At 63.4% G+C, this 55,568-nt stretch carries 52 protein-coding genes, 2 tRNA genes and 1 pseudogene (2 of these 55 cut by a window edge); 17 read left to right on the top strand and 38 right to left on the bottom strand.

Annotated elements, in window-relative coordinates; translation table 11 throughout:
- Together urtE and CAG22_RS02860 are read left to right on the top strand one after the other, a co-directional pair.
- On the top strand, positions 1-36 hold the final stretch of the coding sequence (urtE, locus tag CAG22_RS02865; protein WP_085704309.1) for an urea ABC transporter ATP-binding subunit UrtE. The gene continues 663 nt to the left of window position 1, outside the view; only the last 36 of its 699 coding nucleotides appear in the window; its start codon lies off the left edge, out of view; it ends in the stop codon at positions 34-36.
- 31 nt (positions 37-67) lie between these two features.
- The gene (locus tag CAG22_RS02860; protein ID WP_085704307.1) at positions 68-583 is read left to right on the top strand and encodes a GNAT family N-acetyltransferase; all 516 of its coding nucleotides are present in this window, start codon (positions 68-70) and stop codon (positions 581-583) included.
- A gap of 126 nt (positions 584-709) precedes the next feature.
- Here CAG22_RS02860 and CAG22_RS02855 read toward each other — a convergent pair whose 3' ends face one another.
- Together CAG22_RS02855 and cbpA are read right to left on the bottom strand one after the other, a co-directional pair.
- Positions 710-1,015: a chaperone modulator CbpM gene (locus tag CAG22_RS02855; protein ID WP_025340803.1), complete on the bottom strand. Its 306-nt coding sequence runs from the start codon at positions 1,013-1,015 to the stop codon at positions 710-712.
- Between the two features lie 2 nt (positions 1,016-1,017).
- The gene (gene cbpA, locus CAG22_RS02850; RefSeq protein WP_025340804.1) at positions 1,018-1,971 is read right to left on the bottom strand and encodes a curved DNA-binding protein; all 954 of its coding nucleotides are present in this window, start codon (positions 1,969-1,971) and stop codon (positions 1,018-1,020) included.
- 163 nt (positions 1,972-2,134) lie between these two features.
- On the opposite strand from cbpA, the gene CAG22_RS02845 reads away from it, so the two are divergent.
- Positions 2,135-3,406 carry an Hsp70 family protein gene (locus CAG22_RS02845; protein ID WP_085704305.1) on the top strand — a complete coding sequence of 424 codons (1,272 nt, stop codon included), beginning with the start codon at positions 2,135-2,137 and terminating at the stop codon, positions 3,404-3,406.
- A 134-nt stretch (positions 3,407-3,540) separates the two neighbouring features.
- Here CAG22_RS02845 and CAG22_RS02840 read toward each other — a convergent pair whose 3' ends face one another.
- The 3 genes from CAG22_RS02840 to CAG22_RS02830 form a co-directional block, all read right to left on the bottom strand.
- Positions 3,541-4,548, bottom strand: coding sequence for an AI-2E family transporter (locus CAG22_RS02840; RefSeq protein WP_025340806.1), 1,008 nt, complete (start codon positions 4,546-4,548; stop codon positions 3,541-3,543).
- A 71-nt stretch (positions 4,549-4,619) separates the two neighbouring features.
- Positions 4,620-4,907, bottom strand: a complete 288-nt coding sequence (locus tag CAG22_RS02835) for a PsiF family protein (RefSeq protein ID WP_003258250.1) — start codon at positions 4,905-4,907, stop codon at positions 4,620-4,622.
- A 62-nt stretch (positions 4,908-4,969) separates the two neighbouring features.
- Positions 4,970-5,758, bottom strand: a complete 789-nt coding sequence (locus CAG22_RS02830) for a helix-turn-helix domain-containing protein (protein ID WP_025340807.1) — start codon at positions 5,756-5,758, stop codon at positions 4,970-4,972.
- A 224-nt stretch (positions 5,759-5,982) separates the two neighbouring features.
- On the opposite strand from CAG22_RS02830, the gene CAG22_RS02825 reads away from it, so the two are divergent.
- Positions 5,983-6,855, top strand: coding sequence for a DMT family transporter (locus tag CAG22_RS02825; RefSeq protein WP_085704303.1), 873 nt, complete (start codon positions 5,983-5,985; stop codon positions 6,853-6,855).
- Here the strand turns inward: CAG22_RS02825 and CAG22_RS02820 are convergent.
- Positions 6,852-7,745, bottom strand: coding sequence for a triacylglycerol lipase (locus CAG22_RS02820; RefSeq protein ID WP_085704301.1), 894 nt, complete (start codon positions 7,743-7,745; stop codon positions 6,852-6,854). The two genes, CAG22_RS02825 and CAG22_RS02820, sit on opposite strands and share 4 nt — an antisense overlap.
- A gap of 123 nt (positions 7,746-7,868) precedes the next feature.
- On the opposite strand from CAG22_RS02820, the gene osmE reads away from it, so the two are divergent.
- Together osmE and CAG22_RS02810 are read left to right on the top strand one after the other, a co-directional pair.
- Positions 7,869-8,210: an osmotically-inducible lipoprotein OsmE gene (osmE, locus tag CAG22_RS02815; protein WP_015271980.1), complete on the top strand. Its 342-nt coding sequence runs from the start codon at positions 7,869-7,871 to the stop codon at positions 8,208-8,210.
- Positions 8,211-8,258: 48 nt separating this feature from the next.
- Positions 8,259-8,789, top strand: coding sequence for a bacterioferritin (locus CAG22_RS02810; RefSeq protein WP_025340810.1), 531 nt, complete (start codon positions 8,259-8,261; stop codon positions 8,787-8,789).
- A gap of 129 nt (positions 8,790-8,918) precedes the next feature.
- Here CAG22_RS02810 and CAG22_RS02805 read toward each other — a convergent pair whose 3' ends face one another.
- Complete coding sequence (locus CAG22_RS02805; RefSeq protein ID WP_085704298.1) at positions 8,919-10,985, bottom strand: AsmA family protein; 2,067 nt, start codon at positions 10,983-10,985, stop codon at positions 8,919-8,921.
- A 341-nt stretch (positions 10,986-11,326) separates the two neighbouring features.
- Between CAG22_RS02805 and CAG22_RS02800 the strand changes: the two genes are divergently transcribed.
- The 3 genes from CAG22_RS02800 (at position 11,327) to CAG22_RS02790 (ending at position 14,031) form a co-directional block, all read left to right on the top strand.
- Complete coding sequence (locus tag CAG22_RS02800) at positions 11,327-12,004, top strand: phage infection protein (protein ID WP_085704295.1); 678 nt, start codon at positions 11,327-11,329, stop codon at positions 12,002-12,004.
- A 122-nt stretch (positions 12,005-12,126) separates the two neighbouring features.
- Positions 12,127-12,759, top strand: coding sequence for a TetR family transcriptional regulator (locus CAG22_RS02795; protein WP_085587934.1), 633 nt, complete (start codon positions 12,127-12,129; stop codon positions 12,757-12,759).
- A gap of 174 nt (positions 12,760-12,933) precedes the next feature.
- Positions 12,934-14,031 carry an AGE family epimerase/isomerase gene (locus CAG22_RS02790; RefSeq protein ID WP_085704292.1) on the top strand — a complete coding sequence of 366 codons (1,098 nt, stop codon included), beginning with the start codon at positions 12,934-12,936 and terminating at the stop codon, positions 14,029-14,031.
- A gap of 112 nt (positions 14,032-14,143) precedes the next feature.
- On the opposite strand, the gene CAG22_RS02785 is transcribed toward CAG22_RS02790, so the two are convergent.
- The 6 genes from CAG22_RS02785 to CAG22_RS02760 all read right to left on the bottom strand — a co-directional run bounded on the left by CAG22_RS02785 (position 14,144) and on the right by CAG22_RS02760 (position 20,704).
- On the bottom strand, positions 14,144-14,911 hold the full coding sequence (locus tag CAG22_RS02785) for an SDR family oxidoreductase (RefSeq protein WP_075046516.1): 768 nt from the start codon (positions 14,909-14,911) through the stop codon (positions 14,144-14,146).
- A 695-nt stretch (positions 14,912-15,606) separates the two neighbouring features.
- Positions 15,607-16,323 (bottom strand): ABC transporter ATP-binding protein, encoded by a 717-nt coding sequence (locus tag CAG22_RS02780; protein ID WP_015271986.1) that lies wholly within the window; start codon positions 16,321-16,323, stop codon positions 15,607-15,609.
- Positions 16,320-17,195 (bottom strand): ATP-binding cassette domain-containing protein, encoded by an 876-nt coding sequence (locus tag CAG22_RS02775; RefSeq protein ID WP_025340815.1) that lies wholly within the window; start codon positions 17,193-17,195, stop codon positions 16,320-16,322. The genes CAG22_RS02780 and CAG22_RS02775 overlap by 4 nt, the downstream gene beginning before the upstream one ends.
- Complete coding sequence (livM, locus tag CAG22_RS02770; RefSeq protein ID WP_025340816.1) at positions 17,192-18,493, bottom strand: high-affinity branched-chain amino acid ABC transporter permease LivM; 1,302 nt, start codon at positions 18,491-18,493, stop codon at positions 17,192-17,194. Before livM ends, CAG22_RS02775 begins: the two co-directional genes overlap by 4 nt.
- A 2-nt stretch (positions 18,494-18,495) precedes the next feature.
- Entirely contained in the window at positions 18,496-19,410 is a 915-nt protein-coding gene (locus CAG22_RS02765; protein ID WP_013974411.1) for a branched-chain amino acid ABC transporter permease, read from the bottom strand.
- Positions 19,411-19,567: 157 nt separating this feature from the next.
- Positions 19,568-20,704: a branched-chain amino acid ABC transporter substrate-binding protein gene (locus CAG22_RS02760; protein ID WP_075046518.1), complete on the bottom strand. Its 1,137-nt coding sequence runs from the start codon at positions 20,702-20,704 to the stop codon at positions 19,568-19,570.
- A 525-nt stretch (positions 20,705-21,229) separates the two neighbouring features.
- On the opposite strand from CAG22_RS02760, the gene pncB reads away from it, so the two are divergent.
- Both pncB and nadE read left to right on the top strand, forming a co-directional pair.
- Positions 21,230-22,435: a nicotinate phosphoribosyltransferase gene (pncB, locus tag CAG22_RS02755; RefSeq protein WP_025340817.1), complete on the top strand. Its 1,206-nt coding sequence runs from the start codon at positions 21,230-21,232 to the stop codon at positions 22,433-22,435.
- Positions 22,436-22,438: 3 nt separating this feature from the next.
- Positions 22,439-23,266: an ammonia-dependent NAD(+) synthetase gene (gene nadE / locus CAG22_RS02750; RefSeq protein WP_013974414.1), complete on the top strand. Its 828-nt coding sequence runs from the start codon at positions 22,439-22,441 to the stop codon at positions 23,264-23,266.
- A gap of 141 nt (positions 23,267-23,407) precedes the next feature.
- On the opposite strand, the gene azu is transcribed toward nadE, so the two are convergent.
- The gene (azu, locus tag CAG22_RS02745) at positions 23,408-23,857 is read right to left on the bottom strand and encodes an azurin (protein WP_015271990.1); all 450 of its coding nucleotides are present in this window, start codon (positions 23,855-23,857) and stop codon (positions 23,408-23,410) included.
- A 349-nt stretch (positions 23,858-24,206) separates the two neighbouring features.
- On the opposite strand from azu, the gene CAG22_RS02740 reads away from it, so the two are divergent.
- A complete protein-coding gene (locus CAG22_RS02740) occupies positions 24,207-24,794 on the top strand; it encodes a TIGR00730 family Rossman fold protein (protein ID WP_085704289.1) in 588 nt (195 codons plus the stop codon).
- A gap of 135 nt (positions 24,795-24,929) precedes the next feature.
- Here CAG22_RS02740 and CAG22_RS02735 read toward each other — a convergent pair whose 3' ends face one another.
- From CAG22_RS02735 to rnr, 8 genes are all read right to left on the bottom strand, one after another.
- Positions 24,930-27,230 (bottom strand): YgiQ family radical SAM protein, encoded by a 2,301-nt coding sequence (locus CAG22_RS02735; protein WP_025340820.1) that lies wholly within the window; start codon positions 27,228-27,230, stop codon positions 24,930-24,932.
- A gap of 202 nt (positions 27,231-27,432) precedes the next feature.
- A complete protein-coding gene (gene dnaB, locus CAG22_RS02730; protein ID WP_015271992.1) occupies positions 27,433-28,830 on the bottom strand; it encodes a replicative DNA helicase in 1,398 nt (465 codons plus the stop codon).
- Between the two features lie 113 nt (positions 28,831-28,943).
- Positions 28,944-29,390, bottom strand: a complete 447-nt coding sequence (gene rplI / locus CAG22_RS02725) for a 50S ribosomal protein L9 (RefSeq protein WP_003249568.1) — start codon at positions 29,388-29,390, stop codon at positions 28,944-28,946.
- 20 nt (positions 29,391-29,410) lie between these two features.
- Positions 29,411-30,274, bottom strand: coding sequence for a hypothetical protein (locus tag CAG22_RS02720; RefSeq protein ID WP_003259010.1), 864 nt, complete (start codon positions 30,272-30,274; stop codon positions 29,411-29,413).
- A 33-nt stretch (positions 30,275-30,307) separates the two neighbouring features.
- Positions 30,308-30,538, bottom strand: coding sequence for a 30S ribosomal protein S18 (gene rpsR / locus CAG22_RS02715; protein WP_003249563.1), 231 nt, complete (start codon positions 30,536-30,538; stop codon positions 30,308-30,310).
- Positions 30,539-30,566: 28 nt separating this feature from the next.
- Positions 30,567-30,992, bottom strand: coding sequence for a 30S ribosomal protein S6 (gene rpsF / locus CAG22_RS02710; RefSeq protein ID WP_013974420.1), 426 nt, complete (start codon positions 30,990-30,992; stop codon positions 30,567-30,569).
- 305 nt (positions 30,993-31,297) lie between these two features.
- Positions 31,298-32,044 carry a 23S rRNA (guanosine(2251)-2'-O)-methyltransferase RlmB gene (gene rlmB, locus CAG22_RS02705; RefSeq protein WP_003259007.1) on the bottom strand — a complete coding sequence of 249 codons (747 nt, stop codon included), beginning with the start codon at positions 32,042-32,044 and terminating at the stop codon, positions 31,298-31,300.
- On the bottom strand, positions 32,041-34,617 hold the full coding sequence (rnr, locus tag CAG22_RS02700; protein ID WP_025340822.1) for a ribonuclease R: 2,577 nt from the start codon (positions 34,615-34,617) through the stop codon (positions 32,041-32,043). Before rnr ends, rlmB begins: the two co-directional genes overlap by 4 nt.
- Positions 34,618-34,888: 271 nt before the next feature.
- On the opposite strand from rnr, the gene CAG22_RS02695 reads away from it, so the two are divergent.
- From CAG22_RS02695 to CAG22_RS02680, 4 genes are all read left to right on the top strand, one after another.
- Positions 34,889-34,975: transfer RNA gene (locus tag CAG22_RS02695), tRNA-Leu, on the top strand.
- Positions 34,976-35,063: 88 nt separating this feature from the next.
- A tRNA-Leu gene (locus CAG22_RS02690) sits at positions 35,064-35,150 on the top strand.
- 314 nt (positions 35,151-35,464) lie between these two features.
- Positions 35,465-36,478 carry an extracellular solute-binding protein gene (locus tag CAG22_RS02685; RefSeq protein ID WP_013974422.1) on the top strand — a complete coding sequence of 338 codons (1,014 nt, stop codon included), beginning with the start codon at positions 35,465-35,467 and terminating at the stop codon, positions 36,476-36,478.
- Positions 36,478-38,043, top strand: a complete 1,566-nt coding sequence (locus tag CAG22_RS02680; RefSeq protein WP_013974423.1) for an iron ABC transporter permease — start codon at positions 36,478-36,480, stop codon at positions 38,041-38,043. The genes CAG22_RS02685 and CAG22_RS02680 overlap by 1 nt, the downstream gene beginning before the upstream one ends.
- Positions 38,044-38,145: 102 nt before the next feature.
- On the opposite strand, the gene CAG22_RS02675 is transcribed toward CAG22_RS02680, so the two are convergent.
- From CAG22_RS02675 to CAG22_RS02605, 14 genes and pseudogenes are all read right to left on the bottom strand, one after another.
- Positions 38,146-38,613, bottom strand: coding sequence for a DUF2867 domain-containing protein (locus tag CAG22_RS02675; RefSeq protein ID WP_085691363.1), 468 nt, complete (start codon positions 38,611-38,613; stop codon positions 38,146-38,148).
- 206 nt (positions 38,614-38,819) lie between these two features.
- Positions 38,820-39,524 (bottom strand): methyl-accepting chemotaxis protein, encoded by a 705-nt coding sequence (locus CAG22_RS28930; RefSeq protein WP_371053067.1) that lies wholly within the window; start codon positions 39,522-39,524, stop codon positions 38,820-38,822.
- Positions 39,525-39,725: 201 nt separating this feature from the next.
- Positions 39,726-39,866 (bottom strand): annotated as a pseudogene (locus tag CAG22_RS28925) (hypothetical protein); the annotation flags it as partial.
- A 1,184-nt stretch (positions 39,867-41,050) separates the two neighbouring features.
- Positions 41,051-42,343, bottom strand: a complete 1,293-nt coding sequence (locus CAG22_RS02655; RefSeq protein WP_085587924.1) for an adenylosuccinate synthase — start codon at positions 42,341-42,343, stop codon at positions 41,051-41,053.
- Between the two features lie 56 nt (positions 42,344-42,399).
- Complete coding sequence (locus CAG22_RS02650; RefSeq protein ID WP_013974431.1) at positions 42,400-43,587, bottom strand: ATP phosphoribosyltransferase regulatory subunit; 1,188 nt, start codon at positions 43,585-43,587, stop codon at positions 42,400-42,402.
- A 301-nt stretch (positions 43,588-43,888) separates the two neighbouring features.
- Positions 43,889-44,758, bottom strand: a complete 870-nt coding sequence (hflC, locus tag CAG22_RS02645; protein ID WP_013974432.1) for a protease modulator HflC — start codon at positions 44,756-44,758, stop codon at positions 43,889-43,891.
- Positions 44,758-45,939: an FtsH protease activity modulator HflK gene (gene hflK, locus CAG22_RS02640; protein ID WP_025340824.1), complete on the bottom strand. Its 1,182-nt coding sequence runs from the start codon at positions 45,937-45,939 to the stop codon at positions 44,758-44,760. Before hflK ends, hflC begins: the two co-directional genes overlap by 1 nt.
- Positions 45,940-46,035: 96 nt before the next feature.
- Positions 46,036-47,337: a ribosome rescue GTPase HflX gene (hflX, locus tag CAG22_RS02635; protein WP_015272005.1), complete on the bottom strand. Its 1,302-nt coding sequence runs from the start codon at positions 47,335-47,337 to the stop codon at positions 46,036-46,038.
- Between the two features lie 12 nt (positions 47,338-47,349).
- Positions 47,350-47,610, bottom strand: coding sequence for an RNA chaperone Hfq (hfq, locus tag CAG22_RS02630; protein ID WP_003258160.1), 261 nt, complete (start codon positions 47,608-47,610; stop codon positions 47,350-47,352).
- A 94-nt stretch (positions 47,611-47,704) separates the two neighbouring features.
- Complete coding sequence (gene miaA, locus CAG22_RS02625; protein ID WP_085704284.1) at positions 47,705-48,676, bottom strand: tRNA (adenosine(37)-N6)-dimethylallyltransferase MiaA; 972 nt, start codon at positions 48,674-48,676, stop codon at positions 47,705-47,707.
- Position 48,677: 1 nt separating this feature from the next.
- Positions 48,678-50,573: a DNA mismatch repair endonuclease MutL gene (gene mutL, locus CAG22_RS02620; protein ID WP_085587918.1), complete on the bottom strand. Its 1,896-nt coding sequence runs from the start codon at positions 50,571-50,573 to the stop codon at positions 48,678-48,680.
- On the bottom strand, positions 50,570-52,000 hold the full coding sequence (locus CAG22_RS02615) for an N-acetylmuramoyl-L-alanine amidase (RefSeq protein WP_085704282.1): 1,431 nt from the start codon (positions 51,998-52,000) through the stop codon (positions 50,570-50,572). The genes mutL and CAG22_RS02615 overlap by 4 nt, the downstream gene beginning before the upstream one ends.
- An 11-nt stretch (positions 52,001-52,011) precedes the next feature.
- Complete coding sequence (gene tsaE, locus CAG22_RS02610; protein WP_025340827.1) at positions 52,012-52,485, bottom strand: tRNA (adenosine(37)-N6)-threonylcarbamoyltransferase complex ATPase subunit type 1 TsaE; 474 nt, start codon at positions 52,483-52,485, stop codon at positions 52,012-52,014.
- Positions 52,473-53,333 carry an NAD(P)H-hydrate dehydratase gene (locus CAG22_RS02605; protein WP_085691366.1) on the bottom strand — a complete coding sequence of 287 codons (861 nt, stop codon included), beginning with the start codon at positions 53,331-53,333 and terminating at the stop codon, positions 52,473-52,475. Before CAG22_RS02605 ends, tsaE begins: the two co-directional genes overlap by 13 nt.
- A 65-nt stretch (positions 53,334-53,398) precedes the next feature.
- On the opposite strand from CAG22_RS02605, the gene queG reads away from it, so the two are divergent.
- The gene (gene queG / locus CAG22_RS02600; protein WP_085704280.1) at positions 53,399-54,472 is read left to right on the top strand and encodes a tRNA epoxyqueuosine(34) reductase QueG; all 1,074 of its coding nucleotides are present in this window, start codon (positions 53,399-53,401) and stop codon (positions 54,470-54,472) included.
- Between the two features lie 210 nt (positions 54,473-54,682).
- Here the strand turns inward: queG and CAG22_RS02595 are convergent, their stop codons facing one another.
- Entirely contained in the window at positions 54,683-55,294 is a 612-nt protein-coding gene (locus tag CAG22_RS02595) for a trimeric intracellular cation channel family protein (RefSeq protein ID WP_013974442.1), read from the bottom strand.
- A gap of 100 nt (positions 55,295-55,394) precedes the next feature.
- Positions 55,395-55,568 carry the 3' end of an oligoribonuclease gene (gene orn / locus CAG22_RS02590; protein WP_025340831.1) on the bottom strand. The gene runs 369 nt beyond the window's last position, so only the last 174 of its 543 coding nucleotides appear in the window; its start codon lies off the right edge, out of view; its stop codon occupies positions 55,395-55,397.

Raw genomic sequence — 55,568 nt, 5'->3', positions numbered from 1 at the left:
CAAGCCGAGGGTGTGCGTGGGCTGGTAACCATTTAATCTGCAAGCAACTACCCTGCGAGACGCTGTCATGAGTCATGAAATCCGCGACGCCCTGCCTAACGACGTGCCGGGCATCCTCGACATCTACAACGACGCGGTGCGCAACACCACGGCGATCTGGAACGAAACCCCGGTGGACCTGGCCAACCGCCAGGCCTGGTTCGATGCACGTGCGCAGCAGGGTTACCCGATTCTGGTGGCGGTGGATGAGAGCGGGGTGCTGGGCTATGCGTCGTTTGGCGACTGGCGGCCGTTCGAGGGTTTTCGCCTTACCGTTGAGCATTCGGTGTACATCCGCGGCGACCAGCGTGGCAAGGGGCTGGGTCCGGTACTGATGGCGGCGCTGGTCGAGCGTGCGCGCGCGTGTGGCAAGCATGTGATGGTGGCGGCCATCGAGAGCGGCAATGCAGCGTCGGTGCGCCTGCACGAGCGGCTGGGCTTCGTGTTGACCGGGCAGATGCCGCAGGTGGGGGTGAAGTTTGGCCGGTGGCTGGACTTGACCTTCATGCAGCTGGTGCTGAACCCGGGGGCAGAACCAAGCTGAATTTGATTTTGCCTGTACTGGCCTCTTCGCGGGTAAACCCGCTCCCACAGGTACTGCACACATCTCAGGAATCGTGCGATTCCTGTGGGAGCGGGTTCACCCGCGAAGAGGCCGGGCCTGCAAACCTCACATCTGGGTAAACCTGCCCAACCGCTGCCTCAGCATGTTGTTCTCGCTGCGCAACTGCTGCACTTCCTGCAGCAGCTCCAGCGCCAGCGCCACCCCTTCCCACTCCAGTTCCAGCTCCTGATGCAGCTTCGCCGCACGTTTGGCCAACAACGGCGCCTGATCGTCGAACAACCAGTCCTCCGGCGTTCGGCCGGAAGGTTCGACAATGCCGTGCTCGACGATTTCGATCACGCAGTCAGCCGTGATATCGGCCTCCTGACACAAGGTACGCATGTCCAGTTGAACGATCAGGGTGCTGCTCATGATCACTTACTCCATTGTGTCCTCGGGTTGAACGCAGCCTTCTCGGAAAGCTTGGTCCACAATTCGCGGGCAGACTCGTCGGATGCTGGCGGCATGACCACTTTCAGCTGCGCGTAAAGGTTGCCGCGCTCGCCACTCTTGTTGGCCAGGCCCTTGCCCGGCACGCGCAGGCGCTGGCCGCTCTGGCTGTCGGGGCGGATGGTGAGGTTGATCTTGCCGTCCAGGGTCGGCACGGCCACCTTGGCGCCCAGTGCGGCCTCCCACGGTGCCAGCGGCACGGTGATGATCAGGTCATGACCTTCGACATCGAACAGCGGGTGCGGTGCCATGCGAATGGTCAGGAACAGGTCGCCATTGGCCCCGCCACCACTGCCCGGCGCGCCCTGGCCCTTGAGGCGGATGCGCTCGCCGTCGGTCACCCCTGCCGGGATCTTCACGTTCAGGGTCTTGGTAGTGAAGCCGGTGCGCTGGCCCATGGCATTAGTCTGCGGCACCTGGAAGCTGATCTGCTTGGACTCCTTGCTCAGGGTCTCTTCAAGGAATACCGCCAGTTCTAGCTCCACGTCCTGCCCCCGCCTGCCGGCGCTGCGTTGCTGCTGCCGGGCACCACCGAACGGGTTGCCGCCCCGGCCACCAAAGATCGAGCTGAAAAAGTCGGAAAAATCACCGCCTTCGAAACCACCGCCACCGCCGCGGCTTTCCCAGCCCGGTGGTGCCTGGAACGGCCGGCCATGCTGGCCGCCGTACTTGCGGATTTCGTCGAATTCGGCACGTTTCTGCGCGTCGCCCAGCACTTCGTAGGCCTCGTTGGCCTCCTTGAATTTTTCCTCGGCGTCGCGCTCCTTGCTGACATCGGGGTGATACTTGCGCGCCAGCTTGCGGTACGCGGCCTTGATCGCCTTGTCGTCCGCCGTGGGCTCTACGCCGAGTATCTTGTAATAGTCTTTGAAGTCCATCTATGGATCACCAATGTGAATGTGCGTGTTGCAAAAGAAGATAGGGGTCAAGCATAGCCTTTCAAGACCGCCTTGGGTTTGCTCCATGGCAGACGACCGGTCTTGATTCTGTAGCCAACTGGCATACACTGCGCGGCCGTTTTGCCTCCGGAAGCTCATTCCCATGTCTGACGTATCCCCGGCCCGCGCCCTGGGCATCGACTTTGGCACCTCCAACTCCACGGTCGGCTGGCACCGCCCCGGCGTCGAGTCGCTGATTGCCCTGGAAGACGGCAAGATCACCTTGCCCTCGGTGGTGTTCTTCAACATCGAGGAGCGTCGCCCGGTATATGGCCGCCTGGCACTGCACGAGTACCTGGAAGGCTACGAAGGCCGCCTGATGCGTTCGCTGAAAAGCCTGCTGGGTTCCAAGCTGATCAAGCACGACACCAGCGTGCTGGGCAGCGCCCTGCCATTCAAGGACCTGCTGGGCATGTTCATCGGCGAGCTGAAAAAACGCGCCGAGGCCGCTGCCGGGCGTGAGTTCGAGCAGGTGGTGCTGGGCCGCCCGGTGTTCTTCGTCGACGAAGACCCGGCCGCCGACCAGGAGGCCGAGGACACCCTGGCCGAAGTGGCGCGCAAGATCGGCTTCAAGGATGTGTCGTTCCAGTACGAGCCGATTGCCGCGGCCTTCGACTACGAGTCGAGCATCAGCCGCGAAGAGCTGGTGCTGATCGTCGACATCGGCGGTGGTACCTCGGACTTCACCCTGATCCGCCTGTCGCCCGAGCGCCACCTGGTGGCCGAGCGCCAGAGCGACATCCTCGCCACCGGCGGTGTGCACATTGGCGGTACCGACTTCGACAAGCAGCTGAGCCTGCAGGGCGTGATGCCGCTGTTCGGCTACGGCAGCCGCATGAAGAGCGGCGCGCTGATGCCGACCAGCTATCACCTCAACCTCGCCACCTGGCACACCATCAACGCCCTGTACTCGCAGAAGTCGCAGCTGGCGCTGGGCAGCATGCGCTATGACATCGAGGACACGCTGGGCATCGACCGCCTGTTCAAGCTGATCGAAGAGCGTGCCGGGCACTGGTTGGCGATGGAAGTGGAGGCCAGCAAGATCGAGCTGACCGAGCAGCAGAGCCGCCACGTCGACCTCGGCCGCATCGAGCGCGAGCTGAGCGTGGACCTGTCACGAGCGCTGTTCGAGGGGGCTATCGAAGGGTTGCTGGAGCGGGTGCGTGGTAGCGTGAGCGAACTGCTGGCCAAGGCTGGAGTGAGCGAAACACAGGTCGATACGGTGTTCTTCACCGGCGGTTCCAGCGGGATTCCGGCGCTGCGCAACAGCGTGTCGGCGATGCTGCCGAATGCGCGGCATGTGGAAGGCAACATCTTTGGCAGCATTGGTAGCGGGCTGGCCATTGAGGCGCGCAAGCGCTATGGCGTAGCCTGAGCCATCCCTTTCACCTGTGCCGGCCTCTTCGCGGGTAAACCCGCTCCCACAGGGTCCCCGCAAGTCTTGAGAGAAGTGGCGTACTTGTGGGAGCGGGTTTACCCGCGAAGAGGCCGGTACTGGTCAACAAAGAATCAGACCAGTTCGGCCCGCTTCAGCTCACTCTTCAGGTAGGCATAGTAGATCGGCCCCGCCACCACCCCCGGCAGCCCGAACGCCGCCTCGAACACCAGCATCGCCAGCAGCAGTTCCCACGACTTGGCACTGATCTGCCCGCCCACGATCCGCGCGTTGAGGAAGTACTCAACCTTGTGGATGACGATCAGGTAACCCAGCGCCGCCGCCGCCACCCAGATCGACAGCGACAGGCCGACGATGGTGATCAGGGTATTCGACATCAGGTTGCCGATCACCGGCAGCAGGCCCAGCAGGAAGGTCAGCACGATCAGCGTCTTGGTCAGCGGCAGGTGCACGTCGAACATCGGCAGCACCACGGCCAGGAAGATGCCGGTGAAGGTGGTGTTGAGCAGCGAAATCTTGATCTGCGCGAAGACGATGTTGCGAAACGCCTGCACCAGCAGGCTCAGGCGCTCGAACAGCGCCGCCGCCAGCGGCTTGCGCCGGGAGATGTCGGGGATGCGCTGCAAGGCGACGATGGCGCCCAGGATCATGCCGATCAACAGGGTGACGAACATGTGCGCCATGCCCTTGCCCACCAGCTGCAGGTCGCTCAGGTGGCTCTTGATCCAGTCACCGATGGCCACCTTGAACTCCGCGGCACTGGCCGGCAGGTAGCCTTCGATGAACGGCGGCAGCTGCCCGCGGGCGCGCTCCACCAGGGCCATGAACTTGTCCAGCGAGGCCCCGGGGTTTTCCGCCTCGTGCAGCAAAAAGCTGAAAGCACCGGCAAACAGCAGGGTCAGGGTGCTGACCACCAGCGTGCCGAGCAGCGCTACAGCCAGCCAGCGGGCACGCTGCCCGGCAATCAGCGGCTGCAGCCGCGGCGTGAGCATGTTGACCAGCTCGAACACCAGCAGGCCGGCCAGCAGGCTCGGCAGCAATTTCAGGGGTAACGCCAGCAACAGGCCGGCAAACACGATGATCCAGCTGGCCAGGGTGACCTGGCGGGGGGTGAAGGTCATACAGCCTCAACGGCAGACAACGGGAAAGACCCGCAGTCTGCCAGCCTTACGTCTGCAGGCATAGGCGCAGGTCATTTCTTCTTCAGGCAGTCGCTCATGAACGCTTTGCGTTCGTCACCCTTGAGGGCCTTGGTGGTGGCGTCGGCGTTGCAGGTTTTCATCTTCTCTTGCTGGGTTTGTGGCACATCCTTCTTCAGGCAAGTGCTCATGAAGGCTTTGCGCTCATCGCCCTTGAGGGCCTTGGCGGTGGCGTCGGCGTTGCAGGTTTTCATCTTTTCCTGCTGCGCGGTATTGGCGGCGAAGCCTTGGGCGCTGAACAACACCGCCAATACCAGTAAGGGGATTTGCAGCACTTTCATGGAGTAGTCTCCTTGGCTCCGCGCCCGATGCACGGGGGTCGAGCTGAGTGTAGCCAAGAATTTCAACGCCCTGCCCGTGCCTGGCGGCGGTATTGCTCGGGCGTGCACTGGGCCTGGCGCTGGAACATGGCGATGAACGCCGAGGCGCTGCTGTAGCCCAGGTCGAAGGCGATGGCCTGGATCGGCTGGCCGGCCTCCAGCGCTTCGATGGCGCGCAGAAAGCGCAGGCGCAGGCGCCATTCGCCAAAACTGATGCCCAGTTCACGCAGGAACTGGCGGGCCAGGGTACGTTCGCTGACATGCACCTTGGCGGCCCAGTCGGCCAGCGGGCGGTTGTCGCCCGGCTCGGCACCGAGGGCATCGAGCACCTGGCGCAAGCCTTCGCTGTGGGCAAACGGCAGGTAGCAGGCCTGGGTGGGCGCCAGCAGCAGCTGGTCGAGCAGCACTTGCACCAGGCGCTGGTCGCGCTCGCCCTCGGCCACCCGCAGGTCGCGCCGGGCGAAGTCGGCGAGGATGGCCTTGAGGATGTCGCTGATCATCAGGCTGCACGGTTGCTGCGGCAGTGCGGCGCACAGGCTGCGGTCCAGGTAGACCGAACGGTAGACGATGGCCTGCGGGTTGTAGCAGCCATGCTCGGTGTCGGGCGGCACCCACACGGCGTATTGCGGCGGCGACAGGAAGTGCTGGCCGGCGACCTCCAGGTGCATCACGCCGTGGGCGGTGTAGTTGAGCTGGCCCCAGGCGTGGCGATGCAGGGCGCTGCGGGTGTCGGCACCGAACTCGTCGTGGCGGAAGTACACCGGGGCCGGGAGCCGGGTGAACTGGGGAATGTCGAGGTATTTGCGCGGCATGCTGTCTGCTTTGCGGGGTGGGTTGTCTGGATAGGAGTATAGGCTTGTTGACAGACAGTTGATAATGGCTGCCATCGGGGCCTGCTGCGCAGGCCTTCGCGGGCTTGCCCGCTCCCACAGGGATATCACAGGCCTGAAAGCTGGCGCAGATCCTGTGGGAGCGGGCGAGCCCGCGATGGGCTGCAAAGCAGCCCCAATCCAAGCCCCAACGAGTAACCTGCTACATGAACTACCTGTTCCCCCTGACCGCCATCCTGATATGGGCCGGCAACACCGTGGTCACCAAGATGTCCGCCGGCGCCATCCATCCCGCCGAGATCGGCTTCTACCGCTGGCTGCTGGCCGCGCTGTTGTTCACCCCGTTCCTGCTGCCCGCCGTGTGGCGCAATCGCGCGGTCATTCGCCCGCACCTGGGCAAGGTTTTCGTGCTGGGCGTTCTGGGCATGGCGCTGTACCAGAGCCTGGCCTACTTCGCCGCCGGCATCACCAGCGCCACCAACATGGGCATCATCCTTTCGCTGATGCCACTGATGTCACTGGCACTGTCCATCGCCTGGCTGGGCCAGCGCCTGAGCTACGGCGCCCTGCTGGGCGCGCTGGTGTCATTTTTCGGCGTGCTTGAAGTGGTCAGCGCCGGCCACCCCGCCAGCCTGTTGCAACAAGGCCTGAACAGCGGCGACCTGCTGATGCTGGTGGCCACACTGGCCTACGCGCTGTACAGCTTCCTGCTGAAGAAATGGCAGCTGCGCCTGCCGCCGATGCAACTGCTGTACCTGCAGGTGCTGGTAGCCATCGTCGTACTGCTGCCGCTGTTCGTGCTGTCGGACAAGACTGGCCTGAACAGCCGCAACATCGGCCTGGTGCTGTACGCCTGCGTGCTGGCCTCGATGATCGCGCCCCTGGTATGGATGCAGGCCGTGCACCGCCTGGGCCCCAGCCGCACCACGCTGTTCTTCAACCTGCTGCCGCTGGTCACGGCACTGATCGCCGCCGTGGTGCTCGACGAGCAGCTGGCCCGCTATCACCTGGTCGGCGGCCTGCTGACCCTGGCGGGCGTGGTGCTGGCCGAGCGCTGGACCACACCGATCCGTCGTTAGAGCCCTGCCGCCTTGAGCCGGGCGGCATGTTCGGTGAACAGCCGCACCGGTTCGGCACCCTTGCCCACCGCACCAAGCGACTGGTTGACGATATCCAGGTGGTCGAGCGGGTAATCGTCGCCGATCACCTGCCCCAGGTGCGAACTGAAGCGCCCGACCATTCCGTCGCAATGGCCCCTTTCCTTGACGAAACTGCGCGCGAACAGGCGGCAGAAGTGGCTGCTGCCGTCGAAACGGTTGCGTCGCTGGTCGGTCAGGCCGGGCTGCAAGGTGCCTGACCAGGAGTAATAGCGCACGCCATCGACCTCATAGGCCCCTTCCCCACCCCAGGAGGTGCCTGGCAACCCCTGTGGATAAGCCTGGTTGAACAGCGCCACCCCGGCGCTGGTCAACGACTGGTGCGAGGCGTGTACATCCACCGGCAGCGGGTCGCGGCGCCAGCCGGTTTCCAGCCACACCAGCAGCACGGCCAAGCCATGCAGCACAGCCTTCAGGATGCGCCCCTGCGGGGAATCGCCCGGTGCCGTACGCTCCAGGTAGTCGGCCAGTTCCGAGCCATGGTTGGGCCCCGCCACCGAAGTGACCGAAGCCACCCGCCCGGGCCGCCTGGCAGCTGCGTAGCGCGCGCTCAGGGCACCCTGGCTGTGGCCGATGAGGTTGACCTTTTCCGCTCCGGTGCGCAGGCAGATGTCTTCGATGATCGCCAGCAACTGCTCGCCGCGCACCTCGCTGGAATGCAGTGGCGAAACCTGCACCGGGAACACCTGCGCCCCGCCCTTGCGCAGGGCCGGCACGATGCCGAACCAGTAGGGGTAGAGCACTACCCGGACAAAACCGAGCATGCCCGGCACCAGCACCAACGGGTATCGCGTGGCCAATTCCTGCTGCATTGCCCCAGCCCCTTTCCGTGGACGACCGGCCAACACTACAGCGGCCTTGATGACCATCGCAATCGAACTCCCGGCGCGCGCTGCGGTTCCAAACCACACATACCCTTTGCAAGGAGCGGGACCATGTACAAGCAGACCCTGGCAATTCTTCTGGCAAGCGCCACCCTCGCCGCCTGCGGCAGCCGCCCGGAAAACCCGGTGGACTACGTCACCTACCGCGACGAGCCGCTGGTCAAGCAGGTGGAAAAAGGCATGACCATGCAGAAAGTCATCGCCATCGGCGGCAGCCCGTCCAACGTGATCGACCTCCCCCATGGCGGCACCTGCAACGACTACATCCTCAACCACGATGGCCACCAGCAGCCCTACTACGTGCGCTTCGACGCCACCGGCCATGTCGACGCCAAGGGCTTCAAGACTTGCAAACAACGCGAAGAAGACAGCGACGCCGTCCACGGCGCCTGAGCCTTCCAGGCCATATCCATGACCACCCTGATGTTCCAGGAGATGAACATGAATGCGACTGAACTGACCGATGTGCAAACCCTGCGCGAACGTGCCCGCCAGCATGTCGAGCAAGGTGCGGTGACCGAGGGTTACGATGCTGATCGCCAACAGATCCTGCGCCTGCTCAATGATTCACTGGCCACCGAACTGGTCTGCGTGCTGCGCTACAAGCGTCACTACTTCATGGCCAGCGGCATCAAGGCCAGCGTGGCTGCCGATGAATTCCTCGAGCATGCCAACCAGGAAGCCGAGCACGCCGACAAGCTTGCCGAACGGATCGTGCAGTTAGGTGGAGAGCCGGATTTCAACCCGGACAACCTGAGCAAGCGGTCTCATGCCCAATATGTGGCGGGCACTTCATTGAAGGAGATGGTGCTGGAAGACCTGGTGGCGGAGCGGATCGCCATCGATAGCTATCGCGAGATCATTCGGTACATTGGGGATAAAGATCCGACTACGCGGCGGATTTTTGAAGACATCCTCGCGCAGGAAGAAGAGCACGCGGACGATATGTCCGACCTGTTGCAAGGCTTGTGATTCTTGGGGGCGCTTTGCGCCCCTTTCGCGACACAAGGCCGCTCCCACAGGTATTTCACAAGTCTTTAGGGCTGTGAAATACCTGTGGGAGCGGCCTTGTGTCGCGATGGGCCACGAAGCGGCCCCCTGCTATTTCCGCTCTTTCACCACCGCCGGCGCCTTGCCCGCCTTCATCTGCTGCAACAGCGGCGTGCACTGGTTGGGATCATCCCCGCTGCTAGGCGCAATCAGCGCCAGCAACCCCGCCGCCGGCCCGGCAACCACACCCAACGCCACCATCCCCGCCCCGCGCAACGCCAGCGGCACCGCCTGCACCCCGGCACTGGGCTTGGCGAACGGCCCGCGCACATACAGCGGCGAGCGCAGCGAGAACAGCCGCAGCCCTTTCGATTCAGGGGTAATTTTCAGGTCCAGCTGCTCCGTGGCGAAATTGGCCGTGCCGTTGATGTAGATGATCGCGTTCTCGGTATCGAAGATGAACAGGCGCGTGGTCGCCAGGCCATCCTTGATGCCCACGTCAGCCGCTGCACAGTTGATCTTCACATCCTCATCACCAAACAGCTTGCCGACCACATAGTTGCCCACGTTCAACCCGGCAATCTCCATCAGGCTGCGGCTGATGGCGCCATCGTTGATCAACATGCGCAGGTCGCCATTGGCCGTGCCCAGCAAGGCGGCTACCGAGTTGCCCCGGCCGGTGATATCGGCATCGCCATTCAACTCACCGAAGCTGGTCTGCATCGGCGCAAAGGATGGGAACAACTGCTTGAGCTTGAAGCCCCGCGCCGTCAGCCGGGCACGTCCCTGCAACGGTACGTTGCGGCCATCCAGGCGGATCCTGGAAGCGAGATTGCCGCCAGCCACGCCAAAACGCAGGGGCTCCAGGCGCAGCAGGCCGTCCTCCAGTATCACGTGGGCCGACAGGTCGTTGAACGGCAGTTGCGCGCTGTGCACGATGCGCTTGCCGGCGAAGGTGACGTCGGCGTCCATCGTGCGCCAGCGCTCGGTGCGGAACTCTTCCACCGGCAGCACCTTGCCCGCCGGCTGCTTGCTGGCACCCCCGCGGGCCTTCTGCTCGGCGTTGGAGTCGGCGCCGATCAGCGGCGCCAGGTCCTTGAACAGCAACTGGTTGGACACCAGGTTGCCGGACAGCTTGGGCCGTGGCTGGCTGGCAACGAAGGCCAGGTCGCCGTGGATATCGCTGTCACCGATCTTGCCGTTGAAGCCCTGGTAGTTGAAGGTCGCCCCTTGCGCCGCGTGCAGGTTGGCGCTGAGGTGGCCGTCGGTGGAATAGGCCGGGGTGTCGGGCAGGGTTACGCCGGTCAGCGGGTAGAGGTTGCCCAGGCTGGCCCCGGACAGGCGCAGGCGCAGGTCGAGGGCGCCGAGGTTGCGCGGGTCGGTCAGGGTGCCGGCGAGCACCACATGGGTGTCGGCGATGCGCACGTCAGCCTGCAGCGGGAACGGCTGGCTGGCGTCCTGCAGGGCCAGCAGGCCGCCGATCTTGCCGGTACCGGACACCGGCTGGCCTTTGTAGCGGCCCTGGGCCTTGAGCCCGAAGGCGTAGTCCTGCGCGGCACCGGCCTTCTCGGCGCTGGCCTTGCCAACGATGTCGCTGAACGGGACAGGCTTGCCCAGCGGGTCGATCTGCACCTTCATGCTGGTTTTCAGGGTTTGGTCATCGAAGCTGACATTGCCCTGGTCGAAGCCGATGGCGCCAATGTCCAGCTGCCATTTGGAAGGCTCTGCGTTTTCATCCTTGGGGCCGAAGTCGAAGGCCCAGTTGGCGCGGCCATCGGCCAGGCGGGTGAGGCTGGCTGTGGGCTTGGTCAGGTCGATGCGCGGGATGCTGATCTGCTGGAACAGCAGCGGCAGCGGCGCCAGGCGGAACGCCACGCGCTCCAGGCCGACCATCTTCGGTTCCTTGAGCCACTCGGGGTTGCCCAGGGTCAGGTCTTCGGCAATGAAGTGCGGCCAGGGCACCCAGGCGCGCCAGCCCCCCTCTTCTGGTTCGGTGCGCCAGTCCACGGCAAGGTTGCCATTGATCGCGAAGGGCCGCTGCAGGGCCTCGGAGACTTTCTCGTTGAGCAGGGGCTTGACGCGGTTCCAGTCGAAGGTGGCGATCACCACCACCAGGATCGCCAGCAGGGTCAGCAGGCTGGTGAAGGTCCAGACGAGGATTCTGGCGGGACGCGTCATTGCGTGGTTCTCCTTGCGGTATGGCACAGAACAGGTGCAGCGGTGGCACTCAATATCTCGGACTGATGAAAACCCGTGGGGTTTTATCGATGGCGCCATGATAGCGAAGTTTTTCCTGGCCTTTTGCTCAGCAATTCGTCGCGACAGGCCATACGTGTTACCCGCAAACATCGCCATCAAATTGCCACCTTCCGGCCTGGAAAGTGCTGTCTAGAGCAGCTTGCAACCTCTATCAATACGGTCGATTGTTACCATTACCCGTATGAACTTCTCTCTGGCGTTACCCGGCGTAGCATTGGCTCCGTACCCACTTTCCAGCCCCCGAGAGGAGCACCGAAATCATGAAACGCCATCTGCTGACCCTGACCCTGTCCATCCTGGCCGCCAACGCTTTTGCCCTGCCAGCCGACGAGCAACACCTGACCGCCGAATCGCGCTCCAGCGCTGCCGAAATCGCCCAGCCGCTGAAAACCGTTGCCGAAGGTGGTGCTGATCGCCTGATCGAACGTAGTGGTCGTGTTGCCGAAGGCGGCTCGGATCGCCTGATCGAACGTAGTGGTCGTGTTGCCGAAGGCGGCTCGGATCGCTTGATCGAACGTAGTGGCCGTGTTGCCGAAGGTGGCTCCGATCGCCTGATCGAACGTAGTGGCCGTGTTGCCGAAGGTGGCTCCGATCGCCTGATCGAACGTAGTGGCCGTGTTGCCGAAGGCGGCTCCGATCGCCTGATCGAACGTAGTGGCCGCGTTGCCGAAGGTGGCTCCGATCGCCTGATCGAACGTAGTGGCCGCGTTGCCGAAGGTGGCTCCGATCGCCTGATCGAACGTAGTGGCCGCGTTGCCGAAGGTGGCTCCGATCGCCTGATCGAACGTAGTGGCCGTGTTGCCGAAGGTGGCTCCGATCGCCTGATCGAACGTAGTGGCCGCGTTGCCGAAGGTGGCTCCGATCGCCTGATCGAACGTAGTGGCCGCGTTGCCGAAGGTGGCTCCGATCGCCTGGTTGAACTCAGCCGTGTGAGCTGATCACCATGGCCGAAAAGAACAACCTCTGTCACAACGCTTGCTCCCCTCCAGGCCCGGTCCATTGACCGGGCTTTGTTTTTTTAACTAGAGTGCCCAGCCTTACCGCCACAGAAGCCCGCACCATGCTGCCGCGCGCCGAACAGAAGCTACAGACCCGCCAGGCCCTGCTCGATGCCGCCTGCCAGCTCATGGAGAGTGGCCGTGGTTTCGGCAGTATCAGCCTGCGCGAAGTGGCGAAGACGGCCGGCATCGTACCCACCGGCTTCTACCGGCATTTTTCCGACATGGACGCCCTGGGCCTGGCCCTGGTTGCCGAGGTCGACACTACCTTCCGCCAGACCATCCGCCTGGTGCGCCAGAACGAATTCGAACTGGGCGGCATCACCGACGCCTCGGTGCGCATCTTCCTCGACGTGGTCGCCGCCCACCGTGCGCAGTTCCTGTTCCTCGCCCGTGAGCAGTACGGCGGTTCGCAGGCCGTACGCCAGGCCATTGCCCGCCTGCGCCAGGACATCAGCGACGACCTGGCCACCGACCTGGCGCGGATGAAGCGCTGGCAGCACCTGGACGGCGCAGCGCTGGCGGTGATGGCCGACCTGGTGGTGAAAACCGTGTTCGCCACCCTGCCAGAGCTTATCGACAGCCCCGAAGCGGGTTATCCACAGGCGTTGACGCCACAGGAAAAGATCACCCAGCAGTTGCGCTTCATCTTCGTGGGGGCGCGGCATTGGCAGGGGTTGGGCAACCCGGGCTGATCGGTAGCCTGTACTGGCCCTATCGCCGGCAAGCCGGCTCCCACAGGATCACCACAGGCCCGCGCAATGTGAAGTACCTGTGGGAGCTGGCTTGCCGGCGATAGGGCCGGCACAGGCTACCCACAACCCAGTTCTGCTACCATGGCGCCCTGCCCGACAGCGACGAGCGCCGAAATGTCCGACCCCCGCCCCACCCTGCCCGAACTGGCCCGCTTCAACCAGCACTTCGCCGAACGCATCGTGCCGTTGTGGCAAGGCCCGGGCTGGAACGCCGACATGGCCCTGCCCTACGAGGCACTGGACGCCCAGCACCAGCCATTGCCGGTGCAGCGCTACCGGGCCATGGCCTGCGCGCGTCAGCTGTACCTGTTCAGCAGCCGCATCGGGCAACCGGGCGCAGCCGAGCGTGCGGCCGCCTTGTTCCGCTCGCTGCAGAAGCACTTCCACGACGCCGAACACGGCGGCTGGTTCTACAGCATCGACGCCCAGGGCAAACCGCAGGACCGGCGCAAGGACCTCTACACCCACGCCTTCATCGTCTTCGCCTGTGCACATTACTGGGGCAAGGTGCGTGAAAACCTGGTGGAGTCCACGCTGAACGCCGCGCTGGACATCATCGACCAGCAGTTTGCCCGCGACGACGGCCTGTACGAAGCCAGCCTCGCTGAAGACTGGGCCGACCTTGGCAGCGGCCCGCTGCAGAACCCGCAGATGCACCTGGCCGAAGCCTTCCTGCAGGTGCTGGCGGTGCGTGACGACGAGCATGCCCAGCAGTCGTTGCTGCACCTGTGCGCGGCGCTGCAGGAGCACTTCATCGACCCCGCCCACGGCCTGATGCTGGAAAAGCCACGCGGCACTGTGGATAACTGGTTCGAGCCGGGGCACCAGTTCGAGTGGTTCTACCTGCTGCATACCTCGCCACTGCTGCGAGATACGCCGCTGCATGCGTCCATCGACCAAGCTTTCGGCTACGCCGAGCAGTACGGGGTGAAGGACACCGCGGTACTGGCGATGCTGGATGTGGATGGCCAGGTGCTCGATGCCACCCAGCGGATCTGGGCGCAGGCGGAATACCTGCGGGCGCTGGTGTTGCGGGCAGGGGGCGAGGCGAAGCTGGCCGGGCAGTTGCAGGCGCTGGAAGCGCGGTTCCTGCGTGAGGCGGGCTGGTATGAGTGCCGGGATGGGCAAGGTAGTGTCAGCCGGCATGATATGCCTTCTACTACGCCCTATCATTTGGCGACTTGCCTGGAAGGGCTGCAGCGCCTGAGCTGACGCCATCGCCGGCAAGCCAGCTCCCACAGGTACAGTGCGGCCTTGAGAAATGCGCCATCCTGTGGGAGCTGGCTTGCCGGCGATGGGCCGCATAGCGGCCCCGCTTTTCTGATCAGCCCTTGACCGATCGGTCGATCGAGAACCCTGCCCAATCCTGGCTCACCGGCATCAGCTCCAGGCTGTTGATGTTGATATGCGCCGGCTGGTTGAGGATCCAGAAGATGGTTTCGGCAATGTCCTGCGGCTGGATCGGCTCGGCACCGGCATAGGTGGCGTCGTATTTGGCCTGGTCACCGCCGAAGCGCACCAGCGAGAACTCGCTCTCGCACAGGCCCGGCTCGATGTTGCTCACGCGCACGCCCGTACCCCGCAGGTCGCAGCGCAGGCTCAACGAGAACTGGCCGACGAAGGCCTTGGTGCCGCCGTACACGTTGCTGCCCGGGTACGGGTAGTTGCCCGCCACCGAACCTACGTTGAGGATCGACGCCCCACGGCCATGGGCGATCAGCCGTGGCAGCAGCAGGCGGGTGGTGTACATCAGGCCCTTGATGTTGGTGTCGACCATGGTTTCCCAGTCGTCCAGGCTGCAGTTCTGCGCCGCGTCCACACCCAGCGCCAGGCCTGCGTTGTTGACCAGGCCGCGCAGCTTGTCGAAGCCGGCCGGCAGGCTGGCGATGGCCTGCTCCATGGCCTTGCGGTCACGCACGTCGAGCACCAGGCCATGTACTTCGGTCTTGGCCGACAGTTCGGCGCACAGGGCGTCCAGGCGCTCCTTGCGGCGGCCAGTGAGCACCAGCTTCCAGCCGGCTTCGGCGAAGCGGCGGGCAGTGGCCTCGCCGAAACCGGAAGTCGCGCCAGTGATGAATACGGTGGACGTCATGCTCTGTTCCTCACGGTGGATTGTCATCGGCAGGCTTGCAGCATGCCCGCGCCGGGCGCTTGCAGCAACCCGCCCGGGGCACTGTTCATTTTTTGATCATATGCGGCAAACCCTTGCAGCAGAGGGCTCGGCACCAGCTATGCGCACGTTATCCACAAGGCTTTCCCCACGGATTGGGGGCAACTTGTCCATGGTGAGGAACCCTTTCAGCGACTTGTGGTCGGTGGATATCTTTTCGGTGATGGCGCAAGGCTTTCAAGCATGCCGCCTGCAGCGGTCTGTCCAAGGTTTTTTCACAGGGTTATCCACAGGTTTTGCGCGAGCCTTGGAATGAATGCAGGACTCTGAAAAACCTGGGAAAATCATCCACAAGGCGCCTGTGATCAAAAAACGATCATGAAGCTGCAGGGCTTGGTATCAAAGGGCTTGAGCGAAATGCCACCATGTTTTCCACAGGCGGTTCCACATTATCCGTGGAAAAGATCGGGCCTGTGGAAACAAGGGCTTGGGATGGGCTGGTGATGCGTGAACGGAGAGGTGTGGTAGAAGTTGTCCACATCCAGAATGGGGCTGCTTTGCAGCCCATCGCCGGCAAGCCAGCTCCCACAGGGACCACACAGGCCCTGAGGGCAGCGCAGTACCTGTGGGAGCTGGCTTGCCGGCGAAAGGGCCGCAAAGCGGCCCCCGCATGCAACTCAATGCCCGCCGAGATAGGCGTTACGCACTTCCTCGTTGACCAACAGCTCCTGCCCCGTGCCGCTCATGCGAATCTGCCCGTTGACCATCACATAAGCCCGGTCCGACAGTTTCAGCGCATGGTTGGCGTTCTGCTCCACCAGGAAGATGGTCATCCCGGTCTTGGCCAATTCACGCAAGGTCGAGAAGATCTGCTTGACCACGATCGGCGCCAGCCCCAGCGATGGCTCATCCAGCAGCAACAACTTTGGCCGGCTCATCAGCGCGCGGGCAATAGCCAGCATCTGCTGCTCGCCACCGGACATGGTCATGGCCCTCTGGTTACGCCGCTCTTTCAGGCGCGGGAACAGCTCGTACATGCGCTGCATGTCTTCATCGGCATGCTTGTCACCGATGGGAATGGTACCCATCATCAGGTTCTCCTCGACGGTCATGTCGGGGAACACCCGGCGCCCTTCCGGCGACTGGGCGATGCCGTTGGAAGCGATGTAGTGCGACGACTTGCGAGTGATGTCGGTGCCGCGGTACACGATATGCCCCGACGCCGCCCGCGGCTGGCCGAAGATCGACATCAGCAGGGTCGACTTGCCGGCACCGTTGGCGCCGATCAGGCTGACCGTCTCGCCCTCGTTGATGTGCATCGAGACCTTTTTCAGCGCCTGGATCGGGCCGTAGAACACGTCCAGATCCTTCAGTTCGAGAATGGGTGCACTCATACCAGTTCCTCTTCATCGGCACCCAGGTAGGCGGCGATCACCGTCGGGTTGTGGCGGATATCCTGCGGCGCGCCTTCGGCAATCACGTTGCCGTGGTCGAGCACCACGATATGGTCGGAAATGCTCATGACCATGCCCATGTCGTGTTCGATCAGCACCACGGTGATGTCGTGCTCGTCGCGCAGCACGCGGATCATGCGGCTGAGAGCTTCGGTTTCCTGTGGGTTCAGGCCAGCTGCCGGTTCGTCCAGGCAGATGATCTTCGGCCGCGTGCACATGGCCCGGGCGATTTCCAGGCGGCGCTGCTGGCCGTACGACAACTCGCCAGCCAGTCGGTTGGCGCAATCGACCAGGTCGACCACCTCCAGCCAGTAGAACGCGTGGTCCAGTGCGTCACTCTCGGCCTTGCGGTAGGCCTTGGTGTTGAGCACCCCGGCCAGCAGGTTGCGGTTGACCCACATGTGCTGGGCCACCAGCAGGTTCTCCACCACCGACATTTCCTTGAACAGGCGAATGTTCTGGAAGGTGCGTGCCAGGCCGGCGCGATTGACCAGGTGGGTACCGCCGAACATCTTGTAGTACATGCGGTTGGCAAAGCGCGCCGGCGAGACGAAGTCCGCCACCTGGAAGCGCTCGCCGAGCAGCTGGATGACATTGGTGTGGCTGCCGCGCACATTCAGCTCGATGCGCCCGCCACTGGCCTTGTAGAACCCGGTCAGGCAGTTGAACACGGTGGTCTTGCCCGCACCGTTGGGGCCGATCAGGGCGAAGATCTGGTTGCGCCGGACCTTCAGGCTGACATCGCTGAGCGCCTTGATGCCACCGAACTGCATCATCAGGTTGTCGACCGAGAGAATGATATCGTCGCTCATGGCGCCACTCCTTTACGCGGGGTCACACCGGTACGGCTGATGCGGATCAGCCCACGCGGTCGCCAGATCATCATCAGCACCATCAGCACACCGAACAGCAGCACGCGGTATTCGGAGAAGCTGCGCAGCAGCTCGGGCGCCACGGTCAGCACGAAGGCCGCGATCACCACACCTACGGTCGAGCCCATGCCACCGAGCACGACGATGGCGAGGATCAGCGCCGACTCGAAGAAGGTGAACGACGACGGGTTGACGAAGCCCTGGTAGGTGGCAAAGAACACCCCGGCCAGGCCAGCGGTGGAAGCGCCCAGGGTGAACGCCGAGAGCTTGACCAGCACGTGGTTCAGGCCCATCGAGCGGCAGGCGATCTCGTCTTCGCGTAGCGCTTCCCAGGCACGGCCGACCGGCATGCGGGTCAGGCGATGCTTGATGTACAGCACGGCCAGCACGACGATGAACAGCACTGCGTAGATGAACACGAACTTGAGGTTGGCGTTGTAATCGAAGCCGAAGAACTCGTGGATCGGTACCCCACCGTCCTTGGCCCTACGGCCGAACTCCAGGCCGAAGAAGGTCGGCGCCGGTGCCGGCATGCCGTTCGGGCCGCCGGTGAACGACAACCAGTTGTTCAGCACCAGGCGGATAATCTCGCCGAAGCCCAGGGTCACGATCGCCAGGTAGTCGCCGTGCATCCGCAACACCGGGAAACCGAGTATGCACCCCGCCAGCGCCGCAGCTATGGCCGCCAGTGGCAGCACGCTCCAGAAGCCCAGGCCAAGGTACTGGTAACCCAGCGCCAGGCCGTACGCACCGATGGCATAGAACGCCACGTAGCCCAGGTCGAGCAGACCGGCCAGGCCGACCACGATGTTCAGCCCCAGGCCCAGCAGCACGTAGATCAGGCCGAGGATGACCACGGTCAGCAGGTACTTGTTGGCGAAGATCGGGAAGACGATGGCGATCACCACCAGCGCAGGGATGATATAGCGCAGCCGCGATACGTAGTCCGGCGCGCGCACATGCACGCCCGAACCACCGCTTTCGAAGCCTTGGAGCATGCGCGAGCCGGCGGCCGTCTGCAGGTACAGGCTGAGCAGGAAGCGCCCCAGCATCACCCCGCCGACCAGCCAGGCCACACGCCGCGGCTCGGCATTGAAGGTGTAGCCGTCTAGCACCACGCCGACCACAGGGCCAAACACGATGAGTGCCAGCAGGCCGGCGACGATGGTCTCCAGCAGGCTGCGTTTGATGTCGAAACTTCTGGTTTCAGTAACGGAGGCAGTTTTGGCAATGGACATGTTCACACCTTAGCCACGAGCGGGCGACCCAGCAGGCCTTGTGGGCGGAAGATAAGGATCATCACCAGCAGCGAGAAGCTGAACACGTCCTTGTAGTCGGAGTTGATCAGGCCAGAGAACAGCGACTCGGAAATACCCAGGATGATCCCGCCGAGCATGGCGCCAGGCAGCGAGCCGATACCGCCGAGCACCGCGGCGGTGAACGCCTTGATGCCGATGATGAAGCCGGCGTAGAAGTCGAAGGTGCCGTAGTTCATGGTGATCAGCACGCCGGCCAGGGCGGCCATCACCGCACCGATGACGAACACGTAGGAGATCACCCGGTCGGTGTTGATGCCCAGGATCGAGGCCATCTTGCGGTCTTGCTGGGTGGCACGGCACATGCGGCCGAGCTTGGTGTACTTGATCACGTAGGTGAGCAGGCCCATGCCAACGAAGGCTGCCACCAGGATGAAGATCTTGGTGTAGGTCAGTTGCACGAAGCCGGTGCCCACTTCGACACGCCAGGCACCTTCCAGCAGGGTTGGCACGCCTTGCTGGCGGGCGCCCTGGCTGATCTGCGCGTAGTTCTGCAGGATCAGCGAGATGCCGATGGCACTGATCAGCGGTGCCAGGCGGGTGGAGTTGCGCAGGGGTTTGTAGGCGATGCGTTCGATGGTGAAGCCGTACACGCCGGTGACGACGATGGTGAACAACAGGGTGCCCAGCATCAACAGGGGGAACGACTCGATACCGAAATAAGCCAGCAATGCCAGGCTGATCGCCGCGAGGTACGCGGAAATCATATACACCTCGCCGTGCGCGAAGTTGATCATGCCGATGATGCCATAGACCATTGTGTAGCCGATGGCGATCAGGCCATAGACCGACCCGAGGGTCAGGCCGTTGACCAGTTGCTGCAGGAAAATACCATCCATAACGCAATCTCACCTGATTGAGATTGCACGAGCGCCGACCACGGCGGGCCTGGGACAAGGCGGCCCTCGCAGCGCAGTACTGTGCAGATCTACGGATAAAGACAGGTACCGCGGGGCTTTGGCCCGGGGGCTGACGCGCCCGGGCCGTGGGCCGTTGTTATTTTTGTTTTTCCAGCTGGTGGTACTTGCCTTGGGCATCCCACTGGTAGACCACATAGTCGGACACGGTCAGGTCACCCTTCTTGTCCCACTTTTTCTCGCCCATGACGGTCTGCACCGGGTTGGCCTTGAGCCACTCGGCAGCCGCTTCGCCCTTGTTCGACTTGGCGCCGTTGAACGCGGCAGCCAAGGCCTGCAGCGAGGCGTAGGCGTACAGGGTGTAGCCTTCAGGTTCGGTACCGGCCTTGCGGAACTCCTCCACCACCGCCTTGCTGTCCGGCAGCAGGCGCGGGTCGGCGCCGAAGGTCATGTACACACCATCGACGTACTGCGCGCCGCCGGCGGTGGACACCAGTTCGTCGGTGACGATGCCGTCATCGGACATGAACTTGACGTCCTTCAGGCCCTGCTCGCGCAGCTGGCGTACCAGCGGGCCGGCTTCCGGGTGCAGGCCGCCGAAGTAGACCACGTCGGCACCGGTGGAACGGATCTTGGTGACGACGGCGCTGAAGTCCTTCTCGCCGCGGGTCAGGCCTTCGTACAGCACCGGCTTGACGCCGCGTTTCTCCAGCTGTGCCTTGGTCGCGTCGGCCAGGCCCTGGCCGTAGGTGTCCTTGTCGTGCAGCACCGCGACTTTCTTGCCCTTGAGCACGTCGACGATGTAATCGCCGGCGACGATGCCCTGCTGGTCGTCACGGCCGCACATGCGGAACATGGCGCCCAGGCCGCGCTCGGTGACTTGTGGGTTGGTGGAGCCCGGGGTGATGGCGATGACGCCAGCCTCGTCATACACCTCGGAGGCCGGGATGGTGTTGGAGGAACAGAAGTGGCCGACCACGCCGATCACCTTGTCCTGGTCGACCAGGCGGTTGGCCACGGCCACGGCCTGCTTCGGCTCGCAGGCGTCATCGCCCTTGACCAGCACGATTTTCTCGCCGTTCACGCCACCGGCGGCGTTGATCTTGTCGGCCGCTGCCTGCGCACCTTTCATGTACTGCTCGCCAAACGCTGCGTTAGCCCCGGTCATCGGGCCCGCTACACCGATCTTGACGTCGGCCTGAACATACGAAGAAACACCCAGTGCCGTAGCTACGGCCAGAGCCAGGAAACCTTTCTTGTAAAACGTCTGCGACATGAGGTGGTGCTCCTAGAGTTTTTTTTGGTTGGCACTACAACTTCTCAGCCCTGTGCTCCGAGCAAGGGCCGTGCCATAGGTTTTGTCTTCCGGGAAAACACACTGTGCAGGTTGCCGGCAGGCGACCGACGGCCTTTTCTTTATTGAGCGTGCAACCGTCTGCCACGCGGCAGGCGCCACCACACGTACAGACAAGGAGCAACCATCGAGTGCCATCATTGCAACCCTGGCAAGTGTTTACGTGCAACCGCCCTGTAACAGCGGACGTCACCGAACTGCACACAGCTGGTGCGCGACTGCTACAGGCGGCACCGTTTCAAGGCTAGCTGGTGCACGAAAAAACACCTCTGTTTTGGCAGTTCCGGCCCTATCGCCGGCAAGCCAGCTCCCACAGGAACACTGCAAATTTCGGCCGTGTGGGTTACTTGTGGGAGCTGGCTTGCCGGCGATAGGGCCGCAACAGGCACAACAAGGCCGAAAAGGCTGGCACAATGTCCGCCATTCGCCGCTTCCGGAGCCCCATTGATGAGCGAGAGCGCATTCGCCGAGCGCATCGTGCACAACCTGCTCGACACCGACTTCTACAAACTCACCATGATGCAGGGCGTGCTGCACAACTACCCGGACGCCGACGTCGAGTGGGAATTCCGCTGCCGCAACGGCGAGGACCTGCGCCCCTACCTCGGCGAGATCCGCAACCAGCTCGAACTGCTCAGCGACCTCACCCTGGATGACGGCCAGCTGGCCTTCCTCGAACGTATCAGCTTCCTCAAGCCTGACTTCCTGCGCTTTCTGCGCCTGTTCCGCTTCAACCTGCGCTACGTACGCCTGGGGATAGAAAACGACCAGCTGTTTCTGCGCCTGAAAGGCCCGTGGCTGCATGTGATCCTGTTCGAAGTGCCGCTGCTGGCGATCATCAGCGAAGTGCGCAACCGCCACCTGCACCCGCGCATGCGCCTGGCCGAGGCCCGCGACCAGCTGTACCGCAAGTTCGACTGGCTGCGCGCACATGCCAGCGACGATGAACTGGCCGAACTGCAGGTGGCCGACTTCGGCACCCGTCGGCGCTTTTCCAGCCGTGTGCAGGAAGAAGTGGTGCGTGTGCTGCGCGACGATTTCCCGGGCCGCTTTGTCGGCACCAGCAACGTCGACCTGGCATGGAAACTGGATATCAAGCCGCTGGGCACCATGGCCCATGAATGGATCATGGCCCACCAGCAACTCGGCCCGCGACTGATCGACAGCCAGATCGCCGCGCTGGACTGCTGGGTGCGCGAGTACCGCGGCCTGCTCGGCATCGCCCTGACCGATTGCATCACCATGGATGCCTTCCTCGGCGATTTCGACCTGTACTTCGCCAAGCTGTTCGACGGCCTGCGCCACGACTCGGGTGAACCGGTGGCCTGGGCGGAAAAGGCCATTGCCCATTACCAGAAACTGGGTATCGACCCGATGACCAAGACCCTGGTGTTTTCCGACGGTCTCAACCTGACCCGCTCGCTGGAAATCTTCCGTGCCCTGCGCGGTCGCATCAACGTCAGCTTTGGCATCGGCACCAACCTGACCTGTGATATCCCGGGCGTGGCCCCGATGAGCATCGTGCTTAAAATGACCGACTGCAACGGCGCGCCGGTGGCGAAGATCTCGGACGAAGCCGCCAAGACCCAATGCCGCGACGAGAACTTCGTCGCCTACATGCGCCATGTATTCAAAGTCCCCAGCAAGGAGTAACCCATGCAAGCGGTTCAGCAAGAGATTGCCCAGGCGCTGAAGGTACAGCCGCCGTTCGCCGACGCCGCCGCGCTCGAGGCCGAAGTGGCCCGGCGCGTGGCGTTCATCAAGGATTGCCTGGCCAACGCCCGGCTCAAGACCCTGGTGCTGGGCATCAGCGGCGGCGTCGACTCGCTGACCGCCGCCCTGCTAGCCCAACGCGCCATCAACGAGCTGCGCGCCGAAACCGGCGACAAGGCCTACACCTTCATCGCCGTGCGCCTGCCTTACCAGGTCCAGCATGACGAGCATGACGCCCAGGCGTGCCTGGAAGTGATCAAGGCCGACGAAGTGCACACCGTGGATATCGCCCCGGCAGTACGGGCGCTGGCGGCCGAAGTGGTGGAGTTGAAGAACGGCTCGCCGACGCTGGTGGACTTCGTGGTCGGCAACGTCAAGGCGCGCACCCGCATGGTCGCCCAGTACACCATCGCCGGTGCCCGCGCAGGCTTGGTGATCGGCACCGACCACGCCGCCGAGGCGGTGATGGGGTTCTTTACCAAGTTCGGTGATGGTGCCTGCGACCTGGCGCCGCTGAGCGGACTGGTGAAGAACCAGGTGCGGGCGATTGCGCGCAGCTTCGGTGCGCCGGAGTCACTGGTGGAAAAGGTGCCGACTGCGGACCTGGAAGACCTGGCGCCGGGCAAGCCGGACGAAGCCTCCCATGGCGTGACCTACCAGCAGATCGATGCCTTCCTGCATGGGCAGCCGGTTGACCAGGAAGCGTTCGACATTATCGTCGCCACCTACCGTAAGACCCAGCACAAGCGCGAACTGCCGTTCGCCCCTTGATAAGGCTATAGACGGACCTGTGGGAGCGGGTTCATCGGGACGCCGAACCGCCGCGAATGCAATGGTGAACCCACCGACGTATTCGCGGCGGTTCGGCGCCCCGATGAACCCGCTCCCACAGGGTTCACCGTCAGCCTTTGATTACTTGACGACGACCTTGCCCTTCATCATCGAGATGTGGCCCGGGAAGGTGCAGAAGAAGCTGTAGTCGCCACCGGCTTCCAGCTTGGTAGCGTCGAACTTCACCTCGGTCTCCTTCTCAGGAGCACCAATCATCTTGGTGTGGGCGATGATCGCGGCGTTGTCAGCTTTGATGTAGTCCTTTTCCAGACCCTGGCTCATGCCTTCGGTGGCAATGCCCTGCATGTCGGCAGTCTTGCTGATCACCAGGTTATGGCCCATGACGTTCTTCGGCAGGTTGCCGGAGTGGGTCAGTTTGACGGTGAATTCCTTGCAGCTCTTGTCGACGGTGATTTCCTTGGTGTTGTAGGACATCTGGTCGGTGGAGTCGACAGTCACCGAGCACTCGGCTGCGAAGACAGAGGCGCTGGCGAGGGTCAGCAGGGATACCGCTACAGCTTTCGCAAACATCATGAATCTCCTTGGCAGGGTTTTATCAATTGCGAGACTGCCTGAAACCGTTCAGCCCCTTGCTGATATGGGTCAAGGGGCTGTCAAGAGGCCAGCCAGTAGAATTGTTCAATGGATTGTATACAACCAATTCAAGGGCACATCATGCCCTTTTATTGGACGATGGGACAACCTCTCATTTAGGAGCAATACGAAATGACCCTTGGAAGCCTGATGAACAGCCTGCTGGCGGCCTACGCCCATGGAGCGACCGGCGCCATCTGCGAATTCTCCCGACCGGAGTGAAAGCAGCCTTGGAACTGTAGGACATGGGCCTTACCCTGTCAGCCTGAGTGACTGGAGATGAGCAATGCCCGTACGTTCCGTTTGTGTGTTCTGCGGCGCCAGCATTGGTGCCAACCCTGCCTACCGTGAAGCGGCCATCGCGCTGGGCCAGGCGATTGCCCGTCGCGGCCTGACCCTGGTCTATGGCGGTGGCGCGGTCGGCCTGATGGGCACCGTAGCCGACGCGGCCATGGCGGCCGGTGGCGAAGTGATCGGGATCATCCCCCAGAGCCTAATGAATGCCGAAATCGGCCACAAGGGCCTCAGCCGCCTGGAAGTGGTCGACGGCATGCACGCGCGCAAGGCACGCATGGCCGAGCTGAGCGATGCCTTCATCGCCCTGCCCGGTGGGCTGGGTACGCTGGAGGAGTTGTTCGAGGTATGGACCTGGGGCCAATTGGGCTATCACGCCAAGCCGCTGGGGCTGCTGGATGTGAACGGCTTCTACGAGAAGCTGGGCGGGTTCCTCGACCATATCGTCGAAGAAGGCTTCGTGCGGCCGCAGCATCGGGCGATGTTGCTGCTGGGGCAGCAGCCTGATGAGCTGCTGGACGGGATGGACAGCTTTGTTGCGCCGGTGGCGCCGAAGTGGGTCGACAAGAAGCCTTACTAAACCTGTAACAGGGGCTGCTTTGCAGCCCAATCGCCGGCAAGCCAGCTCCCACAAGTACAGCGCAAGCCTTGGGCTTTGTGCAATTCCTGTGGGAGCTGGCTTGCCGGCGATTGGGCCGCAAAGCGGCCCCCGAAATCAGCGCGGGATCACTGGTTGACGCGGCTTCTTGTTGCCCTTGCCACCCTTGGCCGCTTCCTTGCGCTCCTTGGCCGCCTGCTGGTTACGCGCAAACGCTTCGGCCTTGGCCTTTTCACGCTTGTCCCACGGCTTGCTGCCATCACTGCCACGCGGCGGCAGGCCGGTGTGCTGGGTAAGAACCTTCTGCTCCTTGCCCACCTTGTGGCTACCCGCAGGGGTCGAGTTCTTGCGGCGTGCACTCTGGTAGGTATCGGTCTGCGGCTGGTGCAGCGGGATCAGTTGGTGCTTGCCCGGCCCGATCAGGTCGGCGCGGCCCATGCGCTGCAACGCCTCACGCAGCATCGGCCAGCCCTTCGGGTCGTGGTAACGCAAGAACGCCTTGTGCAGGCGGCGCTGCTCCTCGCTCTTGACGATATCCACACCTTCGCTCTTGTAGGTCACCTTGCGCAGCGGGTTCTTGCCCGAGTGGTACATGGCCGTGGCCGAGGCCATCGGCGACGGGTAGAACGCCTGCACCTGGTCGGCACGGAAGCCGTTGCCCTTCAGCCACAGGGCGAGGTTCATCATGTCTTCGTCGGTGGTGCCCGGGTGCGCGGCGATGAAGTACGGGATCAGGTACTGCTCCTTGCCCGCCTCTTTCGAGAACTTCTCGAACATGCGCTTGAAGCGGTCATAGGTGCCGATGCCCGGCTTCATCATCTTGTCCAGCGGGCCACGCTCGGTGTGCTCCGGGGCAATCTTCAGGTAACCGCCGACATGGTGGGTGACCAGTTCCTTGACGTACTCCGGCGACTCCACCGCCAGGTCATAACGCAGGCCAGAGGCAATCAGGATCTTCTTCACACCCGGCAAGGCACGAGCCTTGCGGTACAGCTCGATCAGCGAGCTGTGGTCGGTGTTGAGGTTTTCGCAGATGCCCGGGAACACGCACGACGGCTTGCGGCAGTGCTTCTCGATGTCATGGCTCTTGCAGGCGATGCGGTACATGTTGGCAGTCGGGCCGCCAAGGTCGGAGACCACGCCGGTGAAGCCCGGCACCTTGTCACGCATCTCTTCGATTTCGTGCAGGATCGACTCGTGCGAGCGGTTCTGGATGATGCGGCCTTCGTGCTCGGTGATCGAGCAGAAGGTGCAGCCACCGAAGCAGCCACGCATGATGTTCACCGAGAAACGGATCATCTCGTAGGCCGGGATGCGCTCCTTGCCGTAGGCCGGGTGCGGCACACGGGCATAGGGCATGCCGAACACGTAGTCCATTTCCTCGGTGCTCATGGGGATGGGTGGCGGGTTGAACCACACATCCACTTCGCCATGCTTCTGCACCAGGGCGCGGGCGTTGCCCGGGTTGGTCTCCAGGTGCAGCACCCGGTTGGCATGGGCATAGAGTACCGGGTCGTTACGCACCTTCTCGAACGACGGCAGGCGGATCACCGACTTTTCCCGGGTCATGCTCGGGCTGTCGAGAATCTGCACGACCTTGGCTTCGTTCGGGTCCTCCTGGTCGCCCTTGGCCTGCTCGATGGCACAGGCCTGGGTGTCCTGGGTATTCACGTATGGGTTGATGATCTTGTCGACGCGGCCCGGGCGGTCGATACGGGTCGAATCGATCTCGTACCAGCCCTGAGGTGTATCACGACGCACGAAAGCAGTGCCGCGCACATCGGTGATGGTCTCGATCTTCTCGCCGTTGGACAGGCGCTGGGCCACCTCGACCACCGCGCGCTCGGCGTTGCCGAACAGCAGGATGTCGGCGCTGGCGTCGATCAGGATCGAGTGGCGGACCTTGTCCTGCCAGTAGTCGTAGTGGGCGATGCGGCGCAGCGAGGCCTCGATGCCGCCAAGCACGATCGGCACATGCTTGTAGGCTTCCTTGCAGCGCTGGCTGTACACCAGGCTGGCGCGGTCCGGTCGGCTGCCGGCCAGGCCACCAGGGGTGTAGGCGTCGTCGGAACGGATCTTCTTGTCCGCGGTGTAGCGGTTGATCATCGAGTCCATGTTGCCCGCGGCCACGCCGAAGAACAGGTTCGGCTCGCCGAGCTTCATGAAGTCGTCTTTCGACTGCCAGTTCGGCTGGGCGATGATGCCCACGCGGAAGCCCTGGGCCTCCAGCAGGCGGCCGATGATGGCCATGCCGAACGACGGGTGGTCGACGTAAGCATCACCGGTCACGATGATGATGTCGCAGGAATCCCAGCCGAGCAGATCCATCTCCTCCCTGCTCATCGGCAGGAAAGGTGCTGGCCCGAAGCATTCGGCCCAGTACTTGGGATAGTCGTAGAGTGGTTTGGCTGCTTGCATGTCAGTGACCGGTTCTGGTGTGCAGGGAAATCGCGGGCGCGGAGGATAGCACAAATTTTGACCAAATCCGACGATGGTTGTCGGATTCATGGGTTGCCTGTACCGGCCTCATCGCCGGCAAGCCAACTCCCACAGGAGATCACTGCCTTAAGGTCGGTGGAGCCCCTGTGGGAGCTGGCTTGCCGGCGATGAGGCCGGTGGCTTATTCGTCGTCGTCGAAGTTGTACATGCCCGGCGCAAGGTTCTCGAAGCGGGTGTACTTGCCGATGAACGCCAGGCGCACGAAGCCGATGGGGCCGTTACGCTGTTTACCGATGATGATTTCCGCCACGCCCTTGTGCTCGGTCTCGGGGTGGTACACCTCGTCGCGGTAAACGAACATGATCACGTCGGCGTCCTGCTCGATCGCACCGGATTCACGCAAGTCGGAGTTCACTGGGCGTTTGTTCGGGCGCTGTTCCAGGGAGCGGTTCAGCTGCGACAGGGCGATGACCGGGCAGTTGAACTCCTTGGCCAGGGCCTTGAGCGAGCGGGAGATCTCGGAAATTTCGTTGGTCCGGTTGTCGCCGGCCGAACCCGGGATCTGCATCAGCTGCAGGTAGTCGACCATGATCATGGCGATTTCGCCATGCTCGCGGGCCAGGCGGCGGGTACGGGCGCGCATTTCCGAGGGGCTGATGCCGGCGGTATCGTCGATGAACAGCTTGCGGTCGTTGAGCAGGTTCACCGCCGAGGTCAGGCGCGGCCAGTCGTCGTCGTCCAGCTGGCCGGAACGCACCTTGGTCTGGTCGATACGGCCCAGGGACGAGAGCATACGCATGATCAGCGATTCACCTGGCATCTCGAGGGAGAACACCAGCACCGCCTTGTCGGTACGCAGTACGGCGTTTTCCACCAGGTTCATGGCGAAGGTGGTCTTACCCATCGACGGTCGGCCGGCGACGATGATCAGGTCGGCTGGCTGCAGGCCGCTGGTCTTCTCGTCGAGGTCAGTAAAGCCGGTGGACACGCCGGTGATGTCACTGTCGGAGTTGAACAGCGTGTCGATACGGTCGATGGCCATGGTCAACAGTTCGTTGACCCCCACCGGGCCGCCGGTTTTCGGGCGGGCCTCGGCGATCTGGAAGATCTGCCGCTCGGCGTCGTCGAGAATCTCTTCGGCGTTGCGCCCTTGCGGGTTGAACGCGTTGTCGGCGATATCGGTACTGATGCTGATCAGCTGGCGCAGGGTGGCGCGCTCGCGAATGATCGCGGCGTAGGCCTTGATGTTGGCTACCGACGGGGTGTTCTTGGCCAGCTCGGCCAGGTACGCCAACCCACCGACTTGCGAAGAAAGGCCTTCCTTGTCCAACTGCTCGTGCAGGGTCACCACGTCGAATGGCTGGTTGGCGTCGGCCAACTTGTGCACGGCACGGAAGATCAGGCGGTGGTCATGCCGGTAGAAGTCGCCATCCGATACCTGGTCCAGCACCCGCTCCCAGGCATTGTTGTCCAGCATCAGGCCACCGAGCACGGCCTGTTCGGCCTCGATGGAATGCGGCGGTACCTTCAGGGCTGCGGTTTGCAGGTCTAGCTGTTCGGAGGTGGTGATCTCGTTCATGGCCACGAAAGAATTCTGGAGGATGAAAAAGACAAAGGGCACGGCCTGTCGAAAACAGGACCGTGCCCGATGTTAACCGCCTGACCCACAAGGAGCCAGCCAGTCAGCGCAGCTTAGGCAGCTACGACGACCACGCGTACGGTGGCTTCAACGTCGCTGTGCAGGTGCACGGCTACGTCGTATTCGCCAACCTGACGGATGGTGCCGTTCGGCAGACGAACTTCAGCCTTGGCCACTTCAACGCCGGAGGCGGTCAGGGCGTCAGCGATGTCGTGGGTGCCGATCGAACCGAACAGCTTGCCTTCGTCGCCAGCGGTGGCAGTGATGGTCACTTCCAGCTCGGCCAGTTGGGCAGCGCGGCTTTCAGCCGAAGCTTTCTTGTCAGCAGCTGCTTTTTCCAGCTCGGCGCGACGCTCTTCGAACGCAGCCAGGTTGGCGGCGTTGGCAACGGTGGCCTTGCCGAATGGGAGCAGGAAGTTACGGCCGTAACCAGCCTTAACTTTTACTTTGTCGCCCAGGTTGCCCAGGTTAGCGACTTTTTCCAGCAGGATCAGTTCCATTTGGTAAAACCTCTTAACTTTTAACCTTCACCGTTCGCGGAGTCATTCCCCTTGGGGGACTTGCGACCGCGAAAATCAATCAGGCTGTCGACAATGGCCAAAACCACCAGCAACGGATAAATCAGCTGCATGATCAGCGGCAACGTCACGTACATGCCCACCAGCCAGAAACCGGCCAGTCGCCCCTGCGCCACCAGCCCGTGCATCAAGGCGATGCCGGCCAGCACCAGTACCAGGCTGGAGGCCGATGCCAGGACGATGAACTGCGGCCCGATGAACGGGGCCACCACCATCACTGCCACCAAGACCGCCATGGTCTGTTTCGGCAACTTCAGGGCGCGAAACTCGCGACCGAAGCCTCCAGGGTTGTACAACGCTGCCTGCCAGTAGCGCGCCAGCACCAGGGCCAGCACACTGAACAATTGCACCGTCACTGCTGTGGAAGCGACCAGCACAGGGCGGATCAGCTCACCGGAGAGCACCGGTTGCCCCTCGATTTTCGGCATGGCTTCGGCAAACGCCTTGGCCAGCACATCGAAGGTTTGCGCCAGCGCCAGATCGAGCACGAGGCTGAAAGCCACGGCGAACACGGCACTGACCAGCAACACCCGGCTCCAGGGATGCTCGGCGCGCAACAGCGCAGCCAGGCCCAGGGCACCCGCGATCACCAGAAAGGTGATGGGATCGCCCATGACCCACACGGCCAGCCCGGCCAGCAGGCCGCCGGCGATGACCGTTGTAGCATCCTTGAACCCACGCCGCAGCAGCACAAGGCTGCCGGCAGCGGCACTCAACCAGAACAGCAGCGGCAGTACCGCGCTGATGACCACCACCAGGGTGGCCTGCACACGACCGCGCATGATGAAACTTGCTAACGCTCGCATGCTAATCCCTTACTGCTTGTCGACGACCCGGTCTCAGCGGCCGTGGCTGTCGGTGTAGGGCAGCAGGGCCAGGAAGCGGGCGCGCTTGATAGCGGTAGCCAGCTGACGCTGATAACGAGCTTTGGTACCGGTGATACGGCTTGGAACGATCTTGCCGGTTTCGGATACGTAAGCTTTCAGGGTGTTGAGATCTTTGAAGTCGATCTCTTTCACGTCTTCAGCAGTGAAGCGGCAGAATTTACGACGACGGAAGAAACGTGCCATTTAATAGGCTCCTCTAAAGGTCCGTGGATTACTCGTCAGCGTTATCGCTGGAGTCGCTGTCATTGCTGTCGTCGCCGTCGGCGGATTCAGCATGCTCAGGACGCTCACGACGCTCACGGCGCTCGCTGCGGTTTTCTTCAGCCTTCAGCATCTCGGACTGGCCGGTAACGGCTTCGTCGCGACGGATGACCAGGTTACGGATAACGGCATCGTTGTAGCGGAAGTTGTCTTCCAGCTCGGCCAGGGCCTTGCCGGTGCACTCAACGTTCAGCATCACGTAGTGAGCCTTGTGAACATTGTTGATTGCGTAGGCCAGTTGACGACGGCCCCAGTCTTCCAGGCGGTGGATCTTGCCACCATCTTCTTCGATCAGCTTGGTGTAACGCTCAACCATGCCGCCGACTTGCTCGCTCTGGTCCGGGTGAACCAGGAAGATGATTTCGTAATGACGCATGAATGCTCCTTACGGGTTAGTAGTCTGCCAGCGAATCTGGTCAGACAAGGAGTGAATGACACTGTATGTCTTGCACGGAGGGGAGGCACATGTGCGCCTGCCAGCTCGGCAAGGGGCGCAATTGTAGAGAAGGCGAGGCGTACAAGCAAGGTGATTGGTGAATATTTGAACAGCCAAAACACATTATTCCTGCACTGACCCTATCGCCGGCAAGCCAGCTCCCACAGGATCGCCACAGGTGCTGAACCTTGTGGTGCACCTGTGGGAGCCGGCTTGCCGGCGATAGGGCCGGTACAGGCCGAAGATCAGCGCTTGGCCTGACGCTGACGCACAGCCTCGAACAGGCACACGCCTGTCGCCACCGACACGTTCAGGCTGCTGACACTACCGCCCATCGGCAACTTCACCAGGAAATCGCAATGCTCGCGGGTCAGCCGGCGCATGCCCTTGCCTTCCGCGCCCATGATCATCACCAGCGGCCCGGTCAGGTCCTGCTGGTAGATTTCCTGTTCGGCCTCGCCGGCGGTACCTACCACCCACAGGCCACGCTGCTGCAGTTTTTCCAAGGTGCGCGCCAGGTTGGTCACGGCCACCAGCGGGATCACCTCCGCAGCGCCACAGGCCACCTTGCGCACGACCGGCGTCAGGGTTGCGGACTTGTCCTTGGGCACCACCACTGCCGTGGCACCGGCGGCATCGGCGGTACGCAGGCAGGCGCCAAGGTTGTGCGGGTCGGTCACGCCATCCAGCACCAGGATCAGCGGGGGTGTTTCGGTGCGTTCGAGCAATTCCTCGAGCATCAACTCGCCCCAGACCTGGCTCGGGCTCACCTCGGCGACCACACCCTGATGCACGCCCTCTACCCAGGCATCCATCTCACGGCGCTCGGCCTGGCCGACCGCCACGCGATTTTCCGCGGCCAGCGCCAGCAGCGCCTGCAGGCGCGGCTCGCTGCGCCCTTCCGACAGCCAGATCTGCTTGACCCGCTTCGGATGGTGCTGCAGCAATGCCTGCACGGCGTGCACGCCGTAGATCTTTTCCAGCTGACTCATGACTTGCTCTTGCTCTTGCGTGGCGCGCCGGACTTCGACGGGCCTTTACGGTGCTTGGTCGGCTTGCCGGAGGCCTTGCCACCCTTGTCCGACTTGCTGCTGGCATGGCCGCCACTGCGCGCCTCGCTCATCAGCGCCTTCTTCATTTCGCGGCTCTTGCGTACTTCGGCGTTACGCTGCACAGCGTCTTTCGGGAAGTACGCCTCGGCGGTCTCGCTCTTGCGGCTGCGCGGCTTCGGTGTGGCCTTGGCCTCGACCGGGGCCTGCTCGGCCTGGCCGGCAGCCGGTGCGGCACCACGTTGCTTGCGGCCGATCGGGGCGGCGAGGGTCTTTTCCGACACTTCGAAGTCGATCTTGCGCTCGTCGAGGTCGACGCGCATGACCTTGACCTCGATCGTGTCACCCAGGCGGAAGCTGCGCCCGGTACGCTCGCCAGACAGGCGGTGGTGCACCGGGTCGAAGTGGTAGTAGTCGCCCGGCAGCGCACTGACGTGCACCAGGCCTTCCACATAGATATCGGTCAGCTCGACGAACAGGCCGAAACCGGTCACCGCGGTGATCACACCCGGGAAAGTCTCGCCCACGCGGTCCTTCATGAACTCGCACTTGAGCCAGTTGACCACGTCACGGGTGGCTTCATCGGCCCGGCGCTCGGTCATCGAGCACTGCTCGCCAAGCTGCTCGAGGGTGTTCTCGTCGTACGGGTAGATGCGCGCCTTGGGGATGCTCATGGCGCCGGCACGCTTGACGTGCGGGGTTTCGACCCTGGAACGGATGATGCTGCGGATGGCGCGGTGCACCAGCAGGTCCGGGTAGCGACGGATCGGCGAGGTGAAGTGGGTGTACGCCTCGTAGTTCAGGCCGAAGTGGCCGTTGTTGTCGGTGCTGTACACCGCCTGGCTCAACGAACGCAGCATCACGGTCTGGATCAGGTGGAAGTCCGGGCGCCCGGCGATGCTCGCCAGCAGTGCCTGGTAATCCTTCGGCGACGGGTCCTTGCCCTTGTGCAGGGTCAGGCCCAGTTCGCCCAGGAAGGCGCGCAGCTTTTCCAGACGCTCTGGCGGCGGGCCGTCGTGCACGCGGTACAGGGCCGGCACGCCATGCTTCTGCAGGAACTCGGCGGTGGCCACGTTGGCCGCCAGCATGCATTCCTCGATCAGCTTGTGGGCGTCGTTGCGCACGGTCGGGCGGATTTCCGCGATCTTGCGCTCGTCACCGAAGATGATGCGGGTTTCCTGGGTCTCGAAGTCGATCGCGCCACGGGTGTGACGGGCCTCCACCAGCACCTTGTACAGGTTGTACAGGTTCTTCAGGTCCGGCACGACTGCCTTGTACTCCTCGCGCAGCGCCTTGCCCTCACGGGTGCGGGAGTGCTCGAGCATGCTGCTGACCTTGTTGTAGGTCAGGCGGGCGTGGGAGTGGATGACGCCTTCGTAGAACTGGTAGTCGACCATCTGGCCGGCTTTGTTCATGGTCATTTCGCAGACCATGGCCAGGCGATCGACATGCGGGTTCAGCGAGCACAGGCCGTTGGACAGCTCTTCGGGGAGCATCGGTACCACGCGCTCGGGGAAGTACACCGAGTTGCCGCGCTGCTGGGCCTCGACGTCCAGGGCCGAGCCCAGGCGCACGTAGCTGGACACGTCGGCAATGGCCACATACAGGCGCCAGCCACCGGAGAACAGGCGCAGCTTGCCCAGCGGTTCGCAATAGACGGCGTCGTCGAAGTCACGGGCGTCCTCGCCGTCGATGGTGACGAACGGCAGGTGGCGCAGGTCGACGCGCTTCTCCTTGTCCTTCTCTTCGACTTCGGAGCGGAACTTGCGCGCTTCCTTGATCACGTCCTTGGGCCAGACGTGCGGGATATCGTAGCTGCGCAGGGCAACGTCGATTTCCATGCCCGGCGCCATGTAGTTGCCGATGACCTCGACCACATCGCCTTGCGGCTGGAAGCGCGGAGTCGGCCAGTGGGTGATCTTGATCTCGACGAACTGGCCGATCTTGGCACCGCCGTTGCGCCCGGCGGTGACCAGCACTTCCTGCTGGATCTTCGGGTTGTCCGGGGTCACGTAGCCGATACCGCCTTCTTCGAAGTAACGGCCGACCACGCTTTCGTGGGCACGGGAGATGATTTCGACCAGCACGCCTTCACGGCGGCCACGGCGGTCGACGCCGGATACGCGGGCCAGGCCGCGGTCACCGTCGAACACCAGGCGCATCTGCGACGGGCTGAGGAACAGATCTTCGCTGCCGTCGTCCGGAATAAGGAAGCCGAAGCCGTCGCGGTGACCGGAGACGCGGCCGCAGATCAGGTCCAGCTTGTCTACCGGGGCATAAGTGCCGCGCCGGGTATAGATAAGCTGGCCATCGCGCTCCATTGCACGCAGTCGGCGGCGCAGGGCTTCGATCTGGTCTTCGTCGTAAAGACCGAACTCGGCCGCCAGCTCCTCGCGTGCGGCCGGTTCGCCACGGTCGGCGAGGCGCTGCAGGATCAGCTCACGGCTGGGAATGGGGTTGTCGTATTTTTCCGCTTCGCGAGCGGCCTCGGGATCGAGGGATTGCCAATCGGCCATCAGAAGGGGTTCACCTTGGGGTATATAGATAGGAATTCTGGCATAGGCGTATTGAAACCGGAAATGTCAGCCTTGGACAGCCCCACCGGCGCCTCCGGCGAGCAGGAATAGGCCTGCGGAATCAACAAGTTGAATTTTTTGAAATTTTTTTCGCTTGGGGGGTTTACAGCCCCCCGGACCGTCCGTATAGTGCGCACCACAACGACGGACAACCCCGAAGTTGTAGTAGAGATGAGCGGCGCTGTAAAGCATCAAGTAATCTCGAATGTGTGCCCAGGTGGCGGAATTGGTAGACGCGCTGGTTTCAGGTATCAGTGGCTTAACGGCCGTGGAAGTTCGAGTCTTCTCCTGGGCACCAAATATTTTCAAGTAACAGATGACCAAGGATCTGTTACTACTGTGTGAAAGCGAACGATAGTCGCCTTCTCCAGATGATGTAAAGCTTTGCCCAGGTGGCGGAATTGGTAGACGCGCTGGTTTCAGGTATCAGTGACTTAACGGTCGTGGAAGTTCGAGTCTTCTCCTGGGCACCATACAAAAACCCACTAGCTTGCTAGTGGGTTTTTTCTTGCCTGCGATTTTTGTATCCCCCCTCTTTCGGTCATAGGTGCAAACCTGTGCCAGCCTCTTCGCGGCTAAAGCCGCTCCCACAGGTATTTCACCCCCCTCAAGACCTGTGATGCCCCTGTGGGATCGGGTTTACCCGCGAAGAGGCCAGCACAGCCAACACACCTTCAGCCTCTTGCACCATGGTCTGACCATGAATTTCTCGTCACCCGGCCACTTGAGAAACGATTTCGTTTACCATTGTTTCCAAATATGTAGCCGTAAGCGAGGAAGTACCCGCATGACGATCCGCCCGCAACCGCTGATGCGTACCTTGGCCGCCGCCGTGCTGAGCCTGGCCATCGGCGCCCCGGCCGCCATGGCAGACGCACCGGTCACCCTGACCATGTACAACGGTCAGCACAAGGAAATCGGCGAGGCCATCGCCAAGGCCTACGAGGCCAAGACCGGCATCCACATCGATATCCGCAAGGGCAGCAGCAACCAGCTGGCCAGCCAGATCATCGAGGAAGGCGAACGCTCGCCGGCCGACATCATCTATACCGAAGAGTCCCCTCCCCTGAACAACTTGGGCGAACTGGGCCTGCTGGCGAAGATCGACGACGCCACCGCGAACATGATGCCCAAGGAGTACGTTGGTGCCAACGGCACCTGGATGGGCATCACCGCCCGTACGCGCATCGTCGTGTTCAACCCGAAGAAGGTCGACGAGAAAGACCTGCCGACCACAGTGATGGACTTTGCCAACCCTGAGTGGGAAGGCCGTGTCGGCTATGTGCCCACCAGCGGCGCCTTCCAGGAACAGGCTGTGGCCATCCTGAAGATGCACGGGCGAGAAGCCACCGAAGAATGGCTGACCGGCCTGAAGGCATTCGGCAAGACCTACACCAACAACATGGTCGCCCTCAAAGCCGTGGAAAAAGGCGAAGTGGCTGCGGTACTGGTGAACAACTACTACTGGTATGCGCTGGAGCGCGAGCGCGGCAAGCTGGACACCAAGCTCTACTACCTGGCCGATGGCGATGCCGGCAACCTGGTCACCATTTCCGGTGCAGCCGTGGTCAAGGCCAGCAAACACCCGAAAGAAGCCCAGGCCCTGCTCAACTGGATGGCCAGCGAAGAAGGCCAGCGCGTGATCACCCAGACTACCGCCGAGTACCCGCTGCACAAAGGCATGGTCTCCGACCGTGGCCTGAAGCCGTTCGAAGACCTGCGCCCACCGAAGATCTCACCAGCCGACCTGGGCAATGCCGAGGAAGCGATCGAGCTTGAGCGCGAGGTCGGCCTGCTCTGATGACTGCCGCCCTGTCCGAGCCGGTGCCGGTACGCTTCGTACCGCGCCGCAAGCGCCCCTCTGTCTGGGTGGTGCTGCCTGTGCTGTTCCTGGTGGCGATGAGCTTGCTGCCTTTGCTGTACGTTGCCATGAAAGCCTGGGAGGCCGGCTGGCGCGAAGCCTTGCACCTGCTGTGGCGGCCGTTTGTCTGGGGGCTGATGCGCAACACCCTGATGCTGATGGTCGGGGTGACGCTGACCTGCATGGTGGTCGGCCTGGCCCTGGCCTGGCTGCTTGAGCGCAGCAACCTGGCCGGCCGTCGGCTGTGGGGCGTGGTGCTGTGCCTGCCGTTCGCCGTACCGTCGTTCGTCAGCAGCTTCACCTGGGTGTCGCTGAGCTCGGACTTCGAAGGGCTGGGCGGGGCGATCATGGTCATGGCCCTGTCCAAGTACCCACTGGTGTTCCTGCCGGTGGCCGCGACCCTGCGCAATCTCGATACCTCGCTGGAGGAATCGGCACGTACGCTGGGCTGCAGCCGCTGGGGCGTATTCATCAAGGTCACCCTGCCGCTGCTATGGCCATCGATGCTGGGCGGCGCGCTGCTGATCGCCCTGCACATGCTGGTAGAGTTCGGTGCCTTGTCGATCCTCGGCTTGCAAACCTTCACCACGGCGATTTACCAGCAGTTCGAACTGGAGTTCAGCAATGCCAACGCGGCCATGCTGTCCGCCGTACTGTTGGCGATGTGCCTGGTGATGCTGTGGCTTGAACTGCGGGTACGCGGCAAAGCCCGTCATGTGCGCATCGGCCAGGGTGTGGCGCGGCGAGCACAACCGGTGCGGCTGCGTGGCTGGGCAGTGCTGGCGCAACTGTTCTGCGTGGGCCTGGCGGTGTTGGGCAGCGGTATTCCGCTGGCCATGCTCGGCTACTGGTTGAGCGTGGGTTCATCGGCGGCATTCCCTGTGGCAGCCATTTCCAAGGCGCTGTTCACCTCGTTGTCGGTGTCGCTGGGGGGGGCCGGTTTCTGCGTGTTGCTAGCCCTGCCAATCAGCTTCCTGGTGGTGCGCTACAAGGGCCGCCTGGCAATTTGGGCCGAGCGCCTGCCATACCTGTTGCACGCCCTGCCCGGCCTGGTGATTGCCCTGACCCTGGTGTTCTTCGCCCTGCATTACGTGCCGGCGCTGTACCAGACCACGGCACTGTTGCTGCTGGCCTATGCGCTGCTGTTCCTGCCGCTGGCGCAGTCGCCGGTGCGCACCGCACTGAACAAGGCTTCACCTACCCTGGAGGAAGCGGCACGGACCTTGGGCGCGAGCAGCTTTGCCGCGTTCTGCCGGGTGACCCTGCCGATCATCTTCCCGGCCATGGCGGCAGCCTTTGCCCTGGTGTTCCTGGATGCCATGAAGGAACTGACAGCTACCTTGCTGCTCAGCCCGACCGGCATGACCACCCTGGCCACCGAGGTGTGGGCGCACACGGCCAACGTCGAGTTCGCGGCGGCAGCGCCTTATGCGGCGTTGTTGATCGTAGTGTCGGGGTTGCCGGTGTATCTGCTGACTACGCGGATGTATCTGAACAAGGCTTGATCCGCGTCGCCTTCATCGCCGGCAAGCCAGCTCCCACAGGTACCGCGCCGCCCTTAGGCCTGTGCAGTACCTGTGGGAGCTGGCTTGCCGGCGATGAGGCCATCAGATGTTACGCAGCATCCGGCGGACGATTGGCCCATGCGCCTTGCCGACAGGCAGCATGTAGAGGCGGCCGAAGCGGTTGAAACACTGTACCGAGGTGGTCACGCTCAAACGCTGCTGGCCATCCCTCTGCTCATCCAGATCCATGCTCACCATCACCGCCAGGTGCGTGTCACGCGAGGTCAGGACCAATTGCTGGTCGCTGATTGCCTCGACCAGGAAAAAGTCCAGATGCTCACCCACTGCCGGCAAACGTTCGGGGCTGCGCGATGAGAAACCGTGGATAGCAGTGACATTGAAGCGGCGCGAGATGAAATCGCGCAGGCGAAAGGCTTTGGCCAGCCAGCCTGGGACGTCCGAAGTCATGGCGCAGTAGGCCTGGAGAGCGGTCATTGGCGCGCTGACATGCACGCTGTCGCAATGGAGGAAATCCAGGGCGGCCGGGGCGGCGACCAGTTGAGCTGACATGAACAACTCCGTTTGCCATGTGTCGTTGCCATCATAGCAACACTGCACCGCCAAAACTCGATGGCCTTGCACAAGTGCAGAAGCTTGCACTTGCCCTGTGGGAGCGGGTTAACCCGCGAACACCGGCGGAGCCGGTGCCATACACCGCGCCGTCTTCTTCGCGGGTGAACCCGCTCCCACAGGGATTGCGATTCACTTGCGAATTTCTATGCCCTGAATTGTCCCAGGCTGGCACGCAGCTGTGCCGCCAGGTCATCCAGCACCTTGCTGCTGGCGGTGGTCTGCATCACCACCTCGGCCGAGCGTTCGGCCTGGGCGTGTATGGTTTCCACCCGTCCACGCACTGCCTGCGCCCCGCTCGCCTGCTGCTCGGCCGCCCGGGTGGCCAGGCCGATGGCCGCGTGCACCTGCTCCACCGCTGCCTGCACCGACTGCTGGCGGCGCTCGTTGTCACGCAGCACCAGCAGCCCTTCGCTGGCCTTGAGCCCGGCCTGGCTGATGGTGGCCACGGCCTCCTTGGCCCCCTTCTGCAGCGCGGCGATATGCGCCTGGATATCGCCCGTGGAACTTTGCGTCTTGCTCGCCAACGCCCGCACCTCATCGGCCACCACGGCAAACCCGCGCCCGGTTTCGCCAGCACGGGCGGCTTCGATGGCCGCGTTCAAGGCCAGCAGGTTGGTCTGTTCGGCGATGCCGTGGATAACCGTCAGCACCACTTCGATCTGCTCGCTCTGCTTGGCCAGGCGCTCGATCACCTGGGAGCCGGCCTCCACCTGCCCGGCCAGGTTTTCGATCAAACCGGCTAGCTGGGTCGATGTGCGGCTGTTTTCGTCAGTTGCCTGGCGGATATCCACCACCTGCTGCAGGGCGGCCTGCATCGCGTGGCTTTCAGCCTGGGCCTCGTCGGCCATGCTCGACAGGTCGCGCAGGCTGGCCGCCACTTCATCGCGTTGCAGCGCAGCGGCAGCATCGGCGCCGGCATTGCGCTGGGCCATCGCGCCAATCTCAACGCCGGTGCGCTGCGCCACCTCGCCCGCCTCGCGCACGATGGGTTGCAGCTTGTCGACAAAGCGGTTCACCGCCGAAGCCATGTCGCCAATTTCGTCGCGGCTGTCGAGGGGCACACGCTTGGTCAGGTCGCCTTCACCAGCCGCCAGGTCATCGAGGGCAGCAATCAGCAGGCGCAGCTTGCTCAGCACCCGGCGGCCAAGCACCACAGCCACCACCACCAGCACACCCAGGCCGACCAGCATCAGGCCCATGCCGATGCGCCAGCGCAGTTCGGCGGCAGCATCACGCACGGTCTGTGCGGTATTGACCTGCATCGCGGCTGCGCTGCCCTGCGCCTTTTCCAGGCGCTCGCGCAAGGTCTTGCCACTGTCGGCTGCAGCACCGACCAGGCTGTCGCCGACCAGTTGCTCGCCGCTGGCGATCAGTGCGGCGAAGCGCTGGTCGAGGGCCTTGAGCTCCTGGTCGATGCCGGCGGTGGAAACGCCCATCACCACCTTGCCGATTTCTGCACCATTGGGGTTGATCGAGGCCTCGACGAAGTACACCGCCGGGTCGCGCCGGGCCGCGTCGATCACCTTGTCCAGCGCACGCTCGCCCTGGCCTTTGTCCATCAATGCCTGGTTGATCGGGTTTTGCCGGTTCAGGTAGCGAGTCAGGTGCTGGCCCTGGGCGTCGTCGTAGACCACGAACAGCACGTTAGGGTTGCGCTGGGCACGCCGGGCGAAGTCGGAGAGCACCGGCACGTCGTTGTCCCATATCGCCCGCGGTGCGACCGACGCCAGCAGCTCGGCCATATCGTTGGCGGAGTCCTTGAGGTTCTTTTCCAACGTGCTGCGCAGCTGCTGCTGCTCGCTTTGCAGGCGCGCCGACAAACCTGCGCTCAAGCGCTGGCGGGTGCTGCTGGAGAGGCTGTCGAGGCCTGAGCGCACGTCTTGCCCGGCTTGCTCCAGCTCACTGGCGAGCTGGCGGCTGTCATTGCCCAGGCGTTCGCCCAGGTCGGCTTCCAAGGCGGTGACCGTGCTTCGGGTAAGCGCAACGGCGACCAGCACCTGCACCAAAAGAGCGATACCAAGGGCAACAAACACAGGCCGCAAAAGGCGGCTTCGTAACAGTGAGAGGATGGCAGACACGGTGTAACCCTCGTGTTTTCTGGCGCCACTATTTTGATGGCATCTTCAGAAACTTCTTACAGCAAGGGTTGTGCCGGGGGCAGCAGGGATAAGTGCCAAGGTTCAGCAATGGGTTTTCCTGTACTGGCCTCTTCGCGGGCTTGCCCGCTCCCACAGGTACTCCACATGTCTTGAGGCCTGTGGTGTACCTGTGGGAGCTGGCTTGCCGGCGATAGGGCCGGGACAGGCATACCCCACAAATGAAAACGCCGCAGCCCCGTTCAGGGCCACGGCGTCAGATCAGCCTGGAAGGCAGATCAGGCGAACGGATGACGCAGAACGATGGTCTCGTTGCGATCCGGGCCGGTGGAGATGATGTCGATCGGCGCGCCGATCAGCTCTTCGATGCGCTTGATGTAGGCGCGAGCGTTGGCTGGCAGATCTTCCAGGGTTTTCACGCCCAGGGTCGACTCGCTCCAGCCTGGCATCTCTTCGTACACCGGCTCCAGGCCGATGTAGCTGTCGGCATCGGAAGGCGCGTCGATGACGGCACCGTTCTCGTTCTTGTAGCCAACGCAGATGTTGATGGTTTCCAGGCCATCCAGTACGTCCAGCTTGGTCAGGCAGATGCCCGAGATGCTGTTGACGTCGATGGCGCGGCGCAGGATCACGGCATCGAACCAGCCGCAACGGCGCGCACGGCCGGTGGTGGAGCCGAACTCATGGCCACGCTTGGCCAGGGTAGCGCCAGTCTCGTCGAACAGTTCGGTCGGGAACGGACCGGAACCTACGCGAGTGGTGTAGGCCTTGGTGATACCCAGGATGTAGTCCAGGTACATCGGGCCAACGCCAGAACCGGTGGAGATACCGCCAGCGGTGGTGTTGGAGCTGGTGACGTACGGGTAGGTACCGTGGTCGATGTCCAGCAACGAGCCCTGGGCACCTTCGAACATGATGTCCTTGCCGGCGCGACGCAGGTTGTGCAGCTCGGCGGTGACGTCGAGCATCATCGGCTTGAGCTGTTCGGCGTAGGCCATGCATTCGTCCAGGGTCTGCTGGAAGTCGATGGCCGGCTCTTTGTAGTAGTTCACCAGCTGGAAGTTGTGGTAATCCAGCAGCTCACCCAGCTTGGCGGCGAAACGCTCGCGGTGGAACAGGTCGCCCACGCGCAGGCCGCGGCGTGCGACCTTGTCTTCGTAGGCTGGGCCGATACCACGGCCGGTGGTGCCGATCTTGGCTTCGCCACGGGCTTTTTCGCGGGCCTGGTCCAGGGCAACGTGGTACGACAGGATCAGCGGCGCAGCCGGGCTGATGCGCAGGCGCTCGCGCACCGGCACGCCCTTCTCTTCCAGCTTGGTGATTTCACGCATCAGGGCATCCGGGGCAACGACCACGCCGTTGCCGATCAGGCACTGTACGCCTTCACGCAGGATACCGGACGGAATCAGGTGCAGAACGGTCTTTTCACCGTTGATCACCAGGGTGTGACCCGCGTTGTGGCCACCCTGGTAGCGCACTACGGCGGCAGCATGTTCGGTCAGCAGATCGACGATCTTGCCTTTGCCCTCATCACCCCACTGGGTGCCCAGGACGACGACATTCTTACCCATTACATTGGTCCTCATTCACGCAAACTTGGTTGCCGGCCTACTGCCGGCGCAGAAACTCACTGGGCCAGCGGCAGAACCTGCCAGCGCCCGTCTTGCTGAATCAATTGCCGATCACAATCCGCCTCGAGAGCAGCACTCAACGGCTGGCCAGGCAGGGCCTGGACCACACGCTGGCCCTCGTTGCGCAACTGGCAGACTTGCTGCCAGAGGGCCGCGTCGCCACTGTCCGGCATCCAGATGCCGCCAGTTGGCAATACGACCTCCGCTCGCCCCAGTGTGACCAGGGTCTTCAAATCCGTGGAGAAACCGGTGGCCGGGCGGGCCCGGCCGAAATCGGCGCCGATGTCGTCATAGCGCCCGCCCTGGGCGATCGATTGACCTTCGCCCGGCACGAACACGGCGAACACCACGCCAGTGTGGTAGTGGTAACCGCGCAGCTCGCCGAGGTCGAAGTACAGCGGCAGGTCCGGGAAGCGCGACGCCAGGCGATCGGCGATCGCCAGCAGGTCGTCCAGCGCCGCCAGCACGCTGGCCGGGGCACGGCCCAGGCGCACGCGGGCTTCGGCCAGCACTTCGCGGCCACCGCACAGCTCGACCAGCGCGCGCAGCATGTTGCCCAGGTCCTTCGGCAGGTCGGCGGTCAGCACCTGAACTTCATCCACGGCCTTGCGCTGCAGGGCGTCGAACAGCTGCTGCTCGACCGCGCCGGACAGGCCGGCAGCACGGGCCAGGCCGCGGTAGATACCGACGTGGCCGAGGTCCATGTGCACATCCGGCACATCGGTCAGTTGCAGCGTGGCGAGCATCAGGCTGATGACTTCGACATCGCTGGTGGGGCTGGCGTCGCCGTACAGCTCGGCACCCAGCTGGATCGGGCTGCGCGAGGTGGACAGGGCACGCGGCTGGGCGTGCAGCACGCTGCCGGCATAGCACAGGCGGCTCGGGCCTTCACGGCGCAGGGTGTGGGCGTCGATACGTGCCACCTGCGGGGTGAAGTCGGCGCGGAAGCCCATCAGGCGGCCGGACTGCGGGTCCACTACCTTGAAGGTGCGCTGATCCAGGTCCTGGCCGGCGCCGGTGAGCAGCGACTCCAGGTACTCGATATGCGGGGTGACGACCAGTTCGTAGCCCCAACTCTGGAACAGGTCCAACACCTGGCGGCGCGCGATCTCGATACGCGCAGCCTCAGGTGGCAGTACTTCCTCGATGCCATCTGGCAGCAGCCAGCGGTCTACCGTTGCCATTACGCCATTTCCCCTCTGGTCCGGGCGGCTTGCCAGCAGGCTAGCCGTCAGTAAAGCCGGTATCGCGCACAGCAGCGGGCAGCACTGATCCCAGCGCAGCCACCGTACCCGACACCCTCGAATTGCCTTGCGACCTGACCAAACCGTCAACTGGCGGTTTGCCAATCAACCTTGCAGACGCAAAAAAGCCGGGAAATTTCCCGGCTGCCTCATCATACACCCCTTTTCATTCAGGATGCACCCCGCCTGGTGTTTTAGCTGCCAGGCGGGGCGCCGCTGCATGAAAATCAGGGCCTGAGCATCACGGCCTGCTCTTGTCCAGGAAGCGGAAGAACTCGTTCTTCGGGTCCAGGACCAGCACGTCGCTCTTGCTCGAGAAGCTCTCGCGGTACGCCTGCAGGCTACGGTAGAACGCATAGAAATCAGCGTCCTGGGTGTAGGCCTTGGCGTAGATGGCGGCCGCCTGGGCGTCGCCGTCACCGCGGGTTTCCTCTGCTTCGCGATAGGCCTCAGCCAGCAATACGCGGCGCTGACGGTCGGCATCGGCACGGATACCTTCAGCCAGCTCGTTACCCTTGGCGCGGTGCTCGCGGGCTTCACGCTCACGCTCGGTGCTCATGCGGTCGAACACGCTGCGGTTGACTTCCTTCGGCAGGTCGATGGCCTTGACGCGCACGTCGACCACCTCGATACCCAGCTCCTTGGCGGCCATGCGGTTCAGCGAAGCAGTGATGTCAGCCATCAGCGCGTCACGTTCACCGGAAACCACTTCGTGCAGGGTACGTTTACCGAACTGGTCACGCAGGCCGCTTTCCAGACGACGCGACAGACGCTCGTCGGCGATCTGCTTCATGCCGGATGTGGCGGTGTAGAAGCGTTCGGCGTCCTTGACGCGCCACTTGGCGTAGGCGTCGACCATCACCGCTTTCTTCTCCAGGGTCAGGAACCGCTGGGTCGGGGCGTCGAGGGTCATCAGGCGGGCGTCGAACTTGCGCACCTGGTTCACGTACGGAATCTTCACGTGCATGCCCGGCTGGACATCCGCCTGGACCACCTTACCGAAGCGCAGCAGTACCGCACGTTCGGTCTGGGACACGATGTAGAAGCTGTTCCAGGCCACGATGGCCAGGACCACGGCGGCGATCAGGGCGATCAGCGATCTGTTGCTCATCAGCGGCTCTCCCTAGTGCGCAGCGGCTGCTGTTGCTGTTGCAGGTCCTGCGCCGCACGCGCGGCCGCATCGTTGACCGATGGCGACACACTGGCGGTCGGCGCGGACGGGTTGCGGCTGCCTTCGACCATCTTGTCCAGCGGCAGGTAGAGCAGGTTGTTCTGCCCGTCCTTGGTCGCCACCATGACCTTGCTCGAATTGCTGTAGACCTCTTGCATGGTCTCCAGGTACAGACGCTGACGGGTCACGTCAGGTGCCTTGCGGTATTCGGCGACCAGCTTGGTGAAGCGGTCGGCCTCACCCTTGGCGCGGGCGATGACTTCGTCGCGGTAACCGTTGGCGTCCTCGATGATGCGCTGGGCCTGACCACGGGCTTCCGGCACCACGCCATTGGCGTAGGACTCGGCCTGGTTGCGGGCACGCTGCTCGTCTTCGCGGGCACGGATCACATCGTCGAAGGCTTCCTGCACTTCACGCGGGGCTGCCGCGCTCTGCACGTTGACCTGGGTAACGCTGATACCGGTGCGGTAGGTGTCGAGGAAGCGCTGCAGGCGCTCGCGGATATCCACGGCCATCTGCTCGCGGCCTTCGGTCAGCACCTGGTCCATCGAGGTGGAACCCACCACGTGGCGCAGGGCACTGTCGGTCGCGTGCTGCAGGCTGACCTCAGGCTGGTCGACGTTGAGCACGAAGTCCTGCAGGTTGCTGATCTTGTACTGGACGGTCAGCGGTACCTCGACGATGTTCTCGTCTTCGGTCAGCATCTGGCCCTGCTTGGTGTAGGCACGCTCGCGCGTGACGTTCTCCATGTACTTGCGATCGATCGGCGGGAAGTAGATGTTCAGGCCGGGACCGACCGTCTCATAGTACTTGCCGAAGCGCAGCACCACGGCCTGCTCCTGCTCGTCGACCACGTACACGGCGCTGTACAGCCAGATAGCAGCCAGCACAGCCAGGCCGATGCCCAGCAGGCCCAGGCCACCGCCCTTGCCGACATTGCGGTCACCGCCGCCACGTTTCTTGCCACTGCCGAACATGCCGTTCAGGCTGTCCTGCAATTTGCGGAAGGCCTCGTCCAGGTCCGGTGGACCTTTCTTGTCACCACCGCCGCCACCGCCATTCCGGCGACCGCCCCAGGGATCCTGATTGTTCGAGTTGCCACCCGGCTCGTTCCAAGCCATAGCGCTCTCCATCTGATAAAGCAAAGACGCGCCCACGGCGCGCCGTCCAATGCTACAGAATGCCTGTCACTGCTGCCCGGCGACCTCGACGAGCATTTATTGCAAAGTGTGTTGCTCGACAAACACTTGCGGCTCCATGCCTTCGCGGCTGACCAGGCGATTCAGTTCGACCATGGGCAGTCGCACGCTCAGCAGGCTGCGCCCTTCTTCATCATGCTCTTCACTCTGCACGGCACCCAGGGCAAAGAATTGCGCGCGCAAGCGGGCAAAACGCTGCTCCAGACACAGGGTACCGACAAACAGATCATCCCCCAGCAACTCGGCAATCGCCTGGCCGACCAGCTCCAGGCCACGCCCATCGCGTGCCGATACCCAGACCCGTTCCGGCTTGCCATCGGCATTGCGCTGGATCTGCGGCTCGACATCTTCGAGCAGGTCGAGTTTGTTATACACCTCGAGGATCGGCAACCCTTCGGCACCAATCTCGCCCAACACCGCCAATACCTGCTCGATCTGCTCCATGCGCTCAGGCTCATGGGCGTCGATCACATGCAGCAACAAGTCGGAGTTGCTCGACTCTTCGAGCGTAGCCCGAAATGCCTCGACCAGCTTGTGCGGCAGGTGGCGAATGAAGCCCACGGTATCGGCCAGCACGATCGGCCCCAGGTCGTTCAGCTCGAGCCGGCGCAGGGTCGGGTCGAGGGTGGCGAACAGCTGGTCCGCGGCATACACCTCGGATTCGGTCAGGGCGTTGAACAGCGTGGACTTGCCGGCGTTGGTATAACCCACCAGCGATACCGACGGGATGTCCGCACGCTTGCGCCCGCGCCGCGCCTGCTCGCGCTGGCTGCGCACCTTCTCCAGGCGTGACTTGATCTGGCGAATGCGCACCCGCAACAGGCGGCGGTCGGTTTCCAGCTGGGTTTCACCCGGGCCACGCAAGCCGATACCACCCTTCTGTCGCTCAAGGTGGGTCCAGCCGCGCACCAGCCGCGTGCTCATGTGCTCGAGCTGGGCCAGTTCGACCTGCAGCTTGCCTTCATGGGTACGCGCCCGTTGGGCGAAGATATCGAGGATCAGCCCGGTACGGTCGAGCACACGACACTCGAACACACGTTCGAGGTTGCGCTCCTGACTGGGCGTGAGGGTGTGATTGAAAATCACCAGGTCTACCTGTTCGGCATGGACCAGGTCATGCAACTCTTCGACCTTGCCACTGCCAATCAGGTATTTGGCGGAAGGCTGATGCCTTGCCACCGTGACCAGCGAGACGATGTCGGCACCGGCCGACAATGCCAGCTCCTGGAACTCCTGCGGGTCTTCGCGCGCCTCAGGGTTCTGACCTTCCAAGTGAACGAGCAACGCCCGCTCACCACCACCGTGGCGCTCAAAGAACAATGCAGGCTCCTATCAGGCGTTGCCTGGCTCGCTGTCGCCGTGTTCGGAATCGGACGGGCTTGGCAGACGAACCGGACGGGCAGGAACCACGGTCGAGATGGCGTGCTTGTAGACCATCTGGCTGACGGTGTTCTTCAGCAGTACCACGAACTGGTCGAAGGACTCGATCGAACCCTGCAGTTTGATGCCGTTGACCAGGTAGATGGATACCGGGACCTTTTCTTTTCTCAAGGTGTTCAAGTAAGGGTCTTGTAGCGAATGCCCTTTTGACATATGCCGCACTCCTGTAAGGATAAATAATAGAAAATCAAGAAAATCGATAAATTAGGCCGCCCCTTCGCAAGAATAGACGGCAATCAGCAGGGACTCAGCTCAATATGGAGATGGCCCCAAGGTATTTCAAGGTGCGGGACAGATTGTCGCAGGCCAGGCTGTCAAGCCAGTGTACTTCGGGCCAGCCACGCAACCAGGTGAACTGCCGCTTGGCCAGCTGCCTGGTGGCAATGATACCGCGTTCACGCATCTCATTCTCAGTCAGCTTGCCGTCCAGGTAATCCCAGACCTGCCGATACCCCACTGCCCGTATAGACGGCAGCCCGGCGTGCAAGTCACTTCTGGCTCGCAGCGATCGGACCTCGTCGACGAAGCCCTGTTCCAGCATCTGTGAAAATCGTAACGCAATTCGCTGATGCAAAATGTGACGATCTGTAGGAGCAATCGCCAAACTCGCGACAGTATAGGGCAAATGTCCGCCAGCGCCTGCGTCTGCGCCGCGACTTTCCGCGAATTGACGCTGTCGATGTGCCGTCATGCTCTCGCCACTCACCCGGTACACCTCCAGCGCCCGGATCAACCGCTGCGGGTCGTTGGGGTGGATGCGCGCCGCCGACTCAGGGTCAACCTCGGCCAACTGGCGGTGCAACTCGGCCAGGCCCAGCGCTTCGGCCTGGGCTTCCAGCTCGGCACGCACCGCGGCATCGGCCGCCGGCATGTCGGCCAGGCCATCGATCAACGTCTTGTAATAGAGCATGGTGCCGCCCACCAGCAGCGGGATCTTGCCGCGCGCGCTGATCTCGGCCATGGCCTCCAGGGCATCGGCACGGAACTGCGCAGCCGAATAGCTTTCGGCCGGGTCGCGAATGTCGATCAGCCGGTGCGGGTGAGCGGCGAGGATTTCTTTCGACGGCTTGGCCGAACCGATGTCCATGCCGCGGTAGACCAGCGCCGAATCGACGCTGATCAGCTCGCACGGCAGTACTTTGGTCAGCTCGATGGCCAGGTCGGTCTTGCCGGCCGCCGTCGGGCCCATCAGGAATATTGCAGGGGGCTTGCCGCTCATTTCATCGACCGCGCAGGAAGAGTTTGTCCAGGTCGTCCAGGCCCATCTGGGTCCAGGTGGGGCGACCATGGTTGCACTGGCCGCTGCGCTCGGTGTTTTCCATGTCACGCAGCAGGGCGTTCATCTCGGGGATCGCCAGGCGCCGGTTGGCGCGCACGGCGCCGTGGCAGGCCATGGTGCCGAGCAGTTCGTTGAGGTGCGCCTGGATACGGTCGCTGGTGCCGTATTCCATCAGGTCGGCGAGTACATCCTGCACCAGGCGGTTGGCCTCGGCCTGCTTGAGCAAAGCCGGGATCTGGCGGATGGCCAGGGTCTCGGGACCCAGCCGCTGCAGTTCGAAGCCCAGCCGCTGGAACCACTGCGCGTGCTCTTCGGCGCAGTCTGCCTCACGCTGGCTCAGGGCCAGGGTCTCGGGCACCAGCAGCGGCTGGCCGCTGAGGCCTTCGCTGGCCATGGCTACCTTCAGGCGCTCGTACATGATGCGCTCATGGGCCGCATGCATGTCTACCAGCACCAGGCCGATGGCGTTCTCGGCCAGGATATAGATGCCCTTGAGCTGCGCCAGCGCGTAGCCCAGCGGGGGAATGTCACCCTGGCTTTCGGGCAACGCCGTTGGCGCCGCGCCTTCATCCAGCGGCTTGTAAAACTCGCGATACACCGCCTGTGCCTCGGCGGCTGGCAGCGGCTGCGAGGGGCGCGGGGTGTACTGGTACTGGTAACCCGCGCCACTGCCGCCACTGGAAAACGACTGCTGCGGGGCACGCGGCTGCTCGAGCACCGGCGAGGCCAGGCGCATTTCGCCCTGGGGGCCGAACTCACCGGCCTGCTGGCCCGTGGGGCGGAGCACTTCGGGCACGGCAGCAGGCGCCGCCAACTGGTCTTCCGGGCGTACATCGGCCAGGGCGCGATGCAGGGTGCCATACAGGAAGTCGTGCACCGAGCGCCCCTCGCGGAAACGCACTTCGTGCTTGGTCGGGTGCACGTTGACGTCGACGCCGTTGGGCTCCAGCTCCAGGAACAGCACGAAGGTCGGGTGCCGACCATTGAACAGCACATCGCGGTAGGCCTGGCGCACGGCGTGGGCGACCAGCTTGTCGCGCACCGCACGGCCGTTGACGAAGAAATACTGCAGGTCTGCCTGGCTGCGCGAGAAGGTCGGCAGGCCGACCCAGCCCCACAGGCGCAGGCCATTGCGCTCCACGTCGATCGGCAGCGCCTGCTCCATGAAACCCGGGCCGCAGATGGCACCCACCCGCCGCGCACGGGCGGTTTCATCGTGGGCCTCGTGCAGGCTGAGGATGCTCTTGCCGTTGTGGCGCAGGTGGAAGCCGACATCGAAGCGCGCCAGCGCCAAGCGCCGTATCACTTCCTGCAGGTGATCGAATTCGGTTTTCTCGGCCTTGAGGAACTTGCGCCGGGCCGGGGTATTGAAGAACAGGTCGCGCACTTCCACCGAAGTACCCACCGGGTGCGCCGCCGGCTGCACCCGCGGGGTCATGTCGCGGCCTTCGGTTTCCACCTGCCAGGCCTCGGTAGCGCTGGCGGTACGCGAGGTCAGGGTCAGGCGCGCCACCGAGCTGATCGAGGCCAGGGCCTCACCACGGAAGCCCAGGCTCAATACCCCTTCCAGGTCTTCCAGCTCGCGGATCTTGCTGGTGGCGTGACGGGCCAGGGCCAGCGGCAGGTCGTCGGCGGAAATGCCGCTGCCATCGTCACGCACCCGCAGCAGCTTGACGCCGCCCTGCTCCACTTCCACGTCGATACGCCGGGCGCCGGAGTCCAGGCTGTTCTCAAGCAACTCCTTGGCGACAGAGGCCGGCCGCTCGACAACCTCACCCGCGGCAATCTGGTTGGCCAGCCGCGGGCTGAGCAGCTGGATGCGCGAACCGCCACTCATTGCGAGGCCAACGTGGTAGCGGGGATATCGAGGCGCTGGCCGACCTTCAGTTCATCGGTCTTGAGGCTGTTGGTGCTGCGCAGGCTGGTCACGCTGACCTGGTAGCGCACGGCAAGCATCGCCAGGGTCTCGCCAGGGCGTACCGTGTGCTCACGCGGGCCAGCGGCGATCTTGCCGGTGTCGCGCAGCCAGGCGATGTAGGTGCCAGGCGGCGGGTTCTGCTGGAAGTACTGGCGCACACCGGTGTGGATCGAACGGGCCAGGGCCTGCTGATGGCTGGCGGTGGCCAGCTTGGCGGCTTCGTTGTTGTTCGAGATGAACCCGGTTTCAACGAGGATCGACGGAATATCCGGCGACTTCAGCACCATGAAGCCGGCCTGTTCCACCCGCTGCTTGTGCAGCGAGGTAATGCGGCCCATGTTGCCCAGCACCTTCTGCCCGACATTGAGGCTGGAGCTGAGCGTGGCGGTCATCGACAGGTCGAGCAGCACGCCGGCCAGCATGCGGTCCTTGTCGTCGAGGCTGACGTTACCGGCACCACCGATCAGGTCGGAACGGTTTTCCGTGTCGGCCAGCCAGCGCGCGGTCTCGGAGGTAGCGCCGCGGTCGGACAGGGCGAACACCGAGGCGCCAAAGGCGGCGCGGGACGGCGCGGCGTCGGCGTGGATCGAGATGAACAGGTCGGCGCCCTTCTTGCGGGCGATTTCCGTGCGCTTGCGCAGTGGGATGAAGTAGTCGCCGGTACGGGTCAGCTCGGCCCGGAAGCCTTTTTCGCTGTTGATCTGGCGCTGCAGTTCCTTGGCGATCTGCAGCACGATGTCTTTTTCATGCTGGCCACGCGAGCCGGACGCACCCGGGTCTTCGCCGCCGTGACCGGCGTCGATGGCAACCACGATGTCACGCTTGCCGCTGGGTACCGGCGGCAGCTTGATGGCAGGCTGGGCCGGGGTCACCGGTACTGCCGGCGTGGTTGCAGGCGTTGGTGCCGGAGTCGGGGCCGGAGCCGGCGCGCTGGCCGCAATGGCGTCAGCCTCCTGGTCGTACAGGTCGACCACCAGGCGGTTGCCGTACTGGGCGTTGGGCGCCAGGGTGAAGCTTTTTGGGGTGACCGATTTTTTCAGGTCGACCACCACGCGCAGGTCGGTCGGGGTGCGCTGAGCCGAACGCACGCTGCTGATCGGCGTATTGGAGGTAGCCACGTTCAGTGGCGCGGCCAAGGTCGCGCCATTGATGTCGATAACCAGGCGATCAGGTGCGCTCAGGGTGAAGACGCTGTGCTGCACGGGGCCAGACAGGTCGAAGACCAGCCGCGTGTTGTCCGGCGCGCGCCACAGGCGCATGCTCTTGACTTGAGTGACGGCCAGAGCGTCAACGGTCACCGTTGTCAGCAGCAGCCCAACGATGGCGACCAGTGCGCGTATGCGCATACCTACCCCACTTACTGTTTATAGTGTTCGGCCAGTGCAACGCACCAGGCCTCGCCGCGAGCCCCCTGCGGCGAAAGGATCAGCGAGCGTCCGCCCGCTTGGGGGCTTATGGTAATGGTCAGGTCGGGCTTTGGCAAAACGCCCGCACCCTTTTGTGGCCACTCGAACAGGCACAGCGGGTCGCCCTCGAAATAGTCACGAATGCCCATGAACTCCAGCTCTTCCGGATCGACCAGGCGATACAGGTCGAAATGGAACGCCCGCACCTCACCGATCTCGTAAGGTTCGACCACGGTGAAGGTCGGGCTTTTCACTGCACCAGTATGGCCCAGGCCACGAATCAGGCCACGCGACAGCGTGGTTTTGCCCGCGCCCAGGTCACCTTCCAGAAAAATCACGCCGTGACCGCCGGTCACCCCGGCCAGTTGTGCGCCGAATTCGACCGTGGCCGCTTCATCGGCCAGAAACAGGTTTAAGCCAGACACGCAGAATGCTCCTCCAACAACTCACGAATGACCGGCGCCAGATCGCTGGCAGCCAGGCCTCTACCTTTAACGCCCAGACGCTCGCCGGCACAGGCGTGCAGCCATACCCCCAGCCCCGCGGCATGCCAGGCATCCAGGCCCTGGGCCAGCAGCGCCGCCAATACACCGGTCAGCACATCGCCCAGGCCGGCACCGGCCATGGCCGGGTGGCCACGTTCGCACAGCAGCAGCTGCCCGGCCGGGTCGGCCACCAGAGTGCCAGCCCCCTTGAGCACGCAGACGCTGTTGTAACGGCGCGCCAGCTTGCGTGCGGCGCCCGCGCGGTCCGCCTGCACAGCCTCGGTGGAAATGCCCAGCAGCCGCGCCGCCTCCCCGGGGTGCGGGGTAAGGATACTGCCACTGGGCAGGGCCAGCGGGGTGCGCGCCAGCAAATTCAGGGCATCGGCGTCCCACACCTGCGGGCGCTCGGCATTGGCCACCGCCGACAGCAGGCTGCGGCCCCAGGCTGCCTGGCCCAGGCCTGGGCCGACCACCAGCACCGAAGCGCGCTCCAGCACGCCCATCAACTGGTTGGCCGAAGTGGCGCCCAGGCACATGACCTCGGGCAGGCGCGCCAGGCTGGCAGTCACGTGTTCAGGCCGGGTCGCCACGCTGACCAGCCCCGCGCCACAGCGCAGGGCGGCCTCGGCACTGAGCAGCACGGCGCCGCCGGTACCGAGGTCGCCACCGACCACCAGTACATGGCCGAAGTCGCCTTTATGGGCGTGCGCATGCCGTGCCGGCAGGTGCGCGACAGTCACGCTGCTGAGCAATTGAGGGGTATGGCTGGGGTGTTTGGTCTGCGGCATGGGGTCAAAGGCTCCAATGTCTGGCAGAATTATACGCACCTGAGCCCGTATTGCCTTGCCCATCCATGTCCGCCTGTACGCCTGACCTCGCCCAACTGGCCCAACTGGCCCAATCGATCAAGATTTGGGGCCAAGAACTCGGTTTTGCCCATGTCGGCATCGCCGGGGTCGACCTTGGCGAACACGAACACCACCTGCAGCGCTGGCTCGACGCCGGCTACCAGGGCGAGATGGATTACCTGGGCGCCCACGGCAGCAAACGCGCGCACCCGGAGCAACTGATCCCCGGCACGGTACGCGTGGTATCGCTGCGCATGGACTACCTGCCCGGCGACACGCAGATGGCGCAGCGCCTGGCGCAGCCGGAAAAAGCCTACGTATCGCGCTACGCCCTGGGCCGGGATTACCACAAGCTGGTGCGCAAGCGCGTGCAGTTCCTGGCCGATCGCATTCAGGAAGCCATCGGCCCGTTCGGCTACCGCGCCTTCGTCGACAGCGCTCCGGTGCTGGAAAAGGCCCTGGCCGAGCAGGCCGGGCTGGGCTGGATCGGCAAGAACACTCTGCTGCTCAACCGCAAGGCGGGCAGCTACTTCTTCCTCGCCGAGCTGTTCGTCGACCTGCCGCTGCCGGTGGACGAAGCCACCACCAGCGAACACTGCGGGCGCTGCCAGGCCTGCCTGGACATCTGCCCGACCCAGGCCTTCGTCGGGCCGTATGTGCTGGATGCACGGCGCTGCATCTCCTACCTGACCATCGAACTGCGGGGGCCGATCCCCGTCGAGTTGCGTTCGAAGATGGGCAACCGGGTGTTCGGTTGCGATGACTGCCAGATCGTCTGCCCGTGGAACCGCTTTGCCAGGCATAGCCAGGAACAGGACTTCCAGCCACGGCACGGGCTGGAGAATGCCGAGCTGGCGGAGATGTTCCTGTGGGATGAAAGGACCTTCCTGCGCAAGACCGAAGGCGGGCCATTGCGCCGGGCCGGGTATGAGCGCTGGTTGCGCAACCTGGCGGTGGGGCTTGGCAATGCGCCATCGACGATCCCGGTGATCGAAGCGCTGAAGGCGCGGCGCGAGGATGCCTCGGAGCTGGTGAGGGAGCATGTGGAGTGGGCGCTGGCGCAGCACGGCGTTCAATAGCGGTAGCCCCAGAGCCTGCGCAATCCTTGTAGGAGCGGGCGTGCCCGCGAACACCGGCGGAGCCGGTGCCATACACCGCGTTGGCCGCTTCGCGGGCACGCCCGCTCCCACAAGGAAGGTGACACACTCTCGAATATTGTTCCCTGTGCGACAGCGCAGCCCCAAGGGCTGGGCAATCTCCCACAAGGGCCATGTTGTGCCGGAACTGCGTTACTGCTGGTCGTTGTAGTGGAACTTGGGCATTTCCCAATGGAACCGAATCGCCAGCAACCGCACCAGGAACCCGCCAAACAAGGTCAGCAGCATCGCCTGCTCCGCCGGCACCTTGAAATACACACAGCCCAGGTAGAACCACGCCGCGGCAAACGACACGCTGGCGTACAGCTCGCGGCGGAATACCAGGGGAATGTCGTTACAGAAGATATCCCGCAAGATCCCGCCAAATACCCCGGTGATCACCCCGCTGATCGACGCCACCAGCATGCCCTGCCCCATCTCCAGTGCGGTCATGCAGCCGATCAGGGTAAAGGCCACCAGCCCCAGGGCATCGAGCACCAGGAACAGCGAGCGCAGGCGGCGCATCATCGGCGCAATGAAGATGGTCAGCAGCGCCGCACAACTGGTCAGCACCAGGTATTCCGGGTGCTTCACCCAGGTCAGCGGGTAATGCCCGAGCAGCACGTCACGCACCGAGCCGCCACCCAGGGCGGTGACGCAGGCAATCAGCACCACGCCGAACCAGTCCATGCCGCGACGGCCGGCAGACAACGCGCCGGTCATGGCTTCGGCGGTGATGGCGATGAGGTAGAGCATCAACAACATGGTGCGGGGTCCGTGCGGGCGTGCGAGAAAGGCGCGCAGTCTAACCAGTTGCCCATGGCACCAAAAGAGGGCGCAGATACAATATCTGCGCCTTTTCGGCTCACACCTTGATGAAGTGCTCGCGATAGTGGCGCAGTTCGGCGATGGATTCGCGGATGTCGTCCAGCGCCAGGTGGGTGTTGCCCTTCTTGAAGCTGTCACGCACATCAGGCGCCCAGCGTGCAGCCAGCTCCTTCAGGGTCGAGACATCCAGGTTGCGGTAGTGGAAGTAGTT

This window comes from Pseudomonas sp. B8(2017), from assembly GCF_002113575.1.
Classification (GTDB): domain Bacteria; phylum Pseudomonadota; class Gammaproteobacteria; order Pseudomonadales; family Pseudomonadaceae; genus Aquipseudomonas; species Aquipseudomonas putida_Z.
The sequence above is the reverse complement of the archived record's forward strand: the minus strand, read 5'-3'. Positions and strand labels throughout refer to the sequence as shown.

Excerpts from the sequence above, each read along its gene's own strand:
- CAG22_RS02860 (WP_085704307.1), top strand. The coding sequence starts at position 68 with ATGAGTCATGAAATCCGCGACGCCCTGCCTAACGACGTGCCGGGCATC.
- CAG22_RS02855 (WP_025340803.1), bottom strand. The coding sequence starts at position 1,015 with ATGAGCAGCACCCTGATCGTTCAACTGGACATGCGTACCTTGTGTCAG.
- cbpA (WP_025340804.1), bottom strand. The coding sequence starts at position 1,971 with ATGGACTTCAAAGACTATTACAAGATACTCGGCGTAGAGCCCACGGCG.
- CAG22_RS02845 (WP_085704305.1), top strand. The coding sequence starts at position 2,135 with ATGTCTGACGTATCCCCGGCCCGCGCCCTGGGCATCGACTTTGGCACC.
- CAG22_RS02840 (WP_025340806.1), bottom strand. The coding sequence starts at position 4,548 with ATGACCTTCACCCCCCGCCAGGTCACCCTGGCCAGCTGGATCATCGTG.
- CAG22_RS02835 (WP_003258250.1), bottom strand. The coding sequence starts at position 4,907 with ATGAAAGTGCTGCAAATCCCCTTACTGGTATTGGCGGTGTTGTTCAGC.
- CAG22_RS02830 (WP_025340807.1), bottom strand. The coding sequence starts at position 5,758 with ATGCCGCGCAAATACCTCGACATTCCCCAGTTCACCCGGCTCCCGGCC.
- CAG22_RS02825 (WP_085704303.1), top strand. The coding sequence starts at position 5,983 with ATGAACTACCTGTTCCCCCTGACCGCCATCCTGATATGGGCCGGCAAC.
- CAG22_RS02820 (WP_085704301.1), bottom strand. The coding sequence starts at position 7,745 with ATGCAGCAGGAATTGGCCACGCGATACCCGTTGGTGCTGGTGCCGGGC.
- osmE (WP_015271980.1), top strand. The coding sequence starts at position 7,869 with ATGTACAAGCAGACCCTGGCAATTCTTCTGGCAAGCGCCACCCTCGCC.
- CAG22_RS02810 (WP_025340810.1), top strand. The coding sequence starts at position 8,259 with ATGAATGCGACTGAACTGACCGATGTGCAAACCCTGCGCGAACGTGCC.
- CAG22_RS02805 (WP_085704298.1), bottom strand. The coding sequence starts at position 10,985 with ATGACGCGTCCCGCCAGAATCCTCGTCTGGACCTTCACCAGCCTGCTG.
- CAG22_RS02800 (WP_085704295.1), top strand. The coding sequence starts at position 11,327 with ATGAAACGCCATCTGCTGACCCTGACCCTGTCCATCCTGGCCGCCAAC.
- CAG22_RS02795 (WP_085587934.1), top strand. The coding sequence starts at position 12,127 with ATGCTGCCGCGCGCCGAACAGAAGCTACAGACCCGCCAGGCCCTGCTC.
- CAG22_RS02790 (WP_085704292.1), top strand. The coding sequence starts at position 12,934 with ATGTCCGACCCCCGCCCCACCCTGCCCGAACTGGCCCGCTTCAACCAG.
- CAG22_RS02785 (WP_075046516.1), bottom strand. The coding sequence starts at position 14,911 with ATGACGTCCACCGTATTCATCACTGGCGCGACTTCCGGTTTCGGCGAG.
- CAG22_RS02780 (WP_015271986.1), bottom strand. The coding sequence starts at position 16,323 with ATGAGTGCACCCATTCTCGAACTGAAGGATCTGGACGTGTTCTACGGC.
- CAG22_RS02775 (WP_025340815.1), bottom strand. The coding sequence starts at position 17,195 with ATGAGCGACGATATCATTCTCTCGGTCGACAACCTGATGATGCAGTTC.
- livM (WP_025340816.1), bottom strand. The coding sequence starts at position 18,493 with ATGTCCATTGCCAAAACTGCCTCCGTTACTGAAACCAGAAGTTTCGAC.
- CAG22_RS02765 (WP_013974411.1), bottom strand. The coding sequence starts at position 19,410 with ATGGATGGTATTTTCCTGCAGCAACTGGTCAACGGCCTGACCCTCGGG.
- CAG22_RS02760 (WP_075046518.1), bottom strand. The coding sequence starts at position 20,704 with ATGTCGCAGACGTTTTACAAGAAAGGTTTCCTGGCTCTGGCCGTAGCT.
- pncB (WP_025340817.1), top strand. The coding sequence starts at position 21,230 with ATGAGCGAGAGCGCATTCGCCGAGCGCATCGTGCACAACCTGCTCGAC.
- nadE (WP_013974414.1), top strand. The coding sequence starts at position 22,439 with ATGCAAGCGGTTCAGCAAGAGATTGCCCAGGCGCTGAAGGTACAGCCG.
- azu (WP_015271990.1), bottom strand. The coding sequence starts at position 23,857 with ATGTTTGCGAAAGCTGTAGCGGTATCCCTGCTGACCCTCGCCAGCGCC.
- CAG22_RS02740 (WP_085704289.1), top strand. The coding sequence starts at position 24,207 with ATGCCCGTACGTTCCGTTTGTGTGTTCTGCGGCGCCAGCATTGGTGCC.
- CAG22_RS02735 (WP_025340820.1), bottom strand. The coding sequence starts at position 27,230 with ATGCAAGCAGCCAAACCACTCTACGACTATCCCAAGTACTGGGCCGAA.
- dnaB (WP_015271992.1), bottom strand. The coding sequence starts at position 28,830 with ATGAACGAGATCACCACCTCCGAACAGCTAGACCTGCAAACCGCAGCC.
- rplI (WP_003249568.1), bottom strand. The coding sequence starts at position 29,390 with ATGGAACTGATCCTGCTGGAAAAAGTCGCTAACCTGGGCAACCTGGGC.
- CAG22_RS02720 (WP_003259010.1), bottom strand. The coding sequence starts at position 30,274 with ATGCGAGCGTTAGCAAGTTTCATCATGCGCGGTCGTGTGCAGGCCACC.
- rpsR (WP_003249563.1), bottom strand. The coding sequence starts at position 30,538 with ATGGCACGTTTCTTCCGTCGTCGTAAATTCTGCCGCTTCACTGCTGAA.
- rpsF (WP_013974420.1), bottom strand. The coding sequence starts at position 30,992 with ATGCGTCATTACGAAATCATCTTCCTGGTTCACCCGGACCAGAGCGAG.
- rlmB (WP_003259007.1), bottom strand. The coding sequence starts at position 32,044 with ATGAGTCAGCTGGAAAAGATCTACGGCGTGCACGCCGTGCAGGCATTG.
- rnr (WP_025340822.1), bottom strand. The coding sequence starts at position 34,617 with ATGGCCGATTGGCAATCCCTCGATCCCGAGGCCGCTCGCGAAGCGGAA.
- CAG22_RS02685 (WP_013974422.1), top strand. The coding sequence starts at position 35,465 with ATGACGATCCGCCCGCAACCGCTGATGCGTACCTTGGCCGCCGCCGTG.
- CAG22_RS02680 (WP_013974423.1), top strand. The coding sequence starts at position 36,478 with ATGACTGCCGCCCTGTCCGAGCCGGTGCCGGTACGCTTCGTACCGCGC.
- CAG22_RS02675 (WP_085691363.1), bottom strand. The coding sequence starts at position 38,613 with ATGTCAGCTCAACTGGTCGCCGCCCCGGCCGCCCTGGATTTCCTCCAT.
- CAG22_RS28930 (WP_371053067.1), bottom strand. The coding sequence starts at position 39,524 with ATGGCCGACGAGGCCCAGGCTGAAAGCCACGCGATGCAGGCCGCCCTG.
- CAG22_RS02655 (WP_085587924.1), bottom strand. The coding sequence starts at position 42,343 with ATGGGTAAGAATGTCGTCGTCCTGGGCACCCAGTGGGGTGATGAGGGC.
- CAG22_RS02650 (WP_013974431.1), bottom strand. The coding sequence starts at position 43,587 with ATGGCAACGGTAGACCGCTGGCTGCTGCCAGATGGCATCGAGGAAGTA.
- hflC (WP_013974432.1), bottom strand. The coding sequence starts at position 44,758 with ATGAGCAACAGATCGCTGATCGCCCTGATCGCCGCCGTGGTCCTGGCC.
- hflK (WP_025340824.1), bottom strand. The coding sequence starts at position 45,939 with ATGGCTTGGAACGAGCCGGGTGGCAACTCGAACAATCAGGATCCCTGG.
- hfq (WP_003258160.1), bottom strand. The coding sequence starts at position 47,610 with ATGTCAAAAGGGCATTCGCTACAAGACCCTTACTTGAACACCTTGAGA.
- miaA (WP_085704284.1), bottom strand. The coding sequence starts at position 48,676 with ATGAGCGGCAAGCCCCCTGCAATATTCCTGATGGGCCCGACGGCGGCC.
- mutL (WP_085587918.1), bottom strand. The coding sequence starts at position 50,573 with ATGAGTGGCGGTTCGCGCATCCAGCTGCTCAGCCCGCGGCTGGCCAAC.
- CAG22_RS02615 (WP_085704282.1), bottom strand. The coding sequence starts at position 52,000 with ATGCGCATACGCGCACTGGTCGCCATCGTTGGGCTGCTGCTGACAACG.
- CAG22_RS02605 (WP_085691366.1), bottom strand. The coding sequence starts at position 53,333 with ATGCCGCAGACCAAACACCCCAGCCATACCCCTCAATTGCTCAGCAGC.
- queG (WP_085704280.1), top strand. The coding sequence starts at position 53,399 with ATGTCCGCCTGTACGCCTGACCTCGCCCAACTGGCCCAACTGGCCCAA.
- CAG22_RS02595 (WP_013974442.1), bottom strand. The coding sequence starts at position 55,294 with ATGTTGTTGATGCTCTACCTCATCGCCATCACCGCCGAAGCCATGACC.